Origin of the sequence: Chitinophaga sp. CF418, assembly GCF_900142925.1 — a bacterium.
Classification (GTDB): Bacteria; Bacteroidota; Bacteroidia; order Chitinophagales; family Chitinophagaceae; genus Chitinophaga.
This window is the reverse complement of sequence record NZ_FRCN01000013.1, coordinates 167,222-224,892: the sequence shown is the minus strand read 5'-3', so window position 1 is coordinate 224,892 and position 57,671 is coordinate 167,222. Positions and strand designations below refer to the sequence as shown.

At 46.4% G+C, this 57,671-nt stretch carries 50 protein-coding genes (1 of these 50 cut by a window edge); 35 read left to right on the top strand and 15 right to left on the bottom strand.

Annotated elements, in window-relative coordinates:
* Nucleotides 1-888: the 3' portion of a cytochrome c gene (locus F3I09_RS26015; RefSeq protein WP_149697980.1), read on the top strand. It extends 426 nt beyond the left edge of the window; 888 of the gene's 1,314 nt are visible here — the last part of the coding sequence; its start codon lies beyond the left edge, outside the window; it ends in the stop codon at nucleotides 886-888.
* Between the two features lie 35 nt (nucleotides 889-923).
* On the opposite strand, the gene mutS is transcribed toward F3I09_RS26015, so the two are convergent.
* Nucleotides 924-3,530 (bottom strand): DNA mismatch repair protein MutS, encoded by a 2,607-nt coding sequence (mutS, locus tag F3I09_RS26010; protein WP_149697979.1) that lies wholly within the window; start codon nucleotides 3,528-3,530, stop codon nucleotides 924-926.
* Between the two features lie 87 nt (nucleotides 3,531-3,617).
* Here mutS and F3I09_RS26005 point away from each other — a divergent pair, with 87 nt between their 5' ends.
* The 9 genes from F3I09_RS26005 to F3I09_RS25965 all read left to right on the top strand — a co-directional run bounded on the left by F3I09_RS26005 (nucleotide 3,618) and on the right by F3I09_RS25965 (nucleotide 10,183).
* Nucleotides 3,618-4,157 (top strand): RNA methyltransferase, encoded by a 540-nt coding sequence (locus F3I09_RS26005; protein ID WP_149697978.1) that lies wholly within the window; start codon nucleotides 3,618-3,620, stop codon nucleotides 4,155-4,157.
* Nucleotides 4,154-5,020: a UbiA-like polyprenyltransferase gene (locus tag F3I09_RS26000; protein ID WP_149697977.1), complete on the top strand. Its 867-nt coding sequence runs from the start codon at nucleotides 4,154-4,156 to the stop codon at nucleotides 5,018-5,020. Before F3I09_RS26005 ends, F3I09_RS26000 begins: the two co-directional genes overlap by 4 nt.
* Before the next feature lie 9 nt (nucleotides 5,021-5,029).
* Nucleotides 5,030-5,440: a Holliday junction resolvase RuvX gene (gene ruvX / locus F3I09_RS25995; protein WP_149697976.1), complete on the top strand. Its 411-nt coding sequence runs from the start codon at nucleotides 5,030-5,032 to the stop codon at nucleotides 5,438-5,440.
* A 111-nt stretch (nucleotides 5,441-5,551) separates the two neighbouring features.
* Nucleotides 5,552-6,130 (top strand): peptide deformylase, encoded by a 579-nt coding sequence (gene def, locus F3I09_RS25990; RefSeq protein WP_149697975.1) that lies wholly within the window; start codon nucleotides 5,552-5,554, stop codon nucleotides 6,128-6,130.
* Nucleotides 6,131-6,197: 67 nt separating this feature from the next.
* On the top strand, nucleotides 6,198-6,746 hold the full coding sequence (locus F3I09_RS25985) for an RNA polymerase sigma factor (protein ID WP_149697974.1): 549 nt from the start codon (nucleotides 6,198-6,200) through the stop codon (nucleotides 6,744-6,746).
* 4 nt (nucleotides 6,747-6,750) lie between these two features.
* Entirely contained in the window at nucleotides 6,751-7,620 is an 870-nt protein-coding gene (locus F3I09_RS25980; RefSeq protein WP_149697973.1) for an anti-sigma factor domain-containing protein, read from the top strand.
* A gap of 221 nt (nucleotides 7,621-7,841) precedes the next feature.
* Nucleotides 7,842-8,393 carry an RNA polymerase sigma factor gene (locus tag F3I09_RS25975; protein ID WP_089832245.1) on the top strand — a complete coding sequence of 184 codons (552 nt, stop codon included), beginning with the start codon at nucleotides 7,842-7,844 and terminating at the stop codon, nucleotides 8,391-8,393.
* A 2-nt stretch (nucleotides 8,394-8,395) separates the two neighbouring features.
* Nucleotides 8,396-9,229 (top strand): anti-sigma factor domain-containing protein, encoded by an 834-nt coding sequence (locus tag F3I09_RS25970; protein ID WP_149697972.1) that lies wholly within the window; start codon nucleotides 8,396-8,398, stop codon nucleotides 9,227-9,229.
* A 27-nt stretch (nucleotides 9,230-9,256) separates the two neighbouring features.
* Nucleotides 9,257-10,183 carry a hypothetical protein gene (locus tag F3I09_RS25965; RefSeq protein WP_149697971.1) on the top strand — a complete coding sequence of 309 codons (927 nt, stop codon included), beginning with the start codon at nucleotides 9,257-9,259 and terminating at the stop codon, nucleotides 10,181-10,183.
* A 139-nt stretch (nucleotides 10,184-10,322) separates the two neighbouring features.
* On the opposite strand, the gene F3I09_RS25960 is transcribed toward F3I09_RS25965, so the two are convergent.
* On the bottom strand, nucleotides 10,323-11,987 hold the full coding sequence (locus tag F3I09_RS25960) for a gliding motility-associated C-terminal domain-containing protein (protein WP_149697970.1): 1,665 nt from the start codon (nucleotides 11,985-11,987) through the stop codon (nucleotides 10,323-10,325).
* A 65-nt stretch (nucleotides 11,988-12,052) separates the two neighbouring features.
* Entirely contained in the window at nucleotides 12,053-13,123 is a 1,071-nt protein-coding gene (locus F3I09_RS25955) for an RluA family pseudouridine synthase (protein ID WP_188133962.1), read from the bottom strand.
* Between the two features lie 587 nt (nucleotides 13,124-13,710).
* Here F3I09_RS25955 and lipB point away from each other — a divergent pair.
* Nucleotides 13,711-14,427 carry a lipoyl(octanoyl) transferase LipB gene (gene lipB / locus F3I09_RS25950; RefSeq protein WP_149697968.1) on the top strand — a complete coding sequence of 239 codons (717 nt, stop codon included), beginning with the start codon at nucleotides 13,711-13,713 and terminating at the stop codon, nucleotides 14,425-14,427.
* A 269-nt stretch (nucleotides 14,428-14,696) separates the two neighbouring features.
* Here lipB and F3I09_RS25945 read toward each other — a convergent pair whose 3' ends face one another.
* The 5 genes from F3I09_RS25945 to F3I09_RS25925 all read right to left on the bottom strand — a co-directional run bounded on the left by F3I09_RS25945 (nucleotide 14,697) and on the right by F3I09_RS25925 (nucleotide 21,258).
* Complete coding sequence (locus F3I09_RS25945; RefSeq protein WP_149697967.1) at nucleotides 14,697-15,467, bottom strand: hypothetical protein; 771 nt, start codon at nucleotides 15,465-15,467, stop codon at nucleotides 14,697-14,699.
* A 226-nt stretch (nucleotides 15,468-15,693) separates the two neighbouring features.
* Nucleotides 15,694-16,296 (bottom strand): hypothetical protein, encoded by a 603-nt coding sequence (locus F3I09_RS25940; RefSeq protein WP_149697966.1) that lies wholly within the window; start codon nucleotides 16,294-16,296, stop codon nucleotides 15,694-15,696.
* A 117-nt stretch (nucleotides 16,297-16,413) separates the two neighbouring features.
* Complete coding sequence (locus F3I09_RS25935; RefSeq protein WP_149697965.1) at nucleotides 16,414-17,307, bottom strand: 1-aminocyclopropane-1-carboxylate deaminase/D-cysteine desulfhydrase; 894 nt, start codon at nucleotides 17,305-17,307, stop codon at nucleotides 16,414-16,416.
* A gap of 226 nt (nucleotides 17,308-17,533) precedes the next feature.
* Nucleotides 17,534-19,891, bottom strand: coding sequence for a family 20 glycosylhydrolase (locus F3I09_RS25930; protein WP_188133961.1), 2,358 nt, complete (start codon nucleotides 19,889-19,891; stop codon nucleotides 17,534-17,536).
* 26 nt (nucleotides 19,892-19,917) lie between these two features.
* Nucleotides 19,918-21,258, bottom strand: coding sequence for an alpha-L-fucosidase (locus tag F3I09_RS25925; protein WP_149697963.1), 1,341 nt, complete (start codon nucleotides 21,256-21,258; stop codon nucleotides 19,918-19,920).
* A gap of 186 nt (nucleotides 21,259-21,444) precedes the next feature.
* Here F3I09_RS25925 and F3I09_RS25920 point away from each other — a divergent pair, with 186 nt between their 5' ends.
* From F3I09_RS25920 to F3I09_RS25845, 16 genes are all read left to right on the top strand, one after another.
* Nucleotides 21,445-22,347 (top strand): sugar phosphate nucleotidyltransferase, encoded by a 903-nt coding sequence (locus tag F3I09_RS25920; protein ID WP_149697962.1) that lies wholly within the window; start codon nucleotides 21,445-21,447, stop codon nucleotides 22,345-22,347.
* Between the two features lie 402 nt (nucleotides 22,348-22,749).
* Nucleotides 22,750-23,655 (top strand): branched-chain amino acid transaminase, encoded by a 906-nt coding sequence (locus F3I09_RS25915; protein WP_149697961.1) that lies wholly within the window; start codon nucleotides 22,750-22,752, stop codon nucleotides 23,653-23,655.
* Nucleotides 23,656-24,057: 402 nt separating this feature from the next.
* Nucleotides 24,058-25,737 carry a dihydroxy-acid dehydratase gene (gene ilvD / locus F3I09_RS25910; RefSeq protein ID WP_149697960.1) on the top strand — a complete coding sequence of 560 codons (1,680 nt, stop codon included), beginning with the start codon at nucleotides 24,058-24,060 and terminating at the stop codon, nucleotides 25,735-25,737.
* Nucleotides 25,703-27,457, top strand: a complete 1,755-nt coding sequence (gene ilvB / locus F3I09_RS25905) for a biosynthetic-type acetolactate synthase large subunit (protein ID WP_370512667.1) — start codon at nucleotides 25,703-25,705, stop codon at nucleotides 27,455-27,457. The genes ilvD and ilvB overlap by 35 nt, the downstream gene beginning before the upstream one ends.
* Nucleotides 27,458-27,498: 41 nt before the next feature.
* Nucleotides 27,499-28,089, top strand: coding sequence for an acetolactate synthase small subunit (gene ilvN, locus F3I09_RS25900; protein WP_149697959.1), 591 nt, complete (start codon nucleotides 27,499-27,501; stop codon nucleotides 28,087-28,089).
* A 39-nt stretch (nucleotides 28,090-28,128) separates the two neighbouring features.
* On the top strand, nucleotides 28,129-29,172 hold the full coding sequence (gene ilvC, locus F3I09_RS25895) for a ketol-acid reductoisomerase (protein ID WP_149697958.1): 1,044 nt from the start codon (nucleotides 28,129-28,131) through the stop codon (nucleotides 29,170-29,172).
* A gap of 102 nt (nucleotides 29,173-29,274) precedes the next feature.
* Complete coding sequence (gene ilvA / locus F3I09_RS25890) at nucleotides 29,275-30,531, top strand: threonine ammonia-lyase IlvA (protein WP_149697957.1); 1,257 nt, start codon at nucleotides 29,275-29,277, stop codon at nucleotides 30,529-30,531.
* A 141-nt stretch (nucleotides 30,532-30,672) separates the two neighbouring features.
* Nucleotides 30,673-31,626, top strand: a complete 954-nt coding sequence (locus tag F3I09_RS25885; protein ID WP_188133960.1) for an NADP-dependent oxidoreductase — start codon at nucleotides 30,673-30,675, stop codon at nucleotides 31,624-31,626.
* Nucleotides 31,627-31,749: 123 nt separating this feature from the next.
* Nucleotides 31,750-32,880, top strand: a complete 1,131-nt coding sequence (locus F3I09_RS25880; RefSeq protein ID WP_149697955.1) for an FAD-binding oxidoreductase — start codon at nucleotides 31,750-31,752, stop codon at nucleotides 32,878-32,880.
* Between the two features lie 130 nt (nucleotides 32,881-33,010).
* Complete coding sequence (locus F3I09_RS25875) at nucleotides 33,011-34,726, top strand: sodium/sugar symporter (protein WP_149697954.1); 1,716 nt, start codon at nucleotides 33,011-33,013, stop codon at nucleotides 34,724-34,726.
* A gap of 134 nt (nucleotides 34,727-34,860) precedes the next feature.
* Entirely contained in the window at nucleotides 34,861-36,342 is a 1,482-nt protein-coding gene (locus F3I09_RS25870; RefSeq protein ID WP_149697953.1) for a xylulokinase, read from the top strand.
* 63 nt (nucleotides 36,343-36,405) lie between these two features.
* Nucleotides 36,406-37,734, top strand: coding sequence for a xylose isomerase (gene xylA, locus F3I09_RS25865; protein WP_149697952.1), 1,329 nt, complete (start codon nucleotides 36,406-36,408; stop codon nucleotides 37,732-37,734).
* Nucleotides 37,735-37,830: 96 nt separating this feature from the next.
* Entirely contained in the window at nucleotides 37,831-38,781 is a 951-nt protein-coding gene (locus F3I09_RS25860; protein ID WP_149697951.1) for an aldose 1-epimerase, read from the top strand.
* Nucleotides 38,782-38,852: 71 nt separating this feature from the next.
* Nucleotides 38,853-39,038 (top strand): CsbD family protein, encoded by a 186-nt coding sequence (locus tag F3I09_RS25855; RefSeq protein ID WP_149697950.1) that lies wholly within the window; start codon nucleotides 38,853-38,855, stop codon nucleotides 39,036-39,038.
* A 1-nt stretch (nucleotide 39,039) separates the two neighbouring features.
* A complete protein-coding gene (locus F3I09_RS25850; protein ID WP_149697949.1) occupies nucleotides 39,040-39,192 on the top strand; it encodes a lmo0937 family membrane protein in 153 nt (50 codons plus the stop codon).
* Nucleotides 39,193-39,288: 96 nt separating this feature from the next.
* The gene (locus tag F3I09_RS25845) at nucleotides 39,289-40,008 is read left to right on the top strand and encodes a carboxypeptidase-like regulatory domain-containing protein (RefSeq protein WP_149697948.1); all 720 of its coding nucleotides are present in this window, start codon (nucleotides 39,289-39,291) and stop codon (nucleotides 40,006-40,008) included.
* A gap of 82 nt (nucleotides 40,009-40,090) precedes the next feature.
* Here F3I09_RS25845 and F3I09_RS25840 read toward each other — a convergent pair whose 3' ends face one another.
* Together F3I09_RS25840 and F3I09_RS25835 are read right to left on the bottom strand one after the other, a co-directional pair.
* Entirely contained in the window at nucleotides 40,091-41,179 is a 1,089-nt protein-coding gene (locus tag F3I09_RS25840; RefSeq protein WP_149697947.1) for a S1C family serine protease, read from the bottom strand.
* Nucleotides 41,180-41,228: 49 nt separating this feature from the next.
* The gene (locus tag F3I09_RS25835; protein WP_149697946.1) at nucleotides 41,229-41,804 is read right to left on the bottom strand and encodes an RNA polymerase sigma factor; all 576 of its coding nucleotides are present in this window, start codon (nucleotides 41,802-41,804) and stop codon (nucleotides 41,229-41,231) included.
* Nucleotides 41,805-42,073: 269 nt separating this feature from the next.
* On the opposite strand from F3I09_RS25835, the gene F3I09_RS25830 reads away from it, so the two are divergent.
* The 8 genes from F3I09_RS25830 (at nucleotide 42,074) to F3I09_RS25795 (ending at nucleotide 50,364) form a co-directional block, all read left to right on the top strand.
* Nucleotides 42,074-42,289: a hypothetical protein gene (locus tag F3I09_RS25830; RefSeq protein WP_149697945.1), complete on the top strand. Its 216-nt coding sequence runs from the start codon at nucleotides 42,074-42,076 to the stop codon at nucleotides 42,287-42,289.
* 554 nt (nucleotides 42,290-42,843) lie between these two features.
* Complete coding sequence (locus F3I09_RS25825) at nucleotides 42,844-43,668, top strand: prephenate dehydratase (RefSeq protein ID WP_149697944.1); 825 nt, start codon at nucleotides 42,844-42,846, stop codon at nucleotides 43,666-43,668.
* A gap of 36 nt (nucleotides 43,669-43,704) precedes the next feature.
* Entirely contained in the window at nucleotides 43,705-44,871 is a 1,167-nt protein-coding gene (locus F3I09_RS25820) for a pyridoxal phosphate-dependent aminotransferase (RefSeq protein WP_149697943.1), read from the top strand.
* 5 nt (nucleotides 44,872-44,876) lie between these two features.
* Nucleotides 44,877-45,719 carry a prephenate dehydrogenase gene (locus tag F3I09_RS25815; protein WP_149697942.1) on the top strand — a complete coding sequence of 281 codons (843 nt, stop codon included), beginning with the start codon at nucleotides 44,877-44,879 and terminating at the stop codon, nucleotides 45,717-45,719.
* Nucleotides 45,720-45,826: 107 nt separating this feature from the next.
* Entirely contained in the window at nucleotides 45,827-46,957 is a 1,131-nt protein-coding gene (locus F3I09_RS25810) for a chorismate mutase (RefSeq protein ID WP_223233389.1), read from the top strand.
* Nucleotides 46,958-46,970: 13 nt separating this feature from the next.
* Entirely contained in the window at nucleotides 46,971-47,996 is a 1,026-nt protein-coding gene (aroB, locus tag F3I09_RS25805; RefSeq protein WP_149697941.1) for a 3-dehydroquinate synthase, read from the top strand.
* Between the two features lie 13 nt (nucleotides 47,997-48,009).
* A complete protein-coding gene (aroA, locus tag F3I09_RS25800) occupies nucleotides 48,010-49,296 on the top strand; it encodes a 3-phosphoshikimate 1-carboxyvinyltransferase (protein ID WP_149697940.1) in 1,287 nt (428 codons plus the stop codon).
* A gap of 72 nt (nucleotides 49,297-49,368) precedes the next feature.
* Entirely contained in the window at nucleotides 49,369-50,364 is a 996-nt protein-coding gene (locus tag F3I09_RS25795; RefSeq protein WP_149697939.1) for a chorismate synthase, read from the top strand.
* Nucleotides 50,365-50,467: 103 nt separating this feature from the next.
* Here F3I09_RS25795 and F3I09_RS25790 read toward each other — a convergent pair whose 3' ends face one another.
* The 5 genes from F3I09_RS25790 to gcvP form a co-directional block, all read right to left on the bottom strand.
* Complete coding sequence (locus F3I09_RS25790) at nucleotides 50,468-51,193, bottom strand: FKBP-type peptidyl-prolyl cis-trans isomerase (protein WP_149697938.1); 726 nt, start codon at nucleotides 51,191-51,193, stop codon at nucleotides 50,468-50,470.
* Between the two features lie 70 nt (nucleotides 51,194-51,263).
* Nucleotides 51,264-53,159 carry a CocE/NonD family hydrolase gene (locus tag F3I09_RS25785; protein WP_149697937.1) on the bottom strand — a complete coding sequence of 632 codons (1,896 nt, stop codon included), beginning with the start codon at nucleotides 53,157-53,159 and terminating at the stop codon, nucleotides 51,264-51,266.
* Nucleotides 53,160-53,203: 44 nt separating this feature from the next.
* Entirely contained in the window at nucleotides 53,204-53,554 is a 351-nt protein-coding gene (locus F3I09_RS25780) for an MmcQ/YjbR family DNA-binding protein (RefSeq protein WP_149697936.1), read from the bottom strand.
* Between the two features lie 135 nt (nucleotides 53,555-53,689).
* On the bottom strand, nucleotides 53,690-54,208 hold the full coding sequence (locus tag F3I09_RS25775; RefSeq protein ID WP_149697935.1) for a hypothetical protein: 519 nt from the start codon (nucleotides 54,206-54,208) through the stop codon (nucleotides 53,690-53,692).
* Between the two features lie 439 nt (nucleotides 54,209-54,647).
* Nucleotides 54,648-57,518 carry an aminomethyl-transferring glycine dehydrogenase gene (gcvP, locus tag F3I09_RS25765; RefSeq protein ID WP_149697934.1) on the bottom strand — a complete coding sequence of 957 codons (2,871 nt, stop codon included), beginning with the start codon at nucleotides 57,516-57,518 and terminating at the stop codon, nucleotides 54,648-54,650.
* Nucleotides 57,519-57,671: the final 153 nt, after the last annotated feature.

Sequence of the window (57,671 nt, the reverse complement as noted above, 5' to 3'; positions counted from 1 at the left end):
TCTTATGTGCTGGAAGGAGATAATGTAGAACGTTTCATCGTCTACAAAATGCCTTTTGACTTGCCGGACTCTGTTGCTGTGGAAGCTATTGAATTTACTTCGAATAATAAGAAAGTGATCCATCACGCCAACTATGAAATAGATGATGTGCCGGATGCTGATCTCTATAATACTGCAGATTATGTTGATAATACTGAGTCACATCTTGACTACTACCAGCAATATGTCAATTACCGTAAAAAGATGAAATACTTTGGAGGATGGATCCCCGGCAGCAGTTATGAATCTTATCCCGAAGACATGGGCTGGGTAATGCCTAAGCGGGGCGTGGTGTTGTTAACAGTGCATTACGCACCTGTAGGGAAAGATGAAGAAGTGATCAGCGGCGTACAGTTCTTTTTCAAAAAGAAACCGGTAAAGCGGCAGATAAAAGCGACTACATATGGCTCGGGTGGAGTAGGGGAGAAGGACATCGAGCCTTTCTTTTACATCCCTGCTAATGTTGAGAAGAGCTTTAAAGTGAATGTGAAGATCACAGAAACACAGTCGCTCATGTACGTATGGCCGCATATGCACCTGCTGGGTAAAACCTTTAAAGCATATGCTGTTACGCCGGAAAAAGATACCATACGATTAGTGTCAATTCCACAATGGGATTTCAACTGGCAGGAGATATACTGGTTCCCAAAACTGATAAAGATTCCGAAAGGAACAGTGCTCACTATCGAAGGTACGTATGATAATACTGTGAATAACGCATCCAATCCCTCTTTCCCGCCTCAGCTGGTATATGGCGCCATGCGAACGAAAGATGAAATGATGACGCTGATCATGATGGCCATCCCTTATGAAGAAGGGGATGAGAAACGGGAAATAAAACGACAGTAAATAAAGAGGGCTCGCTTAAAACGAGCCCTCTTTATTTATATCAGATTCTTTATCTCATTCAGCTTCAGCAAGGCTTCCACCGGCGTCAGCCTGTTAATATCCACATCTCCCAGCATATCCCTGATTTGTTTAAAGGTATCGCTATGCGCATCAAAGATGCTGAGTTGTACCTTCTGCGTCGGACCTGCAAGATCTTTTACGTGTTTATCCAGCGGTGCATCGATGTGTTTCTCTTCCAGGTGTGCCAGCACTTCATTGGCACGCTGTATCAGCTGTGGCGGCATACCGGCCATACGGGCTACATGAATACCGAAACTGTGGCGGCTGCCTCCTGGTGCGAGCTTGCGGAGGAAGATCACTTTATTGCCGGATTCCTTATTGGTGATGTGGAAGTTCTTGATACGGCTATGCTTGTTCTCCAGCTCATTCAGTTCATGATAGTGCGTGGCGAAAAGCGTTTTAGGCTTATGCTGCGTCATATCATGCAGGTATTCCACGATGCTCCAGGCAATGGAGATACCATCATAAGTACTGGTACCACGGCCTATTTCATCGAGTATAACAAGACTGCGTGGTGTGATATTGTTGATAATGCTGGCGGTTTCATTCATTTCAACCATGAAGGTGGATTCACCGCCACTCAGGTTGTCAGAAGCGCCAACACGGGTGAATATCTTATCCGTCAATCCTATCTCTGCCGCTGCAGCAGGTACAAAACTACCCATGTGCGCCATCAGTGTGATCAGCGCAGTCTGACGCAGCAGGGCGGATTTACCGCTCATGTTAGGTCCTGTCAGAATGATGATCTGTTGCTCTTCTTTATCCAGCAGTATATCGTTGGCGACATAACTTTCCCCGAGTGGTAAGCCACGCTCAATAACCGGGTGTCTGCCTTCACGAATGTCCAGGTGATACCCCTCGGTAACATTCGGACGGCGGTATTTATAGTGGATGGCATTATGGGCAAAACTCAACAGACAGTCTATACGGGCCAGGATCTGTGCATTTTGTTGGATGGCCTGAATATAAGGTTGCAGGGCCAGCAGCAGATCATCGAAGAGCTGCACCTCCAGGGCAAGGATCTTTTCTTCAGCGCCTACTATCTTTTCTTCATACTCTTTCAGTTCAGGCGTAATGTAACGCTCCGCATTGGCCAGCGTCTGTTTGCGGATCCAGGTGTCCGGCACTTTGTTCTTGTGGGCGTTCGTTACCTCCAGGTAGTAACCAAACACGTTATTGAAAGCTACTTTCAAACTGGGAATACCAGTAGCGTCAGATTCTGTCTGTTGGATACGCAGCAGATATTCCTTGCCTGAATGAGCAATGGTACGCAGGCTGTCCAGTTCAGGATGCACACCGTTTTGGATCACATTGCCCTTGCTGACGAGTACCGGTGGTGTTTCCATTACCTGTGCGAGGATGCGGCCAAGGATATCGGGACAGTGGTCCAGCTTTTCACTGAGTTGTGTTAAATATGGATGCCCCGCCTGCGCCTGCAGTTGCTTAACGCCTTCTACCTGCTGCAGTGCTTTAGCCAGGGACATCACTTCCCGCGGATTGATCTTCCGCAGGGGGATTTTGGATACAAGACGTTCCAGGTCGCCGGTTTGCTTGAGATGGGCCAGCAGGTCCCTGGAAAGGTCTGACTGTTTGATAAAGAACTCTGTAATATCCAGTCGTTCGTTGATCTGGTTGATATCCCGCAGGGGGAGTATCAGCCAGCGTTTCAGCAGCCTGGCGCCCATAGGGGTCACGGTGCTGTCCAGGGTGCCCAGCAGGGTATTCCCGTTTTCCACACTGCTGCCAAGCAGTTCCAGGTTGCGGATAGTGAAGCGGTCCATCCAGAGGAAGTCGTCCTGTTCTATCCGTTGTATGCTGGTGATGTGTTGCAGATGCGGATGCTCGGTATCGCGCAGGTAATGCAGGGCAGCGCCGGCGGCGACGATGGCATCGGAAAGACTTTCCACGCCAAAACCTTTGAGGCTGTGTGTTTCAAACTGTTTAAGCAGGATCTCCTGTGCATAGTTAGCCGTGAAGATCCACTCTTCCATTGTATATGTATAGAATTTGGAACCGAATTGCTCCTTGAAATGTTTCTGCTGCTGACGGGCAAAGATGACTTCCGCGGGTTTGAAACTCTGGAGCAGTTTATCCACATATTCCAGGCTGCCCTGGGCAATGAAGAACTCTCCTGTAGAGATATCGAGGAAGGATACCCCGGTATGGTCTTTGCCAAAATGAACCGCCGCCAGGAAGTTATTACTGGCATTTTCCAGGATCTTGTCATTGACGGCCACACCAGGAGTTACCATTTCGGTCACTCCGCGTTTAACAATACCTTTTGCTGCTTTGGGATCTTCCAGCTGGTCGCACACCGCCACACGGTAGCCTGCTTTTACCAGCTTATGGAGATAGGTATCCAGGGAATGATGTGGAAAACCTGCGAGGTCCTGCTGGGATGCAGAACCATTTGCTCTTTTGGTGAGCACAATACCTAATACTTTGGATGCAATGATCGCATCCTCATTAAAAGTTTCATAAAAATCTCCCACGCGGAACAACAGCACGGCGTCCGGGTAACGGGCTTTAATAGCCTTATGCTGTTGCATGAGAGGGGTTTCTACTGATTTGCTTTTTGCCATTCGGCAAATATATAATAATGTCCGGACGTGCTGAAAGGCAGATGTACACATACCGGTACACTACCCATTTTATCGTACTTTTGCAAAATGCGAAAATTAAGCATGGATGAACTTGGCCGCAAAACGGTGGACCAGTTCAAGGCGGCAGATAAAACACCTTTGGTGCTGGTACTGGACAATGTGCGCAGTATGCATAACGTAGGATCGGTATTCCGTACGGCAGATGGCTTCCTTTTACAGGGCATCGTTTTATGCGGATATACGCCCGTTCCCCCTCACCGCGATATTCAGAAAACGGCTTTAGGCGCTACGGAAACTGTTGAATGGCAATACTTTCCTACAACGGTGGAAGCGGTAACGGCACTCCGGGAGGCAGGGTATATTGTCATGGCGATAGAACAGGCGGAGAACAGCGTTATGCTGGATAGCTTTGAGCCGGCAACCGGTAAACCACTGGCGCTGGTATTCGGTAATGAGGTGACAGGTGTGGATGCGGAGGTGATGAAACTGGTGGAGGGCTGTATCGAAATACCGCAGTCTGGCATGAAACATTCATTAAATATCTCTGTGAGTACTGGTATTGTGGTTTGGGATATATTTGTAAAACTGAAAAAACAGGCACAATGATCGTAACGGTTAATAAATACCTCTCGCTGGTAAAATTCAGCCACACTATATTCGCGATGCCTTTCGCACTGACAGGCTTTTTTATCGCTACCACCAAAACAGATCACTCTTTCAGCTGGCAGTCGTTCGTACTGGTAGTATTGTGTATGGTATTTGCCCGCAGTGCGGCGATGGCGTTTAACCGTTACCTGGATGCGGATATTGACCGGAAGAACCCCCGTACAGTGAACAGGGAGATCCCGCGGGGAGTGATCACCGAGAAAAACGCGCTGACCTTTGTCATTGTGAACTGCCTGTTATTCATTGGTAGTACCTGGTTTATCAACTTATTATGTTTTATCCTGTCGCCGGTAGCTTTGCTGGTGGTGCTGGGATATAGCTATACAAAACGTTTCACGGCACTGTGTCATATGGTACTGGGACTGGGTTTATCCCTGGCGCCGGTAGGTGCTTACCTGGCAGTGACAGGGCATTTCGCGGTATTACCCGTATTGTTATCCTGTCTGGTACTTTGCTGGGTAGCAGGTTTTGACATTATTTATTCTTTACAGGATGAAGATTTCGACCGCTCCCTGTCTCTGAACTCAATTCCTGCCTGGTTGGGAAAAGCAGGGGCACTGCATTTTTCTGAGGTCCTGCACCTGGTAGCAGGCGCCCTGGCTATCATCATCGGTATCTATGGAGGCTTCCACTGGTTATATGCAATAGGCGCAGTGATATTTATTATCATGCTGATCTCCCAGCACCTGCTGGTAAAACCCAATGATCTGAGCCGTGTCAACATAGCCTTTATGACTACAAATGGTATTGCCAGCGTGGTATTTGCCGTATTCGCCATCGCCGATATGTTCATCATCGGTTAATTTATTCATATGGCGCGCGTCCTTGCAATAGACTACGGAAAAAAGAGAACAGGCCTTGCAGTAACAGACCCACTGCAGATGATTGCCAGCGGTCTTACCACCGTGGCTACCCACGACCTGATTCCTTATCTCAAAAAATACCTGGCCCAGGAGTCGGTAGAACTGATACTGATAGGGGAGCCGAAGAACCTGGATGGGGGAGCCACTGATGCTACCGCCCTCGTAACAGAATGTGTACGCATCCTCCAGAAGAATTTCCCCGAGATCCCGGTGAAGAAGGTGGACGAACGCTTTACCTCCAAACTGGCCTTCCGGTCCATGATAGATAGCGGACTGAAAAAAAAGGACCGGCAGAACAAGGGCCTCGTGGATGAAATCAGCGCCACCATCATCCTGCAAGAGTATCTGCAGTATAAATAATTGAATTTCAGGACTTAGTTGCGTTGTAGCGATGATTGATCGCTACATTTCAATTCTTGTGCCCTATTTCCCGATTGATACTTACCTTTGCATTTTTGAAAATTTTTTGAAATGATTCTACCTATAGTTGCTTACGGTCATCCGGTATTACGGAAAATGTGTGAAGATATAACCCCTGATTATCCTCAGTTAGAGCAACTTATTGCCAATATGTGGGAGACCATGTATGCTTCCAGTGGCGTAGGGCTGGCAGCGCCACAGATCAACAGGCCGATCCGCCTTTTTGTAGTGGATAGTGAGCAGATCATCAATAATCTGGAAGAGGATGAGAAGAACGAATATCCTGGCGATAATGGCGTTAAACAGGTATTTATTAATGCGCATATTGTAAGCACCGGCGGAGAGGAATGGCCTTATAATGAAGGATGCCTCAGTATCCCGAAGATCCGTGAAGATGTATACCGTCCGGAAACCGTGACCATCCGTTATGTGGATGAGCAATTCCAGCCACAGGAAAAGACTTTCTCAGGCATAACTGCCCGCGTTATATTTCATGAGTACGACCATATTGATGGTAAACTGTTCATTGACTATCTGAAGCCTTTAAAGAGAAGGATGCTGAAAGGCAAACTGGAAGATATCACCAAAGGCAAGATCAGTGTGGATTACAAAATGATATTTCACAAATAAAACAAGTGAAAATTTTGTAATGTTAAAAATCCCTATTACTTTAGTGCCTGCAAACTAATACAATACATTGGGAGCAGCAGTCACATATACAGAATCCGAGTTAGTACTTGGCCTGAAGGCGAGGAACGAAAAACATTTCGGGTACTTATATGATCATTATTCCCCGGCATTATACGGCATTGCCCTTAAAGTGATCAATGACGAAACTATTGCCGGTGATGTGCTGCAGGAAATCTTTCTCAAGATCTGGCGCAGCATTGAGCGCTATGATTCCGACAAAGGCCGCCTTTTCACCTGGATGGTGAACATTGCGCGCAATACTGCTATTGATACTCTCCGCTCAAAAGCCCATAAAATGGGGCAAAAAGCTAGTGAATTAGGGAGCAATGGATTTGCATCAGATCAGCTGGCCATTCATCCTTCTGTGGATCATCTCGGTCTGGTAAAGGTGGTAGAACAGCTGAGCAGGGAACAACGTGTTATTATAGACCTGGCTTATTATAAAGGGTGTACGCAGGAAGAAATTGCGAAGATACTGGATATCCCTTTGGGAACGGTGAAGACCAGGATGCGTAATGCGATCATACAATTGCGGAATATTTTAAAACAGATGTAAGCAAGTGGATGTTCAACGTTACATATCGTCCGGTTTAATTGAGAACCATGTCACGGGGTTACTTTCAGAATCAGAATCGCGTGAGGTACTCGGCGCCATTCAGCAGCACCCTGAAGTAAAAGCTGCTGCAGAAGCTTTACAGGTGGATATGGAGCGCTATATACAGCTATGGGCTGCCAAGCCCCCTGCCGGTATCAAGCGCCAGATAATGGACCGCCTGCACAAAAACGAAGCAGACGACCCCATTGCCGCTGAAACTGAAACCTTCACAGCAGCAACCAACGAAAATACATTCTCAGAAGATACAGACGCTGGCCTCGGCCTTAACTTATCCCAACTCCAGATCTGGCAATACAGTGCTGCCGCGGCCATTGCGCTGCTGCTGGGCAGTGTGGTCATGAACGTCGTTTCCTACGGTAATGCCAGTGGCTATAAACAGCAGGTTTCTTCCCTGCAGGCAGAGCAAGCCTCCCTGTTGGCGGAGAAAGATGCCCTGAAGGAACAGCTGGACTTTACACAGAAAGAAAACGGTGTCATGAAAGACCCTTCCTTCAAATGGATACGTATGCCGGGCGTTGGTAAACATACGGGTGTGGTGGCTACCATCTGCTGGAACCCACAATCGAAAGAAACATTCATTCTCGCACAGGCATTACCAGAACCTCCTGCCGACAAACAATATCAGCTCTGGGCTATCGTAAATGGTAAACCGATCGATGCCGGTGTATTTGAGCTGGGCAGTAAAGCGCATACCGTACAGAAAGTAAAAGCGGTAGATAATGCCCAGGTTTTTGCCGTAACCCTCGAAAAGAAAGGTGGAAGCCCGTCACCTACGTTGGAACAAATGTTTGTAGCCGGAAAAGTAGCTGGCTGATATCCCTTTTCTACCCTTCCTCACACTAGATCGCTCATTATCAATTATTCCGTAATAATTGCTATCTTTCCTTTAATATTGCATTCCCATTAACCATCTATCAGGACTTATTAGGATTGTAACAACAAGTTGTACCGGTAACAGTTCCAATCATACTGTAGCACCTGCAGCTAAATTGTGGAGCACACTGAATCGTATTTTTAACAAAATTTTTAACTGTTTTGGAATCCGCGTTTACATATACGGAATCTGAGCTGGTGCAGGGGCTGAAAGCCAAAGACCAGAAGGTATTCGGCTACCTTTATGACCGCTATTCCCCCGCTTTATACGGCGTAGCCCTCAAGGTGCTCAACGACGAAAGTAATGCGAATGATGTGCTGCAGGAAGTGTTCCTTAAAATTTGGCGTAACATAGACAGGTACGACGAAAGCAAAGGGCGTCTGTTTACCTGGATGCTCAATATTACCCGCAATTCCGCAATTGATACACTCCGTTCCAAGGCACATAAAATGGATCAGAAAATCCAAGATATTGGAGATGACGTACATTTATATACAGGTAATTTAACTGTACTCCCATCCGTTGACCATCTTGGGCTTTCAAAGGTTCTTGAAAAATTAACCAAGGAACAACGAATCATCATCGACTTAGCGTACTATAAGGGATGCACCCAGGAAGAGATTTCTAAGGTGTTGGAGATTCCGTTGGGTACTGTAAAAACGAGGATGAGGAACGCAATTATTCAATTAAGGAACTTGTTAAAATTAGTATAAGAGTGGACGCATCACGTTTCATATCGTCCGGGTTGATAGAGGCTTATGTAAGTGGACTGGCTACCTCCAATGAAGTACAGGAGCTGGAACGCGGCATGACGCAATATCCGGAAGTAGCAGCTGCAGTAGATGACTGCCAGTTGGATATGGAACAGTACGTTACCCTGCAATCCAAAACACCACCGGCAGATCTCAAGCAACGCATTTTCCATATTATCATTAACGAAGAAGTAGCCCGTGAAAGCGGCGCCCTGGGAGCAGATGCTGTAACTGACGAATTCCCCGAAACAAAAACATATGTAAGCAGCACCTGGCGCCTGGTAGCTGCTGCCGCCATCATATTACTGCTGGGCAGCCTGTTCCTTAACTATTTCTTCTTCGGACAGATCAACGATTATAAAGGCCGTTACGAAACTTTACTTTCCACACATAATTCACTGGCATCAGAATCTAATCTTTACCGGACCCGCATCGATCAGATGGAACATGCTATCGATCTCATGAAGAATCCGTCCATGAAGACCGTAAAGATGCCCGGCACCAAACCATTCCCCACCGCACTGGCTACCGTTTACTGGAACCAGCAGTCAAAGGAGGTATTCATCATGGTGAATAATCTTCCGGAACCCGCTGCTGACAAGCAATATCAGCTCTGGGCCATCGTTGATGGTAAGCCTGTTGATATGGGCGTATTTGAAATGAGCAATCCGCATGAGCTCCTGCAAAAGATGAAGTCTATTGATAACGCCGAAATGTTTGCTATTACCCTTGAGAAAAAAGGCGGAAGTGCCGTTCCTACATTAGACCAGATGTATGTGGCAGGAAAAGCCAGTTGAAATGCGTAAAATATATAATTTCGCAGGATGCGAAAACTCTGGTTCTATACTATCACACTGTTTTTCTTTCAGCAAACCTATGCGCAGGATACCGCCAGATACAAAGGGATGACCATTAACCTGGATGAAGTGATCGTCGAGGCCAAACGTATTGGCTTTGATGTCAACAGCTTCATTAAAAGAGTGGAAGATGATACCACTTTTTACCGCGCCTTTAAAAACCTGCGCCTGCTGGGCTATACTGCCGACAATGATATCCGTATTTACAATAAGCATAACGAGGTGCAGGCCTCTCTCAATGGTCAGACACAGCAAACCATGCAGGGCAGATGTCGTAGCATGAAAGTGCTGAGACAGGATGTTACCGGCGATTTCTTTGACAAGAAAGGACAATACAACTACTATACAGCCGAATTATACGGTAACCTCTTTTTTACCCAGGGCACCGTATGTGTGGATGCCAGCGGGGAAGAACCGGAAAGATCAAAGGGCAGTATGGCCAGGCATAAAAACCAGCTGAAACAACTCATCTTTAATCCCGGCAAGCCCGTCAGAGGTGTACCTATCGTAGGAGGTAAAGTGGCCATTTTTGATCCGGAAGTAATGAGGTTGTACGATTTCTCTATCACGTCTGAAAGTTATGCCAGCGTTCCCTGTTATGTATTTACGGCAAAGGCCAAACCCAGTCTCAATATACTGGACAGGGGAGACGTGGTGATCAATGAGCTGATCACTTACTTTAATAAGGATAATTTTGAGATCGTTGGCCGCATCTATTCCCTCTCTTATAAAACAATGCTCTTTGATTTCGATGTAAAGATGAATGTGCAGATGACCAAACAACAGGGCCTGCTCATCCCGGCACTGGTCACTTACGACGGTACCTGGGATGTCCCTTTCAAAAAAAGGGAAACAGCGAAGTTTATCGCAAGGTTCCACAGTTTCACGGAATAAGTTGAACAGCGCCTGTCAGTAACGGCAATAATAGCAATAACAGCAAATTATCAGTAACAGCAATAAAAGAAGAACTATCAGTATTGCAATAAAAAAAGAGAGGCTGCTCATTGGCAGCCTCTCTTTTTATGTTAGCTATTTAATAGATCACTGTTACTGAACCTGTCTTCTTCACTTTCTCTCCCGTTGCTACTATCTTATAATCCATCACCCAGACATATGTTCCAACTGGCACCCTTCCCTTATCCCAGGTGCCTTTCCATCCGACTCCCGGGTCTGTGGTGTAGTAGATCCTCTGTCCCCATCGGTTAAAGAGCACCAGCTCAAAGTCAGAAATAGCACACCGGAATTTCGGCCGGAAGTAGTCATTCAGGCCATCGGCATTGGGTGTAAAGGCCGTCGGCAAATACACCTGGCATCCACATTCCTGGAAAGTGATATCCATTTCGTCTATTGACTGCCCGCAACTATTCGTCGCCACAATAGCATAGTGTCCTGCCTGCGTGACCGGGAAGAGCGGCAGTGATGAGCTGTCCTGCCATTTATATTGCATACCGGCGCCATCGGGGTGGAGGTTGTATACCTCGCCTATACATAACAGCGTGTCCGGTCCTAAATTCGTATGTAATGTATCTTCAAACTGTACATGGATAGTGTCGCTATCAATACAACGCCCCACCTTCGCCTGTACCCAGTAGTATCCTGTTTGCCGCACATAGTAGGTAGCCTGTTTGGACGTATCCTGCCAGCGGTAGGACGCAGTCCCGAAGTCGGCTTTCAGTACCAGTGTTTCACCCTTACATACCACGGTATCATTACCCAGATCCAGATTTTTATCCGGTTTGTAACGGATCAGGATCGTATCGAGGACCTCGCAGGTATTGTTGATATTCACAAAAACCCATAGGTCCCATCGACTTCGGATGGTCGTTGTTGGTGTGGTGGCCCTGTTACTCCAGCGGTAAGCGGTAGCTCCGGGTGTGGTAGCATCGAGTGTGATCGATTCTCCCGGACATAAGATGGTGTCTCTTCCCAATGAGAACGGATGTTGCTGACCGGCAAATGCGATATATATCGTATCACGGTACAGACCACAACCTTTTGCATCGGCGGTCACAATATATTGGGTGGATGGCATTGCCACATCACTGTGTACAATGATGTTAGGAGTAGTATCGCCGGTGCTCCAGAGATAAGTACAGTTCTGGGCGGTAGCATCCAGTTCCAGTGTTTCACCTATGCAAAGTATCAGGCTGCTGTCGCCCAGGTCTAGTTGCGGCACGGGCGTATAGAATACGTTGACAGAATCCGGTACCAGACAACCATTGATCTTCACCTTATAGGTACCCATTGTGTCTACCAGTATACTTTGATTAGTAGATCCATCCTGCCACTCATAGGTCGCTCCGGGTACGGTAGGGGCGGTGAGGGTAATGGTAGTACTGTCACAAATGGTCTGGTCCGTAGGGCCAAAATCATAAATAACAGGAGCTACGATTGTCAGAGAGGTGGTAGATATTTCCTGAACGCCATTTCTGAAAGCGATCAGTTGCACTGTGTAGGTACCAATAGTATTGTAGAGGTGTGCGCCTTTTATCTTCCGGGAAGTATCCGCAGAACCTGAGGCCGGATCACCAAAGTACCAATGAACAGAATCAATACCTGCAAGGTCCGCTGGAGCAATTTCGAATCTAACACTATCATTCTGGCAGGTTGTTGAGTACGTAAATTGTGTTTGTGCCCGGGCGCCAAATGCACCCAGCATGGTTGTAAAAACCGCAATTAATAGATATAGGCTTCTCATGGAGGGACATGGGTAAGTTGCTAAATTAAACGAAAAAGTGATATGTTTTTAATTTTTAATGAGATTTAATCTTCAAGAGGTCTGGCACTTACGTATCTCCTCCATTTCTCCAGAACGGCCTTAAAATCTTCAGGTAATGGACTCTCAAAATGCATAGGTTTCCTTGTGCGTGGATGTATAAACCCTAGTGTCTGTGCATGCAGGGCATGACGTGGCATAATTTCGAAGCAGTTTTCCACAAACTGCTTGTATTTGGCAAAGATGGTCCCCTTCAGGATGCGATTTCCTCCATAAGTATCGTCGTTGAACAGAGAATGCCCTATGTGCTGCATATGCACCCTGATCTGATGGGTACGTCCTGTTTCCAGGCGGCATTCGATGAGTGTCACATAGTTATAACGCTCAAGCACTTTGTAATGGGTGATGGCTTCCTTCCCATATTCGCCATCCGGATAGGCATCCATGATCTTGCGGAAACGCTGATGACGCCCAACATGCGCCTCAATAGTGCCTTCCTCTTCCTCAAAATCACCCCACACGAGGGCCATATAACGGCGTTGAACGGTATGGTCGAAAAATTGTTTGGCCAGGTCATTCATGGCTTTATCTGACTTGGCTACAACTAGTAGTCCGCTGGTATTCTTGTCGATACGGTGCACCAGTCCGAAGCGTGGAATTGCAGGTTCTGGTACCGGTGTTGTAGTTCGGTCGCCCAGGTACCAGGCCAGTCCGTTTACCAATGTACCGGTATAATTTCCGCAACCGGGATGGACTACCATACCCGGTAACTTATTGACAACCATTAAATCTTCATCCTCATAGATGATATCCAGGGGGATCTCTTCAGGGATCACTTCCGTATTCTCAGGATTCTTGTTAGAGAAAACCACAATACGGTCATGTGCCTTCACCTTATAGTTGGATTTCACTGGTTTGTCATTGACGATGACCATACCATTGTCACAGGCCTGCTGGATTTTGTTACGGGTAGCCCCTTCCACCCGGTTCATCAGGAACTTGTCCACCCGGAGTGGCTCTTGTCCTTTGTCCGCTACAATGTTTACCCGTTCATACAGCTCCTCGCTGCCTTCGCCGTTTTCCAGTTCATCGTCAAGTTCAATCAGTTCTTCCGCCATGAGGATTCAAAATTTTTGCAAAGGTAAGGATTGCGGGGCGCATGTACACAGATTGTGGTGAGTATATAGCCCGTCTTTCCTCAATATTCAGTTATTTTTTAGCTTCAAACCCGTTCTGGGTTGCATTAATCTTCTATATCTCCATATCCTTATAACGTCATCTGGATATCATTTCACCGTCATATATATATCCCTTCGATATAGAAATGTCGGTGAAGTGATATGGAAATGACGGTGAAGCGATATGGAAGTAACGAGGAAACATGCAACCAATAAGCATTCTTAATTTTGCATTTTCGCAAATCGTTTGACAGGAGAAGGTTTGAGGATTAAACATCGGATTAGATTGGCTATAGGCAGCAGTTTTAACCTGATGATGGTCAGGGTCGATCCGGAGGATACACGATATTTGACGCATACATGACGTATCCATAAGGCGCTCCGGGTAAGCGAACAGGTTTTCGCTCCCGGGATATTTCCACCTCCCGTATTACAGCCGGACTGGAAACGCGTCACTCCTCACAACGCGTAATGGCGCGGGCCGACGTAACGGAGACGAACTAATTCCGTACTTTTGTGCCTGCAATATGAACAAGAAGATCCACACGAACGACCTGGGAATCATTGATTATCAGAAGGCCTGGGATTACCAGGAGCAGCTCTTACAGGAGAATGTACGTATCAAGCAGGCATTGGCAAAGGGGGAGGTACCGGCTGGTCAGGCAAAGGAAACGACCCATTACCTGTTATTCTGCGGGCATCCGCATATTTACACCCTGGGAAAGAGTGGCCATATGGAGAACCTGTTGCTGGACGATCATCAGTTGCAGGACAAAGGCATCACCTTTTCAAATACCAACCGCGGAGGCGACATAACCTATCATGGTCCCGGTCAGGTAGTAGGATACCCCATTCTGGACCTGGAGCATTTCTTTACCGATATTGGCAAATATCTGCGTTTCCTGGAGGAAGTGATCATTCGTACATTGGCGGATTATGGCATTAAAGGCGACCGCTCAGCGGGTGAGACCGGCGTATGGCTGGACCCTCATGACCCTGCCCGCGCCCGTAAGATCTGCGCCATGGGGGTACGCTGTAGTCGTTGGGTAACCATGCACGGCTTTGCGCTGAATGTAAATACCGATCTGAACTATTTTGGCAATATAGTCCCTTGTGGTATCTCCGATAAAAAGGTTGCTTCTATGCACGAAGAGTTGGGGAGGGACGTATCCGAAGCTGAGGTAAAAGCCAAAATAAGCAGCTACTTCGCAGAAGTGTTTGATGCTGAAATGATTATGGATTGAGGTGACAGGCAGAGAATGTTGTTGGAGCCCCTGCCTGGTTATGTAAAGGTTAGCATTGGAGAAGTGTTTGATGCTGAAATGATTATGGATTGAGGTGACAGGCAGAGAATGCTATTGGAGCCCGTGCCTGGTTATGTATAGGTCAGCATTGGAGAAGTGTTTGATACTGAAATGACAAAGATTGAGATGACAGGCAGAAAATACCATTGCAGCCCTGCCTGGTTGTATCAATTCCTGTAAGTCAATAAGCTAGTTACGAATTCAACAGATCAATTCCTGTAATTTAGCGGAATAAACAAGTTCCACTTTTCATAAGGTTTACCATTCTGGTAGATCTCAAAATTGAACCAGCCTGCGTGCATAAAGATGGCCTTTTCGAGTATCAGGAATGGTTCTTTCACTTCCCCGATCTCAAAGAGGAAAGACCCGTCGGGTTCGAAGAACCTTACACTGTATTTTTTCTCAGGGGCATCCGGCAGTTTTATGTTCACATTTCCATCTGCGGTGGTATAAACATAGTTGGATGGATGCCATACTATTTTTTCCTCTTTAGGAGGCGCATTTTTCTCTTTTACCGTTCCGTTAGATGTCGTACTCACACCAGCCTCTTTAGCGGCTGCAATCGCCTCTTTTACATCAGCCAGCTGCAGCTTTTTACTGCCGTCAATGGTACTGTCCGGAATTGCCAGTATAACCTTCGAATAAAGGTAGCGTCCGTTCTTAAACTGGATGAACAGGCGGTAGTAGTTGGAGCCGGGTAAAGGTTTGACGTCCTGGTAACTGAGCCTGAGCTCGTTCGGATTGCTTATAAGACCAATCGTACTAAAGTTCAGCACACTATCCAGTGAGCGTTGCACCCCGATATAGTTGACATCCCTGAAACCAGACAGGAGATCAAGCTGGATCTTGCCCGTTTTGATCAGAGCAGAGAAGTCTGGAAATACTGGCGGTGTTGTGGTAGTCTGAGCTTTAACTGAAAAACCTGACGTTATAAATACTAAAAATACTGCGAATAGAATAGTACGCGACAACTGCTTCATAGATGCTAATTCCTGTAACCATACTTCCCAATGCCTTCAGTTTTCACAAAAAACACTGGTTTTCCTCTTAAGTTGGCAAAAATAATGAATAGACGATTGAAAATAGTGAACTGCGTAAATATAAATAATTCCGTCGTATAGAGATAGTGTATCGGATTGCTATTAACAAAGCTTTTACCAAAAGAAAAGAGCCTGGAACGCAAAATGATACACTATCCTGATATTGTTATTCCTCAGCAGCAGGGACCGTTATATGACGGGACAGACTTCCGCCTTTATTCATGATAAAAACTTCGTTGAACTGGGCTGATCTTGGAATGCTGAATAGCATAAATTTCCTTTCTGCCGCTGGCGCACCAAATACAGGTCCTTCGTTAGCCAGCAGGTAAAATGGAATGGTAAGCTCACAATTCTTTGTGTAAGCGCTGTCGATAATGAGTTTTGTACTTATTTCAATCCACTCGTTGGGATAACTCGGGTTGGGCGTTCTGTTATCTACGAGAATCCCGGCCAGCCAGTAATCTTTAAAGTTCAAAGATGGAGGAGTACTATCTACCGGAATGGGAGGTCTCATAAAATACTTATCAAAATCCTCTTTGGTATTAAAGAATTCGATATTCAACAGCAGACTGAGATTTACGTCAGGCTTCAGCTGGTATCCCTTTACGGTATCCAGTGCAAACCCATGTTTGCTGGTATCTGTACATACGACAGCAGTGCTGATCTTCTCCTTTTTATGCTGACTGGAAGCACATGAACACAAACAACATGTGAACAGCAACAAAGGTAAAAATGGTAAAAGAGATTTACCAGATACAAATGATTTCATAGGTTGGGATTGTAGTTTATAGCTTATAGTTTATCGTTTACTGCTAGTGTTTATAGCTTATTGTTCATTGTTCTGTTTATTGTGATTATTAAGAGTAAGATATGCAGAATATTGATATCAGGTAGCTGAACTAGTCACAGGATTTCCCTGCAGACCTCCCGTATGAATAAGCAGCACATTACTACCGGCAGGGTACATGCCATCCAGCACATCCTGCCTGAAGCCCATAAATAACTTCCCGGTATACACGATATCCAGAGGGATCCGTGTCTCTCCATAAAACTGCCGGATAAACTCCATCAATGCCGGAGTCACTTTTGCATACCCTCCTCCATGGTGCTGATGCAGTAATTGCCAGCGGGGAAGGGGAGCAGGCGCAGGATTCAATAATGATTGTATCTCCTGCTCCAGGTAAGTGGCACCTTTGAGGACGACATAACCACGTATCTCCTGTTGAAGAACAGCGCTATTGATAAGACCTGCCAGCGTAGTACCAGTACCTACCGCACATGCGATATGCGTAAAGGATGTATCATTCACTAATGAGAGGATTTCCTCGCAACCTTTTCCTCCCAACGCATTATTGCCACCCTCAGGCACTACATAAGCATCCGCATAAAGTGCGTTCCAATCTGTCTCATTTTTAACCCGGTATGCCTCCCGGCTAATAAAGTGCAGGTCCATTCCTTTTAAAGAAGCCTCCTGCAATGTATGACTTAAAACTGAGGGTCGTTCTCCCCTGATAATACCTGTACAGGCAATACCTGCAAGCCGGCATGCAGCAGCGGTAGCTGCAATATGATTGGAGTAGGCGCCACCAAAAGTGAGTATCCGTGTTTTCTCCTGTGCAAAGGCCGCTTCAAGATTATAACGCAGTTTAAACCACTTATTCCCCGAGACTTCCGGATGCAGCAGATCCAGGCGCAGCACGGATGCCTGTATATTCTCAGGCAACCATGAAGGAGAGATGGTTTGAAGTGTAATGTTGTTATAATCGAGTTGTATGTTCATTTAGATTAAAGGCAAGAAAAACAAAGCAGTAAAAAACGGAACCAATAACAAAGAAAAAACAAGAACTATAAAAACAAAAGTACAAAAGCATAAAAGAACAAAGGAAGATGCCTGAAATATACGCAACGACATAACGCCAGGCACACTACCAACTATCGAAACCGTAGTATCTTCCGCAAAACCAACAACACAATATCGACAGCACATCATCAGCATCGCAATATCATCACTGCCCTGTATACAACACCTCTGCAGGATTCAACTTCTCCCTATCCCTATATATCCCCGCATCCAGCCATGCGCCTGTACCTACATTAAAATATTGCACCTTAATCTTATGCAACCCTTTCCGCAAGGGTAAGAACCCGCTCCTGTCCTGCAGATCATGCTGCCCATCATTATCCACTACTAACTGATCGTCCACATAAAACACCGCCCCATCATCACTATTCAGATGAAACTCATACAAATCATCCGCAGGTACTTTCACATACCCGCTAAATGTAACCCCACCATTTTTTAACGCTAAAGGACGGATGTCTATCGCAGGTAATACACCGGAACTATCACCGGAAACCGGCAACTGACGGGCATTAGCGAAAGTATTATTAACAAGCGAGAACCGTACACCTTTCTTTCCCATATTAACAGCCACCGCAGGCAGATAAGGTTTACGCACATAAGTAGCACTATACAGCGGACTAATACGCCCCGAAGGCAAAACTACAATGCACTGCACAAGCGCACTGCCGTTTTCCGGAACGGAAAGTATGAACGGCTGCGTATAAGGTGTGCTCCGCTTCCCCGGCTGACTTCCATCAGTAGTATAGTAAATAAAACTACCCTTCACAGGTGGCTTTAAAGTTACCGTCACAGTAGAAGTTGTCACTGCTTTACTTTCCAGTCCCACCGGCTCCGGAATACGGAAATTAACTCCTGCATTATTGAGTCGTGCCAGTTCCAGTGGTAATTTACGCATGAAACGAGGGTAGTTCTTCTTCCCTGGCTGTGACCATGCAATTTCCGACAAAGCCAGCGCCCGCGGCCATGTCATGTAGTCGAGCATCTGCTGATCAGGAATGAACTCGGTCCAGATATTCCCCTGTACTCCTTTGATGTATTGCCGTTCAGCAGGCGTTAATGAAGGAGGTAAAGGCTCATAGTTATAGACAGTTTTAAGTGGAAGATATGCCGCTGCATTGAGCGGCTCAGTAGCAGGCTGGCCCTGTGTATAATCGAAGTAGAGATAAGTATTCGGCGTCATGATGACATCATGATTTTGCTTAGCCGCAGCAATACCACCTTCTTCACCACGCCAGCTCATGACAGTAGCATTGGGCGCAATACCACCTTCCAGTATTTCATCCCAGCCAATGATACTCCTGCCTTTGCTGTTCACAAATTTCTCCATGCGGTTGATGAAATAACTCTGTAATGCATGTTCATCTTTCAGTCCTAGCTTCTTAATGAGCTGCTGCACTTCGGCAGATTCTTTCCAGTGGTCTTTCAGACATTCATCACCGCCGATGTGAATGTATTGCGAAGGAAAGAGATCCATTACTTCTGTCAGTACATCCTGCAGAAAAGTAAACACTGAATCATTCGCCGGATTTAACACGTCTTTCGAGATGCCCCAGGTAGTACGCACTTCATAGGGTCCTCCTGTATTACCAAACTGCGGATAGGCCGCTAACACCGCCTGCGAATGCCCCGGCATTTCTATTTCAGGAATAATAGTGATATTCCTTTCGGCCGCATATTTCACGATATCACGCACTTCATCCTGGGTATAATAGCCGCCGTAAGGCTTACCATCATAAGTAGTGCTGCGGCGATGATGCCCTACGATCGTTTCTTTTCTGACAGACGCAACTTCCTGCAGGCGCGGATATTTTTTTATCTCAATACGCCAGCCCTGGTCTTCTGTAAGATGCCAGTGGAAGCGATTGAACTTATACAACACCAGCATATCGATGAACTGTTTAACAGCAGCAGGAGGGAAGAAGTGACGGCCCACGTCCAGCATCATACCACGATAGGCAAAACGTGGATAGTCCTGAATTTTAACGCCGGGGAGATGAATAGCTGCATGTTGATCAACTGCATATAACTGCTGCAATTTTACAGAGTCCTGTATCCTGTTCCTGGAAGGGTCTAATGCAATCAGTTTATTCAGCGGAAATAACTGCAACAAGCTCTGCAAACCATACAACAATCCATTGGCATCGCCCTGCAGATAAATACGGCCTGTATTCACTTCCAGTATATAACCGTCTGTTTTACCGGTACTGGCTTCCACCAGTTCAATCATGGGATGTGCAGCCGGTACTGGCTTTGGTGAAAACCCGTTTGCAGGCAGTTTGAAATTATAATTGCGTTGTAGAAAATCATTCAGAAAATCAGCTACTTTGTCAGCCGCCTGTCCGCTGTAATGTATTTCCGCTCTCTCATTCAGCACAAAACTTCCTGGCATGGAATTCAGCAGCACTGGTTCAGGAATGATTGTGATATCGCCTGTTTTCAGCTGTGCCGTTCCGTCAAGGAAGCAGAGTGCCGTCAAAGTTGACAAGAATAATTTCTTCATATGCATAGTCTTAGTATGATTGATCCTTATTCATTCGTCAGAAACCCACCTTTTCCCCGATACAGCTTCACGGGGCCATCCAGTTCCACAGCAAGTACGGTCATGTATTTGTCCTGCACAGCAGCGGGAACGTCGATGTATACCAGTCCGGGTACTGTGCTCCAGGATATTTTACCCACAATTTTGTGCGTAAGTGCCTGTCTGCTGCCGACTACACTGATCTTTTTGATGTTGTTGATCAGCCCCTTCACCATTACCTGTCCGCTTACATTGCCAGACAGGAAGAGGTATAAGGTACTGGAATCTTTTGATAAAGTGGTAGGCCCGTAGAAATGTCCCGCCGGAATACCCGCCACAGTATTGAAGATAGCAGGTGCATGTTTTTTATTCCAGGCCCCCAGTTCTTTCAATACAGTCACTTCAGCTGCAGGAATTGTTCCATCTTCCGCCGGACCGATATCCAGCAGCATATTACCGCCATTGCTGATAGCGTCTGCAAAGATGGTAATGACTTCATAAGGCGTCTTGTAATTGGTATCGTCGGGATGATAGCCCCAGTTATTGTTGATGGTCATACAAAGCTCCCACCATTTGAAGTTCGGCCTGGATACAGGGAAATTCTGTTCAGGAGTGTCATAGTCTCCATATCCCTGCAGGCGGCCATTGATGATAGTATTGGGATTATGGTCTGTGAGCATCTTCCTCATTTTTACGGCTTCCCATTCTTCCGCACTATGTTCCCAGTCGCCATCAAACCACCACAGATCGGGATTATACTGCTGCATTACTTCTTTAAGCTGTCCTTCATAGTAGTGGAGGAAGCGTTGCCAGCGGGCAGGATCTTTTTTAGCATCATAGCGGCTGCTGTCTTTGAGGAACTGCGGATAATCCGGATAACTCCAGTCGATCAAAGAAAAATAAGCGCCGGATTTAATCCCTTGTTGCCGCAATGCCGTATATAGGGGAGTGAGTACATCACGTTTGGCAGGAGTGCTGCCCGGCATGTCGAGCTTACTGAATTGAGTATCCCATAAAGCCACGCCATCGTGGTGTTTGGTGGTGATAACTGCATAGCGGGCGCCGGATTCTTTGATCAGGGCAGCCCATTCTTCAGGATGGTAATGGCGGGCTGTAAAGCCTTTCAGCTGTTGCATATAGTCGGCATAAGCAATCTTTTTATTGTAAAATGACCATGATTCATCTACGCCGCGTACGGAATAGATACCCCAGTGGATGAAAATGCCCAGTTTTGCGTCGGCAAACCACTGCATTTTGTCTTGAATAGCTGCTGGCTGGATGTGTTGCTGGGCTTTGGCGGATTGAAATAGTGAAAGAGTCAGTACTGCTGACGATAGGAATCGTTTCATTGATGGTTACATGAATTAATTACGTAATAAGCTGGCTTTCCCGGTTGGTACGGGATTTGTTATCATGATGGCCCTTTAGGCGTAACAGTATGGTAACAAAAAGAAGGCGCGAAAATAGTTTTAATGATTAAATTTATCGCCAGGAAATTCATCCAATATATGAAAACACAAAAAACAAGTCTATAAATGCAACCAACTTTATTGATCCTTGCTGCAGGAATGGCTAGCCGTTATGGTAGCTTAAAACAGATACAGCAGTTCGGCCCCAGTGGTGAAACAATTGTTGATTACTCCATCTACGATGCTATCCGTGCCGGTTTCGGCAAGATAGTCTTCATTATCCGCAAGGATTTTGAAAAAGAATTCAAAGAGATCTTTGAACCAAAACTGAAGGGACGCGTAGCTACAGATTATGTATACCAGGAAATGGATGCATATCTGAATGGTTATCCGATGCCGGCTGACCGCGCAAAGCCCTGGGGTACAGCACACGCGGTATTATGCGCGAAAGATGCGATCAAAGAACCTTTCGCCGTGATCAATGCGGATGATTTCTATGGCCGTGATTCTTTTGAGAAAGCAGCCGCTTTCCTGAAGAATGACGCAAAACCCGATGTGTACAGCGTGATCGGGTACCAGTTGAGCAAAACTATCAGCGAGCACGGTTCCGTTTCCCGTGGTGTATGTGCAGCTGACGGCAACAGCAACCTGGCTGCTATTAATGAAAGAACCAAGGTTTACAAAGATGGTGCTCAGATCGTGTATGAAGATGCCGATGGCGGCAAACATGCAATGCCTCCTGACACGCCGGTTTCCATGAACTTCTGGGGTTTCCATCCGTCAGTATTTGATCTGAGCCAGAACCTCTTCAAAGATTTCCTGAAGAAAGATGGTGACAAGCCGAAATCAGAATTCTTCATTCCTATCGTGGTGGATCACTTCATCAAAAACAAACTGGGTGTGGTAAATGTCATCCCTACAGGTGCTCAGTGGTTCGGTGTAACCTATAAGGAAGATGCGCCGGGTGTACAGGAAAGCCTCTCCGCACTGGTAAACAGTGGGGAATATCCGGACAATCTCTGGAAATAGGCCTGAAGAATTGTAATATTTTTGCTATTTGTGTAGAGCTTAGCTAAAGAAACTGGCTTTTATTTAAATATCTTCAAAAAGTAAGGGTTTGTTTGCGAAATGACTAAATCTTTTGGATTGTATTGTTTTTTAGTTTAACGACCAATACATTTGTAGAAGCAAAATAAAAAAGGTACCTCCATGTGGGTAAATAAAGACAACAATAAGATCAATCACATCGTAGCTCAGCTGAACTGGGCTATCACGCTAGTCGTGGTTGTCGTTGTCATTATTAGCCACCAATATGGAGGATAGGTAATCGTGCACAATCACTAAAAATAACAACGCCTTCCTCCACACGAGGAAGGCGTTTTTTTACGCCCATAACACAAGTATCCAAAATCGATTTCTAATATCTGAATTATGTATAGCTATTACAACGAGAACACCATTCTTTACGTTAACGGGGAGTATAAGAAAGCCACCGCGGCCACTATCGACCTTTATGGTCAGTCTTTGCATTACGGATATGCAGTATTTGAAGGTATCCGTGCTTACAAAACAGCTGAAGGAAAAGTGAAGATATTCAAAGCGAAAGAACACTTTGACAGATTCAAACGTTCCTGCGAACTGATACACATGCCTTATCCGTTCAACAACGATGAGCTGATCGCAGCATGTTATAAGGTACTGGAACTGAACAATATGGAAGAGGCGTACATCCGTCCGCTCGCTTTCTGTCCTCCGAACATGACCCTGAAAGCAGCCAGCGAAACACATGTACTGATCTGTGCATGGGAGTGGGGTGCTTATTTAGGCGAAAAACTGCTGCGTGTAATGACCTCATCGTACCAGCGTCCAAATCCAAAAGCATTCAAGATCGAATCAAAGACCGCCGGTCTCTATGTAAACTCGATCCTGGCTTCGCAGGAAGCAAAGGAAAACGGTTACGACGAAGCACTGCTGCTGGACATGAACGGCAATGTAGCTGAAGGTCCGGGCGCCAACCTGTTCTTCGAGAAAAACGGTAAGATCTTCACACCGCCGCCAGGCAACATCCTGCCAGGTATTACCCGTGCTACAGTTATTGAACTATGCCATGAACTGGGTATTCCGCTGGAAGAAAAGCTTTTCACTGTAGATGAACTGAAAACTGCTGATTGCGTATTCTATTGCGGTACTGCTGCAGAAGTAGTAGGATGGGATTCTCTTGATGGCCAGGGTTTTGCAAAACCATGGGCTACATCCCTGGGTAAACTGTTGCAACAGGCTTACAAAGCCAGAGTGCTGGAAAAAGAATTCGATCGCGCCACTGTACCAGTCGCCTAAGCGCCTGGACGCAGTGTACAGATATTCATGAAAACTCGTGCTGATTCAGGTATTTTCTCCATATAACTATACCTGAAAGTGATACATTATTATTTGAAACTGATAGTATTGTGTCCACTTAATCAGATAGCTACGCAAAGCATCCCGCTTTGTACCAGATAAACAAAGTGGGATGCTCTTTATAAACACTTCGTACAGGCCTCCCGTTTCCTCCCGCAAGGCATTTTTAATAAGTTGGAATTTGGATTTTTAGGGGTGCGATATTCAGTGCCATAGCGGATTTGGACATAAAACGAAGAGATTTGAATACCGGCTAACCGGGCAGTAATAGGTTTGGAACTTGGCTTTTATCACTGCTATTTTGTACTACTTTAAATAGGAACCGGAAATATTAACAAACAGATGGAATTAAATAAATACAGCAAGACGCTCACCCAGGATCCTACACAGCCAGCCGCACAGGCCCAGCTGTATGGAATAGGTTTAACAGAAGAAGACCTGAAAAAAGCGCAGGTAGGCGTTGCCAGTATGGGCTACGACGGTAATACCTGTAACATGCACCTCAATGACCTTGCTCAGCAGGTCAAAAAAGGCGTCTGGGCTAATGACCTCGTCGGACTCACTTTCCATACCATCGGCGTCAGCGACGGTATGAGTAATGGTACCCCAGGTATGCGTTATTCGCTGGTCAGCCGCGATCTGATTGCTGATTCCATCGAAACTGTTTGTGGTGCACAATATTATGATGCGCTGATCACTGTACCAGGCTGTGATAAGAACATGCCTGGTTCCCTGATGGCAATGGGCCGCCTGAACCGCCCTTCCATCATGGTATACGGTGGCACTATCGCTCCCGGTAAATATAAAGGACAGGACCTCAACATCATTTCCGCTTTTGAAGCACTCGGCCAGAAGATGGCGGGCCAGCTGAATGAAGAGGATTTTAAAGGAATTGTACAGCATTCCTGCCCTGGCGCCGGCGCCTGTGGCGGTATGTATACGGCCAACACTATGTCCTCAGCTATTGAGGCACTGGGTATGAGCCTTCCCTACAGTTCTTCCAGCCCTGCTTTGAGCAAGGAAAAACAACAGGAGTGTCTGGAAGCAGGCAAATATATCCGCCTGCTGCTGGAAAAAGATATTAAACCTACCGATATCATGACCTTCGAGGCATTTGAAAATGCCGCTACGGTTGTGATGGCGCTGGGTGGTAGTACCAATGCGGTATTACACTTCATTGCCATAGCAAAATCAGTAGGTGTGAAATTCACTTTGCAGGATTTCCAGCGTATCAGTGACAAAACACCGCTGATCGCTGACCTGAAACCAAGTGGTAAATACCTGATGGAAGACCTGCACAACATTGGCGGTGTTCCACTGGTAATGAAATATTTGCTGAAGAAAGGTTACCTGCACGGACATTGCCTGACCGTAACCGGCAAGACCCTGGCAGAGAATCTGGCAAGTGTTCCGGATCTGGAATTCGAATCACAGCATATTATCGTTCCGGCAGAGCAACCGCTGAAAGCTACCGGCCACATACAAATGCTGTATGGTAACCTGGCAGAACAGGGTTCTGTAGCTAAAATAACCGGTAAGGAAGGCCTGAGCTTCCGCGGACCTGCACGTGTGTTTGACGGTGAGTTTGAACTGATAGCAGGTATCCAGAGCGGCCGTGTGCAGAAAGGAGATGTGGTGGTGATCAGGCAGGTAGGCCCTAAAGGCGCCCCTGGTATGCCTGAAATGCTGAAGCCAACTTCCGCCATTATGGGTGTGGGACTTGGCAAGAGCGTGGCGCTGATCACAGACGGACGTTTTTCCGGTGGTACACACGGTTTTGTGGTAGGTCATATCACACCGGAAGCCTATGAAGGCGGTACCATCGCGCTGGTAAAAGACAATGATATTATTGAAATAGATGCCGAGAAGAACACGATCAATGTGGAGGTAAGTGCGGAGGAACTGGCAGCCCGCAGGGCACAGTGGGTAAGACCTGCATTGAAAGCATCCAACGGTATCTTATTAAAATACGCTAAACTCGTTTCAAATGCAACAGAAGGATGTGTTACCGATGAAGCCTGAGCCAACTGAAAAGCGGGCAGCAACAACTGTTCCCCTCAACATCACTGGCTCTGAGGCAGTGATCCGCTCGCTGATTGCAGAAGGTGTAGAAACCATTTTCGGCTATCCAGGAGGCGCTATTATGCCCATTTATGATGCCCTGTACGATTTCCAGGATAAAGTTCATCATATATTGGTCCGTCACGAACAGGGTGCTACGCATGCCGCGCAGGGCTATGCACGCACTTCCGGCAAAACAGGGGTGGTCTTCGCCACATCCGGTCCCGGTGCTACCAACCTGGTAACAGGGCTGGCAGATGCTTATATGGACTCTACACCGATGGTATGTATCACAGGTCAGGTGGCAGCACACCTGCTGGGTACAGATGCTTTCCAGGAAACGGATGTAATTGGTATCACCATGCCGATTACGAAATGGAACATCCAGGTAACACGTCCGGAAGATATTCCGGGAGCTATCGCTAAAGCATTCTACATCGCAGGTAGCGGTCGTCCGGGACCTGTACTGGTAGATATTACCAGGAATGCACAGGTAGCAAAATTTGATTTCGAATACAAGAAATGTGATTATATCCGCAGTTACCATCCTGTACCGGAACTGGATACAGAGGCGGTGAAAGCTGCAGCAGCATTGATCAACAGTGCAAAGAAACCATATATCTTCTGTGGTCATGGTGTATTGCTGGCTGGCGCTGAAAAAGAACTGATCGCACTTGCTGAAAAGGCAGGTATACCAATAGCTTCCACTTTGCTTGGTCTGTCAGCAGTACCTGTAGATCATCCTAAGTATGTAGGTTACCTGGGTATGCACGGTAACTATGCACCGAACATCATGACAAATGAATGTGATGTGCTGATTGCTGTGGGCATGCGTTTTGATGACCGTATCACTGGTGATGTTTCTCAATTTGTGAAGCAGGCAAAAGTGATCCACATCGAAATTGATGCAGCTGAGATCAACAAGATCATCAAAGCAGATGTTGCGGTACATGCAGATGCTAAAACAGCGCTGGCAGCTTTGATAGAGCTGGTAGAACCTAAGCAGCATGACGAATGGATAAAGGGCTTCCGTGAAGCAGATAAGAAAGAAGAGGAGAAGGTAAGCAGGAAGGAATTGTATCCTGCTGAAGGCGGTTTAAAAATGGCCGAAGTAGTACGTCTGATATCAGAAAGAACAGAAGGGAAAGCTGTACTTGTAACAGACGTAGGGCAGCATCAGATGATCGCATCCCGTTACTATCGCTTTAAAGATCCTAACACCAATATCACTTCCGGTGGTATGGGAACTATGGGTTTTGCACTACCGGCAGCGATGGGCGCGAAAGTAGGAACGCCTGAAAAAGAAGTAGTAGCAGTAATCGGAGATGGTTGTTTCCAGATGACATTACAGGAACTGGGAACTATCTATCAGTCTGAAATAGGTGTTAAGATTGTGATCCTGAATAACAATTTCCTTGGCATGGTGCGTCAATGGCAACAGTTGTTCTTTGACAAACGTTATTCTTCTACGGAGATGATCAACCCTGACTTTGTACAGATCGCAAAAGGGTTCTATGTTCCTGGCAGAAAAGTAACTGACCGTGCGGATATAGTAGCTGCTGTAGATGAGATGATCTCACACAAAGGCGCTTATCTGCTGGAGGTTGTAGTGGAAAAAGAAGACAACGTATTCCCAATGGTGCCTTCCGGCCAGCCAATAGCAAATATCAGGCTTGAGTAGCAGCAGGAAGAAGGAATTCAGCAATCATTAACACGAACACTATGCAAAAAGAATATACAATAACGGTTTATACGGAAGACAGGATCGGTATCACCAACCGTATCACCGTTATCTTCACACGCAGGGGTATCAACATCACCAGTCTGACAACGGCTGAAACGGAGATCGCTGGCGTATATAAATTCATCATCACGGTAATATCTGAAAAGGAAAAGCTGGTGAAGATCGTTGGTCAGATAGAAAGACTGATAGAAATTCACCGTGCGTTTGTACATGAAGAAGACGAGGTGGTATACCAGGAGCTGGCACTTTACAAGATATCCACAAAAGCATTGCAGAACGGTAATATTGAACTGCTGATCCGTGAGAATAATGCACGTATCCTCACGCTCACTGATGAATATTTTGTATTGGAGAAAACCGGTCATCAGCAGGAGCTGATCGACTTGCAGGCTAAACTCGCGCCATATGGTCTGATCGAATATTCCAAGAGCGGGCGGGTTGCCGTTGTCAAATGGAGCCGCCGTTTCCACGATCATCTGAAAGAGCTGGAAACCCGTCGTCCTGACAACCTGAAACAGGCACAGTACAAGGAACATACAGAAGTTTCAGCAGAAGAAGAAAGTATCTAGTTTAAATAATTCAATAAAAACAACAAACACTATCAAAACATGGCAACCATCAATTTTGGAGGGGTACTGGAAGACGTAGTAACCAGAGAAGAATTCCCCATGGAAAAAGCTAGAGAAGTGCTGAAGAACGAAGTGATAGCTATCATTGGTTACGGCGTACAGGGCCCCGGCCAGGCACTGAACCTGAAAGATAACGGCTTTAACGTGATCGTAGGACAGCGTAAAGGATCTAAAACCTGGGATAAAGCTATCGCTGATGGCTGGGTACCTGGTAAGACACTGTTCGAAATCGAAGAAGCTGCTCAGAAAGGTACTATCATCCAGTTCCTGTTGAGCGATGCCGGTCAGATCGCACTGTGGCCTACACTGAAGCCACACCTGACTAAAGGCAAGGCTTTATATTTCTCCCATGGTTTTGGTATCACTTATAAAGACCAGACTGGTATTATTCCTCCTGCTGATGTGGATGTGATCCTGGTAGCCCCTAAAGGTTCCGGTACTTCCCTGCGCAGACTGTTCCTGGCTGGCCAGGGTCTGAACTCCAGCTTTGCTATATTCCAGGACGCTACCGGTAAAGCACGTGATCGTGTTATTGCACTGGGGATCGGTGTTGGTTCCGGTTACCTGTTCGAAACAGATTTCAAGAAAGAAGTTACTTCTGACTTAACAGGTGAGCGTGGTACCCTGATGGGTGCTATCCAGGGTATCTTCGCTGCTCAGTACGAAGTACTGCGCAAGAATGGTCACTCTCCATCTGAAGCATTCAACGAAACTGTTGAAGAACTGACGCAGTCCCTGATGCCACTCGTTGCAGAAAATGGTATGGACTGGATGTATGCTAACTGCTCTACTACCGCTCAGCGTGGTGCATTAGATTGGTGGAAGAAATTCAAAGACGCCAGCCAGCCTGTATTTGAAGAACTGTATGCAAGTGTTGCTGCAGGTAAAGAAGCTGCACGTTCTATCGCATCCAACAGTACTCCTGACTACCGTGAGAAACTGGAAGAGGAACTGAAAGAACTGCGTGAAAGCGAAATGTGGCAGGCAGGTGCGGCAGTAAGAAAGCTGCGTCCTAATAATTAATTCGATTATTCGATGATATAATCAGGAATTGGGAATTAGGAATTGAGCTTTATGTATCAATTCCTGATTCTTTAATTCCTGATTCCTAATTTTTAAAGAACAATGTCCCAGGTACTAACAAGTGTGAACCCGCTCAACATCCTTGATGCTGCGGTGAAGTTGAAACCTGTGGTGAACCGTACTCCGCTTACATATAGCGCTACGCTCTCCCGCAGGTATAATGCAGATGTCTATCTCAAAAGAGAAGACATGCAGATTGTAAGGTCTTATAAATTGCGTGGTGCATACAACCTGATTAGCAGCCTGGATAAAGAAACACTGTCAAAAGGCGTTACCTGCGCCAGCGCTGGTAACCATGCACAGGGCTTTGCTTATGCGTGTCGTCAGCTGGATATCAAAGGCGTTTGTTTTATGCCCATCATCACTCCCAAACAGAAGGTGAACCAGGTGAGAATGTTCGGTGGTGATAACATCGAAATAAAACTGGTGGGCGATACTTTTGATGATTGTGCGGCAGAAGCCCAGGCTTTTACACAGGCGCACAACATGACTTTTATTCCTCCTTTTGATGATCCGAAGATCATCGAAGGACAAGGTACCGTGGCAGTGGAGATCCTGGAAGACCAGGCAAAGATTGATTATGTGTTCGTGCCCATCGGTGGCGGCGGACTGGCAGCAGGCCTGGGTACTTATTTCAAAACTTATAGTCCGCAGACGCAGATCATTGGTGTGGAACCTGAAGGCGCTCCATCGATGACACGCGCACTGGAGGCCGGTAGTCCCGTTACGCTCGACGAAATAGAACGTTTTGTGGATGGTGCTGCCGTAAAAAGAGTAGGTGCGCTTACATTCAGCATCTGCAAAGATATTTTGAACAAAATGCAGCTGGTACCGGAAGGGAAGGTTTGCTCTACTATATTACGCCTGTACAATGAAGACGCTATCGTAGTGGAACCTGCCGGAGCATTGTCCATTGCAGCGCTTGACTACTACGCGAAAGAAATAGAAGGAAAGAAAGTGGTGTGTGTGGTGAGTGGCAGCAACAACGATATCGATCGTATGCAGGAGATCAAGGAACGTTCCCTGTTATACGAAGGATTGAAACACTACTTCATCATCCGCTTTGTACAGCGCCCGGGTGCTTTGAAAGAGTTTGTGAATCATGTACTGGGTCCTGATGATGATATCACCCGTTTTGAATTTATCCAGAAACACAATAAGGAAATGGGTCCTGCACTGATCGGTGTAGAGCTGAAGAGGAGGGAAGACTATGATATCCTGCTGGCTAATTTCCGGAAGTATAACATTCACTTCACAGAACTGAATAAAGATGATAACCTTTTTGGTTATCTCGTGTAAAGTATTGATTTCTCTCGTTTTGAGAAAGAGTACTATGTTTTTGAGAAAGGGCATTATGTTTTGGTTATAAAACATGATGCCCTTTCTGCATATATGCGCAATTCCCTTTTTTATCATAATTTGAAGCCAAAATCTGCGAGTATGAGTAATTTTATGCAGGCGGCTATTTTGCCCGAGTTTGGACCGGCCACTGCTTTCAGGATTGAGAAAGTAGCAATACCGTTGCCTGCGGCAGGACAGGTGCTTGTGAAGGTAAAGGCAATTGGATTAAACCCTGTTGATTTTAAGACCCGGTCTGGCAAAGGATATGCGTCCTATCAGACATTACCTGCTATCCTCGGTTGGGATATAGCAGGCGAAGTAGTAAGTGTAGGGGAAGGTGTGAGTAAGTTCCTTACCGGCGACCGTGTATTCGGTATGAGTAATTTCCCCAATCCTGGTAACGCGTACGCAGAGTATGCTGTAGTGCAGGAAGAAGAGTTTGCCATTATTCCTAAAGATATTTCATATGAAGTAGCCGCGGGCACTCCATTGGCTGGTCTTACCGCCTGGGAAGCCCTGTTTGATCAGGCGGGTATTACCTGGGGCCAGAGAGTGTTAATACAGGGTGCTGCCGGAGGTGTAGGGCATATAGCGGTACAACTGGCCAAGTGGAAACAGTGTTTTGTGGCGGCTACCGCATCAACGGGCAATCATCCTTTTCTGAAGGAATTAGGAGTAGATCAGTTGGTTGACTATAAGACACAACGTTTTGAAGATATAGTAGAGATGGTGGATGTAGTGATAGATGGTATGGGAGGTGAAATAGCGCTCCGTTCCATAGACGTATTAAATCCGGGTGGAGTGCTGGTATCATTGCCAAGTATGTATAAAGATGATCCGGCTGTTATTGCAAAGGCAAGGGAAAAAGGTGTGGAGGTGAAGTGGATGTCTGTAAGGCCTTCTGGTGAGCGGATGGAGCAACTGGCGTTCCTGCTTAGCAATAATCGTCTGAAAGTACAGGTGGACGAGACTTTTCCGCTGACAGAAATCGTCCGCGCACACCAGCGGCTGGAAGAAGGACATGGCAAAGGGAAAATAGTGCTGACAGTGTAGTCAGGAGGAGACCGAGATTGAAATATAATAAATGTCAGCTTGACATCAATAAAAAGAGTACATTTACAATACATTATTCAATTCCAACGTTTGAAAACAGGCTGATAGCCAAATCAAAAGGATATGCTTAGCTATTGGGAAAAACAGAGCCTTTTACAATACGACTACATCATTGCCGGCAGTGGTATAGTAGGGCTCTCCACAGCTATCAGCCTGAAAGACAGGCTACCTGCAGCGCGGGTGTTGGTGTTGGAAAGGGATATTCTGCCTACGGGCGCCAGTACCAAGAATGCCGGCTTTGCCTGTATAGGCAGTTTGACGGAGTTGCTGTCTGATTTCAATAACATGCCCCGGGAAGAGGTGCTGGCTATCTTACAGATGCGGCTCAATGGTCTGCAGTTATTGCGCCGGCGTATAGGAGATGAGGCCATGCAGTACCGGGAAGACGGTAGTTATGAACTGATAGGCATGGAAGAAGAACATGCCCTGGCGCAACTGGACAGTGTGAACAATGTTTTAAGACCGCTGCTTGGCGGGGATGCCTTTACCCTTGCCAGCGATAAAATAGCGGGATTCGGTTTTAACAGGGCATATGTAAGAGCACTGATCCGCAATAACTATGAAGGGGAACTGCATACCGGCAGGATGATGCGCAGTCTGATAGACATCGCCATCTCAAAAGGGGTCGAAATAAAGACCGGTTGCAGCGTGAGCCACCTGGAAGACCTGCAGACGGGCGTGAGAGTCACTGTCCCGACAGCAGCAGGAGAGGAGATTGGTTTTATGGCCAGAAGGGTAGCTGTCTGTACGAATGCATTTGCCCGGCAATTATTGCCGGAGCTGGACGTGCAGCCTGGCAGAGGACAGGTACTACTGACGAATGTAATTCCCGGTCTGCCCTTTAAGGGTGTTTTTCATATGGAGGAGGGGTATTATTACTTCCGCGAACTGGACGGCAGAGTACTGTTTGGCGGGGGACGTAATCTTGACTTTGAAAAAGAGACCACAACAAGCTTTGATCTTAATCCGGAGATACAACAGCAATTGGAAAACCGGTTGCATAATATTATCTTACCAGGACAATCCTTTATGATCACAGACCGTTGGACCGGTATCATGGCTTTTGGTCGGACCCGCCAGCCACTGATCCGTTACCACACTCACAACATCGTGCTCGGCGTCCGTATGGGCGGTATGGGCGTCGCAATAGGATCCGCTGTAGGAGAGCAACTCTCTGCATTCCTTACTGAATAAACAATGAAAAACAAAAAAGAAAAACAGAAAATATGTCCAACTCTTAGTGAAAAATTTTAAACGTAAATTTTACGTTTAATTAAAATGTTGCTATATTGATTCCTAATTTATTTATTACCACGTTTTTTTTATGCAAAAGAGCTTACAATTCCTCGATTATGTTGTTTTCTTAGTGTATTTCGTGATTGTTGCCGGCTACGGTCTCTATATCTACAAAAAGAAAAAACGGCAGACAACTGATTCCAAAGATTTCTTCCTGGCGGAAGGTTCCCTTACCTGGTGGGCTATCGGCGCCTCTCTGATCGCATCCAATATATCTGCGGAGCAGTTTATCGGGATGGCAGGCTCCGGGTTCAATATTGGTCTGGCTATCTCCACTTATGAGTGGATGGCGGCTGCGACCCTCATTATTGTGGCGGTGTTCTTCCTGCCCATCTATCTGAAGAATAAGATATATACCATGCCGCAGTTCCTGCTGACACGGTATAATAAAACAGTAAGCACCATTATGGCTGTTTTCTGGCTCCTGCTATACGTGGTAGTGAACCTGACTTCCATCCTGTACCTGGGTGCACTGGCGGTGAATACAATATCAGGCATTAACTTCTATGTATGTATGAGCCTTATTGCGTTATTCGCCATCTTTATTACCCTGGGTGGTATGAAGGTGATCGGTTATACAGACGTTATCCAGGTGTTCTTCCTGATACTGGGTGGTCTGGTAACTACTTATCTGGCATTAAGCCTGGTATCTGAGCACTTTGGTGAAACTGGCGTGCTGAAAGGTTTCTCCCTGATGACGCAACATGCCAGCGACCATTTCCATATGATCCTGAAGAAAGACAACCCGCATTATCTCGATCTACCCGGCCTCACAGTACTGGTAGGTGGTATGTGGATCGTGAACCTGAACTACTGGGGTTGTAACCAATATATTACACAGCGTGCACTGGGTGCTGATCTCAAGACTGCACGCAGTGGTCTGCTCTTCGCAGGTTTCCTGAAGCTGCTGATGCCTGTGATCGTGGTATTGCCTGGTATTGCAGCTTATGTACTGCACTCACAGGGCCTGTTCCAGCAGGAAATGGTAAAAGCAGGAGAACTGAATCCTGACAACGCTTATCCTGTGCTGATGAACCTCCTGCCTGCAGGTATGAAAGGGCTGGCATTTGCCGCGCTGACTGCTGCGGTAGTAGCTTCCCTGGCAGGTAAAGCAAACAGTATCTCTACTATTTTCTCTCTGGATATCTACAAAGAGATCTTCAATAGAAACGCCGATGAAAAGAAGGTGGTAAATGTTGGCCGCGTTGTGGTAATAGTTGCCATGATACTGGCTATCATTATCTCTCCGTTCCTGGGTATCGATAAAAAAGGTGGTTTCCAGTTCATTCAGGAATACACTGGTTTCGTATCGCCTGGTATCTTCGCGATGTTCATACTGGGCTTCTTCTGGAAGAGAACTACAGCCAATGCAGCACTGTTTGCAATGATCGGTGGTTTTGCAATGTCCATCTTCCTGAAGTTCCTGCCATTATGGATGGATCTTTCTTTCCTGTACGACATGGGTATGGCTGTGCCAAATGCAAATGGTGTGTATGAAATTCCGTTCCTCGACCGTATGGGTATTGTATTCGGAGTATGTGTGATAGGTATGATCCTTATTTCACTGCTGGCTCCAGCTCCAAATAAAGCACTGGCAACTGCCCGCGGCGAACTGAAGCCTTCCGGATCCGGAGCACATGCACTGGAAGTAGATTCTTCAATGTTCAAACCATCTTTGGCATTCACTGTTATTGCATTGATCATTTGCGGAATCCTGACTGCGCTGTATACCATTTTCTGGTAACAGCATAGACAGACCGCTCCTTTCTGGTAACAGTGCGGATAGTGCTTCTTTAGGAGCGATGTGTTTGTAGCCCGGGGTGATACCCCAGGGAAACAACGGAAACAAATTAACCATAAGAAACAGAAGATCGTTATATGAGATATACGATAGGATATGATATCGGTTCCTCCTCGGTGAAAGCGGCACTGCTGGATATAGAAACGGGGAAATGCCTGGCTACAGCTATCAGTCCTGCACAGGAAATGCCAATGCATGCGCCTGTAGCAGGATGGGCGGAACAGGATCCCGAAATGTGGTGGCAGGAGGTTCAGAACGCAACAAAAAAATTACAGCAACAGCATCCCTTTGATGGGCATGCTGTTGCCGGTATTGGTATTGCTTACCAGATGCATGGATTGGTATGTGTGGATAAGGACCAGCAGGTACTGCGTCCTTCCATTATCTGGTGTGACAGCCGGGCAGTGGAAATAGGCAATGAAGCTTTTAATGCATTGGGACAGAACTGGTCGTTGCAATACCTGCTCAATTCTCCCGGTAACTTTACCGCTTCCAAGCTACGCTGGGTACAGCAGTATGAACCCGAAATCTACAAACGCATCCACAAGATCATGCTGCCGGGCGATTTTATCGCTATGCGTCTGACTGGTGAGGCGGCAACGACTATCTCTGGTCTTTCGGAAGGTATCTTCTGGGACTTCAGTGGCAGGCAGGTATCTCCCGTGTTATTAAAGCATTACAACATTGATGAAAGTCTGCTGTCGGATATCGTGCCTACCTTCGGTTTGCAGGGTAAGGTGACTGAACAGGCAGCTGCGCTCTTAGGCATTGCCGCAGGTACACCTGTAACCTACCGTGCAGGCGATCAGCCAAACAATGCTTTTTCACTGAACGTACTGAAACCCGGAGAAGCTGCAACTACAGCTGGTACTTCCGGGGTTGTGTATGCAGTGCACGATCATATTGCTTTCGACCAGGAAAGTCGTGTTAACACTTTCGTACACGTTAATGACAGACCAGATGCGCACCGTAACGGGGTGCTGATGTGCCTTAACGGTACAGGCATCCTCAACAGCTGGTTAAGACAGATAACTGGTAAGCTTGACTATAGTGAAATGAATACACTGGCCGCCCAGGCGCCTGCTGGCGCCCGTGGTCTGCATATCTATCCTTTTGGTAACGGTGCGGAACGTATCCTTGCCAATAAGGAAACAGGGGCTGTATTCAACGGACTGAACTTCAATATTCATGGTCGTGAGCACCTGTTGCGCGCGGCACAGGAAGGGATCGTATTCGCCCTGAAATACGGAATGGACATCATGAACGACATGGGGCTGCAGATCCATCGTGTAAGGGCAGGGCAAGCCAATATGTTCCTCAGTCCTCTCTTCAGAGAAGTATTTGCCAATACAGCCAATGTGGTGATCGAACTGTATAACACAGACGGCGCTCAGGGAGCTGCCAGGGCTGCCGGTATAGGAGCAGGCCTGTACAATGAAAGGGAAGCTTTCCGTGGTATGGAATGTCTGGCCACCATAGAGCCGGATGCCACATTACAGCAACAATATGCCAGCATCTACAGCCAGTGGCTGGAAGGATTACAGCACGTTATTAAGTAACTGCATCGCACATAGCAGTTACACAATATATACACACGTTTTGGATTCAAAAAAAGAAAGAAAATGAGTATCACTTTAGGGAATCAGGAGTACTTCAAAGGCATAGGGAAGATCGCCTACGAAGGTCCTCAGTCAACTAACCCATTTGCTTACAAATGGTATGATGAGAACAGAAAGATCGGTGGCAAGACCATGAAAGAACTGTTCCGTTTTGCAGTGTCCTACTGGCACACCTTCTGCGGTACCGGCGGAGATCCGTTCGGTCCGGGCACCAAGGCTTTTCCCTGGTTAACTGCTACTGATGCAGTACAGAGCGCAAAAGACAAAATGGATGCAGCTTTCGAATTCATCACCAAACTGGGCGTGCCTTACTACTGCTTCCACGATGTGGACCTGGTAGATGAAGGTGCTACCATCAGTGAATACGAAAGCCGTATGCAGAAGATTGTGGATTATGCAAAAGAAAAGCAGAAAGCCAGCGGTGTGAAATTGCTGTGGGGTACTGCCAATGTATTCAGCAATCCGCGTTACATGAACGGAGCTTCCACCAATCCTGACTTTGCTGTACTGGCTTATGCAGGTACACAGGTAAAGAATTCCCTGGATGCTACAATTGCACTGGGTGGTGAAAACTACGTATTCTGGGGCGGTCGTGAGGGCTATATGACCCTACTGAATACCAACATGAAGCGTGAACAGGAACACCTGGCCCGCTTCCTGACTGTGGCTAAAGATTATGCACGCAAACAGGGCTTTAAAGGTACGTTCTTCATTGAGCCTAAACCTTGTGAGCCAACCAAACACCAGTACGATTATGATGCGGCAACTGTAATAGGTTTCCTGCGTCACTACGGACTGGATAAAGACTTTAAACTGAACCTGGAAGTGAACCATGCTACACTGGCAGGTCATACCTTCCAGCACGAACTGCAGGTAGCTGCTGATGCCGGTATGCTGGGTAGCATTGACGCTAACCGTGGTGATGCGCAGAACGGATGGGATACTGACCAGTTCCCGATGAACCTGAACGACATGGTTGAATTCATGCTGGTGATCCTCGAAGCTGGTGGCTTCAGCGGCGGTGGTGTGAACTTCGATGCGAAGACACGCCGTAACTCTACCGATCTGGAAGACATCTTCCATGCTCATATTGGTGGTATTGATTCCTTTGCCCGCGCTGCTGTCATTGCAGAAAAAGTGCTGGAACAATCTCCGTATAAGCAATTCCGTAAGGACCGTTACGCTTCTTTCGACAGCGGTAAGGGTAAGGAATTCGAAGATGGTAAACTGACACTGGAAGACCTGCGCAATTTTGCTATTGGCAATGGTGAGCCTAAGCTCATCAGCGGTAAGCAGGAGTGGCTGGAAAATATCATCAACCAGTACATCTGATCACAACTTATTTGTTGAATGGAATATTAAGAAGCTGTCCGCCGCAGGCGCGACAGCTTTCTTTTTTGTACCTTGTATGACTATAAACTGACCACCATGTTTTCCACATATACCTTTCACCAGGATGGTTTCGATATCGTTGCACTGAAAGACGATGACAATGGTGCGCAGGTAGAGATCATTCCTGCACATAGCGCCATGCTGCATGCTTTCCGCATACCTTATAAGGAAACACAGCTGAATATTATTGATAACTATGCCAGCCTGGAGGATTACCGGGCTAACATGGCAACGTATTTCAAGAGCGCTAAACTCAGCCCCTTTGCCTGCCGTATACCAGGTGGCGCCTATGAGTGGGAGGGAAAGCAATATAAGATACAGAAAGCCATTGCGCCGGGGAGTTATATTCACGGATTACTCTATGATGTGGCATTTACAGTGGAAGATATACATGCCGATGAAAAATCGGCAAGGGTGATATTGCGTTATCAGTATAATGGCGCTGATGAGGGATATCCATTCCCTTATGATTGTGAAGTGCAGTATAGCCTGGAACCAGACTCACGTCTGCAAATAACCACTACTATCAGCAACCGTTCCGTTGCATCCATACCTGTGATGGACGGATGGCATCCCTACTTTACAACAGGCACGCCTATAGACGATATGGAGCTGCAGTTTGCGTCGGAACAAATAGTGGAATTTAATGCGCAGCTGGTGCCTACCGGTAAGATATTGCCCTATGACAGGTTCCTGGAATCTTCTCCCCTGGAAGGTATTCCCCTGGACAATTCTTTCCTGCTGAACTTTAATCAGCATGCATCAACATGTACCTTAAGAGACCCCAAAAAGCATATTGCCATCACATTCTATCCTGACAGCAGTTATCCTGTTCTGCAGATCTATACTCCGTCGCACCGTAACAGTATTGCCATTGAGAATCTGAGCGGAGCGCCCAATGCTTTTAATAACGGAATGGGACTGGTATCTCTTTCCGCGGGCGAAAGTAAGGCCTTCAGAACCGCCATTTCTGCGGTCAGCTGGTAATATTCCGGCATCCCTTGGCATAGTCTTTGGAACTTTACCAGTATTATTGTTTCACCCAAAAAGAATATGTTATGGATACTTTAGAAATCAAGGGTAAATGGAACGAGGTAAAGGGGAAGATCAAGCAGCAATATGCGAACCTGACAGATGATGACCTTTTGTATGAGGAAGGACAGGAAGACCGTTTAATAGGCAAACTCCAGCAGAAATTAGGTAAAACACGTGATGAAGTTATTAAACTCATAAAATCTGCGTAACATGGGAAGTCTATTATATATCATCGCTGTTATACTCATTATCGGCTGGTTACTGGGCTTTTTTGTATATTCTACAGGTGGATTGATCCATATTCTCCTCGTACTTGCAATTATAGCCATCCTCCTTCAGATCATAAGGGGATCAAGGCTGTGAGTCTATAAATTTAAATATCATGTAAATCCTCCCATTACCGGGAGGATTTTTTCGTTATTTTTTTAGGATATTGCCTGTAGATTAATCCATCAGATAATGAAAAGAATCATCACAGGAGTACTGGTGCTTTGTTGTTGCAGCCTGTTGGGGGTAGTGAAAGCCCAGGCGCAGGTAACGCTGACAGGAACCATCATGGACAAGGAGAACAAGCTGGTTTTACCCTATGCTAGTATACTTAACAAAAGCACAGGCCGCAGAACCTATTCCGACAAAGGAGGTTTTTATAAGATAACAGCCAGTCCTAAAGATGTGGTCGTATTTTCATTTCTGGGGTACAGGTCCGACAGTGTGGTGGTGACTCAGTCAAGCGGAACGGAAACCAGGAATATTTCCCTGACGGTAGAAGCCAAGCAGCTGCGTAGTGTGGAAATTGGTACGCAATACACGCCTTATCAGATCGACTCCCTGGCGAGAAGGCAGCAGTTCGGTTACATCCTGGATAAAAGGGATATGCCGCTGGCCGGGGGAAGCACTCCTGTTGGAGCAGGTATTGTGTTCAGTCCTTTTACAAGGTATTCCCGGTCTGAGAAGCAAAAAAGAGAGTTTAAGAAGATCTTCGCCAAAGCGGAAGAGGAAAGATATATAGATTCCCGGTATACACCGCAGTTCGTCAGCAGGGTGACCAGTCTGAAAGGGGATTCGCTGATGTTGTTCATGAGGGAGAATTATCCTGATTATAGTACCATCAGGGTAATGCAGCAGGAAGACCTGATTTACTGGATAACGGATAAATACCGGGCATGGAAGAAGAAATAAGACAAGAAATAGCTATAAAAGCAACGGCCACCCTGGAAAGAGGGTGGCCGCGTTGCATGCAGAGGCCAATAGAAAATATCTTTTAGTTATAAACTTTCACCATATAGACGAAGTCTTCCAGCTTCTTCACCTGATCCACACGTGTTAATCCTCCCAGCCTGTTCTTATGGTTCCATTCCTTTTTAGGTAGTTTATCCTTAGGCATTTCTTCCAGCAGGCGTTTCAGGTGTGCTGATTTTACTGCAAAAGCAATACCATCGGAAGTAGTCTGTTTGCCAGTTACGATACCTACCACGTCGCCTTTACTATCCATAAGGGGGGCGCCGCTGTTGCCGGGATTAACCGGGATGGACACCTGGTAGGCAGCGCTGTCACCATTAAAACCGGTCTGTGCGCTGATATAACCTTCGCCATAGACAATCTCATCCCGTGGATAACCCAGGGTGAAAACTGCCTCACCACGTAGCGCGTGTTGGGGCTTCAGGGTGTAGGGGAGTGGCTGGCCCTTAAAGGTACTGTCCGTGATTTTGAGGATGGCCAGATCGCTGGAAATGTCCTCAAATACGCTGGCTGCTTTAAATGCCTCACCTTTTGTGTTCTGGATATAAATAGAATCTGCACCTGCTATTACATGGTAGTTGGTTACCACATAGCCATTATTGGAGATGGCAAATCCGGTACCACCATAAGTGCCGGGGTTGGCAGGTGCTTTCTTTTTACTGTTTATGTCGTTGATGAGGGCATTTTGGGAGCGCTGAATATTGTTCAGCACACGTCTTACGTCCTCATACTGGGCCTTTGTATTCTGTCTGTTAGCATTCTGCATGAAAGCTATAGTAGACAGGGAAGTGACCAGGGCTATACAGGCTGCTGCTGCCATATTGGTTACCAGCCTTTTGCTGATGGTAAAAACCTTTTTAGGAGTCGCGGTTTTCGACGGAGCCAGGACTTCATCAATAGCCATAGAAGCATGGATCTTATCCATCTTTTCCTGGAATGCTACCCGCTGTCCGTATTGATCCAGCTGCTGAATGAGCTGCTGATGCATCAGCACCTGCTCATTGACCGCCGGATTGGACTGGCGCAGCGCTTCGAAAGCAGTTCTTTCCTGCTCGTTCATTTCGCCCTCCAGGTAGCGTTCAATATCGCGTATTAATGTAAAGTCGTTCATCGCCTGTAACCGCTTTTACAGATCTGTCAGGTCTTACACCTGTCAGGTCCTAAGATTTATATTGTTCAAAAAATAGTTTCTTCAGTCGCATCAGGCACTTGTACTTCTGGTTTTTGGCATTTTCTGAGTTGGTGTAACCAAATTTCTCAGCAATGTCCTGCATAGACAGTTTCCTGATATAATAGTCCTCCAGGATCGTTTTACAAGGCTCTCCCATATTGCCCATCGTCATTTCCATCACTCTGAACTGCTGGTCTTTCTCCTCGTGTTCCGCCATTGTATTGCCATCTTCTGCCGGTAATACTTCTTTCAGTTCGTCCGGAAGGGCCAGTTGCCAGCTGCCGGTCTGCAATTTCTTTAACCATAGATGACGGCACACCGCGTAGAGAAAAGTTTTCAGCTTGCTGTACAGATCAAATTCCCCTTTCTGCGCTTTCTCATACAATATGATCATAGCTTCCTGGAAAAGATCTTTTGCATCATCCTCAGACCCATTATACTGTAAAACCATTCTTAATATGGAAGGATAATTCTCCGTATAGATGGTTGCCAGCGCCCTGTCGTCATTCCTGGTTAATCCCAGCAGTAATTCCCGATCCCGTTCTATGTTCTGATTATGCTTCACTTATTAATACTATTAAATGGCTTTGGTAACCCAAAGTAGCAGAAAAAAAATCCAAATCCCAAATCAGTCCCGGCAGCCATCACCCGATAGATGCAGGAATGCGCTGATTTCATATATAGTTAGGCCTCTATATATGAAAATACCCTGCCGGAAATAGAAAAAAGGGGCGAAACAGGCAGAAAAAAAATTTTTTAAAAATCTGGGTTACCTTTTTTCAAACCCGGTATAAAGGATAGATAATATTTCAAAACCTAAAAACATAAGTCAAAATGAAAAACGCTCTGAAAATTGGTTTCTTAGCTTTAGCTCTTGGTGTATTTGCAGCTTCTTGCGGTGGTGGTTCTTCAACTCCAGCAGAAGATACTACAGCTACTCAGACCATCGATTCAGCTGCTGCTACAGTTGATTCTGCTGCTGCTACAGTTGATTCTGCTGCTGCTGTTGTTGATTCAGCTAAAGCTGCTGTTGACTCTACCAAAAAATAATTACGTTGGTAAGCAAATAAAGGCTTTTATATGACCGCTCCGTTCTCAAAACGGGGCGGTTTTTTTTGTTAAGCCTGCTTGTAGTGACAGGATACTGAAAAAAATGTCAGAAATCGACTACTTTATTAGATAGATTGTAATTATTGACAAAAGTGCTTGGAAAATTCAAATCCTGGTGTATTTTTGTCAGGCAATCAAGCAAAATATGATACAACAAACAACCTTTGGTTACTTTTATGGTTTCTACTTTTTCTGGTACCAGGAATAGGGAGGTCGTTTGTAGTACTTAAATATAAAGAAACTAGCAAAAGGCCTCCCAGACGGGAGGCCTTCTTTTTTTCGATAATATCAAGCTTTATGTTACAGCGTTTCAGCCTTTATTTCTTTTACTTTTTCTTTTACTTCTTTTACGTCGTAAAGGCCGGGACTCTTTTGTAATAACTGCACTCAAACATAATTGCAAATAAAAAGGGTCCCGGCTCCACCGGGGCCCTTTTTCATTTTATACGGTAGTTGCTGTAGCAACTACAAACCAAAAATCAAACATAAAAAAGATGCGTGTCGCAATTCAGGGTTTTGAAGGATGTTTTCATCAGATAGCAGCAGAAGGATACTATGGCAAAGGTATAGAGATCGAATGCTGTGCATCCTTTCCGGAACTTGTTAAAAAGGTAGTTAAACAGAAAGATGCAGATGCCGGCGTAATGGCCATTGAAAATTCCATTGCAGGAAGCATCCTTCCGAACTATACTTTGCTGAAGAATTCAGGGCTGCATGTGATTGGTGAAGTATACCTTCATATTAAACAACACCTGATGGTGCTGCCCGGACAGACACTGGAAGATATACGTGAAGTGCACTCGCACCATATGGCATTACTCCAGTGTACAGAATTCCTGGAGAAACACCCCCATATGAAACTGGTGGAAACAGAAGATACAGCGCTCAGTGCGAAACACGTACAGCAGAAGAAACTGAAAAGCACTGCTGCCATCGCTGGTAAACTGGCGGCAGAGATATATGGTCTGGAAATTATCGCACCCAATATCCATACCATCAAAAATAACTATACCCGCTTCCTGGTGATCTCTCCTAACGGAGTAACGCCTACGCCAGATGCCAATAAAGCATCAGTGTACTTCCAGACCTCACACGAGCGTGGAAGCCTGGCCAAGGTCCTGACACAGGTAGCACAGGCAGGGATCAACCTGAGCAAGATCCAGTCATTTCCAATGCCCGCCAAAGAGTGGAATTATTACTTCCATGCAGACTTCGAATTTGAAAACCTGAGCCACTTTGAGAAGAGCATCAGCAAGATCGAGCCGCTCACCGAGGATATCAAGGTATTGGGTATTTATAAGAAAGGAAACACACATTAATCATAACATACATCAGGACGCGGAAAACAACGTATTATGAACTTACAGGTAGCAAAAAGGCTGCAGCAAACGGAAGAATACTACTTCTCCAAAAAGCTCAGAGAAATAGATGAGATGAACAAGGCAGGAGCTAAAGTGATCAATCTTGGTATCGGTAGTCCGGATCTGCCTCCACACCCTTCCGTAATTACCACTTTGCATGAATATGCACAACGGCCTGATACCCATGCTTACCAGGGTTATAAAGGTATTCCTGCCCTCCGCAAGGCAATGGCAGACTGGTACCAGCGCTTCTATGGCGTATCCCTGGATCCTGAAAAGGAAGTGCTGCCACTGATAGGCTCAAAAGAAGGGATCATGCACATCTGCATGACCTACCTGCAGGAAGGAGATGAGGCCCTGGTGCCTAATCCTGGTTATCCTACCTACCGTTCAGCTGTGAACCTGAGTGGCGCTACAGTAGTAGATTATGACCTGGAGGAAAAGAATGGATGGCTACCCGACCTGGATGCACTTGCCAAACGCGACCTGAGTAAAGTGAAACTGATGTGGGTGAATTATCCGCATATGCCTACCGGAGCACGCTTCAACGAAGAGTTTGCCCGTAAACTGGTAGCCTTTGCACAACAACATAATATCTTAATTTGTCACGATAATCCGTATAGCTTCATCCTGAACAAGCAGCCACAAAGTCTGTTACAGACGCCTGGCGCCAGGGAAGTGGTACTGGAACTGAACTCACTCAGCAAATCTTCCAACATGGCCGGCTGGCGTGTAGGGATGCTGGTAGGAAAGCAGGAATGGATCAACGAAGTGCTGCGCTTCAAGAGCAATATGGATTCCGGTATGTTCCAGCCTCTCCAGATGGCTGCTGTAAAAGCACTGGAACTGGGGCCTGAGTGGTATGCTGAACTGAATGGGATCTATGAAGGCCGCCGTAAGAAAGTATTTGAGTTGCTGGAACTGCTTGACTGCACGTTCGATAAGAACCAGGTGGGACTGTTCGTATGGGCGAAGATCCCCGCTTCTGCAAAAGACGGTTTCTCGCTGACAGACGAGATCCTGCAGAAAGCACAGGTCTTCATCACTCCGGGCGGCATCTTCGGCAGTAATGGCAACGGTTATATCAGGGTAAGTCTTTGTAAGGACGAAAAAGTATTTGAAGAAGTGCTGGATAGGATAAAAACAAAATTTAAGCAATAACAGTCATGATCGCAACTATAGTAGGAACAGGATTAATAGGTGGATCGCTGGCCATCAGCCTTAAAGAAAAAGGTGTGGCCAACTGGATAATTGGTGTGGATCAGAACCCGGACAACCTGAAGAAAGCGCAGGAACTGAAGATCATTGACGAAGGTGCTACCCTGCAGGATGCTATGCAACGTTCACAGCTCATCATACTGGCTATCCCCGTGGATGCGTTGCTGCAGATCCTGCCTGCAGTATTGGATAAAGCAGGGCCTGAACATGTGATCATGGACGTAGGTTCTACAAAGCAAAAGATATTACAACTCGTTGCCGGTCATCCTCACAGGGGACGCTTTGTAGCGGCTCACCCGATGGCCGGCACGGAGTATTCCGGGCCCGAAGCAGCCATAAAGAATCTCTTCACACAAAAGACCATGGTATTATGCGACGTGAAGAACAGTGATGAAGATGCCCTGGAGATCATCGAAAATATGGTAGACAAACTGCAGATGCGCCTCGTATATATGAATGCGGAAGAGCACGACCTGCACACGGCCTACGTATCCCATATCTCACACATCACTTCTTTCGCCCTGGCGCTGACCGTACTGGAGAAAGAAAAGGAGCAGGGACGCATATTTGAACTGGCAAGCGGTGGTTTTGAATCTACCGTGAGGCTGGCGAAAAGTTCGCCTGATATGTGGGTGCCTATCTTCAAACATAATCGCCATAATGTGCTGGATGTACTGGATGAACATATCCACCAGTTACAGCAGATGAAGCAGTTGCTGGAGAAGGAAGATTACGAAACATTCTATAAACTGATCCAGAAATCAAATAAGATCAGGAAAATATTAAAATAGCCGGTTTCGTATAGTGACTCATTTGCCGCAGGGCCTTGTCAGAAAACTGAAAGTGGATCACTAGCCGATAGTCGGACGCAAACAAGAAAACAAACAATCACTGGATTATGGACGACTATCGTCTATGGTCTGAAAAGCATCAAATGATGGAACAGATTCTCGCTAAAACAAAATTCTCCGATCCGGCTTCTGACAAGAAACCGTTGATCATTTCCGGTCCCTGCAGTGCAGAAACCGAAGAACAGGTATTGGATACAGCCCTGAGACTGGCTAAAACCGGTAAAGTAGACGTATTGCGTGCTGGTATCTGGAAGCCACGTACCCGTCCAGGTTCTTTCGAAGGTATTGGTGTAACCGGTTTACCATGGTTACAGAAGGCTAAGGAACTGACCGGTCTTCCGCTGGCAGTGGAAGTAGCTACCGCTAAACAGGTAGAAGAAGCGCTGCAGCATGGCGTGGACATCCTCTGGATCGGAGCTCGTACTACAGTGAACCCATTCTCCGTACAGGAAGTTGCTGATGCGCTGAAAGGTGTGGACACAACTGTACTGATCAAAAACCCGATCAATCCTGACCTCGAACTGTGGATAGGTGCTGTAGAACGTGTACGTAACTCCGGCATTACCAAAATAGGTCTGATCCACCGTGGATTCTCCAGCTATGGCAATACTGAATACCGTAACGCGCCGATGTGGCACCTGCCTATCGAAATGAAGCGCCGCATGCCTGAACTGCCTATGATCTGCGATCCTAGCCACATCAGCGGCCGCCGCGATATTCTGCAGGAAGTTTCACAGGAAGCAGTTGACCTGGATTACGATGGTCTGATGCTGGAATCACATATCGATCCTGATAAAGCATGGAGCGATGCTAAACAGCAGGTTACTCCTGAAAGACTGGCAGAAATTTTGGATGGTATCACCTGGCGTCATGAGCGCACAGATCAGAAAGAATTCAACTCTGCGCTGGATAAACTCCGTGGTCAGATCAACCAGATCGATGATGAGATCATGCTGCTGCTGGGCAACAGAATGAAGATCGCTGAGAAGATCGGTATCTACAAGAAAGAGAATAATGTGACCATCCTGCAGACCAACCGCTGGAACGAGATCCTGCAGCGTGGTATCTCCAAGGGTGAGAAACTGGGCCTGACAAAAGATTTCATCCTGAAATATTTTGATGCAGTACACCTGGAATCCATCAACAGGCAGAACAGAGTGATGAACGAAGACAAATAGACTTAAGCAAAATATGAGAACGTTATCTTACCAGTTCCAGCATAGTAATACGAAATATTATCTGGGAGAGAGCCTCTTACAGCTGGGCAATTATGCTGATCCCTCCAGGACCGTACTGGTGGTGGATGAGAATGTGGATAAACACCATGGGCATAAATTGCCAGGCTGGAGAAAGCTGGTCGTCCCGGATGGAGAAGAGAACAAAAGCGGTGAAGTCCTTGAGCAGATCATTAATGGTCTGATCGAACTGGAAGCAGACCGTAAGACCATGCTGATAGGCATTGGCGGCGGTATGACTACCGACCTGACCGGTTATGCTGCCAGCATATACATGCGGGGCATGCCTGTGGGATTTGTTCCTACTACTTTGCTGGCGCAGGTGGATGCGTCTATTGGTGGCAAGAACGGAATCAACCATGGTAAACATAAGAACATGCTGGGCACTATCCGCCAGCCGGAGTTCATCCTGTTCGATTATTCGCTGCCGCTGACTATGCCGGCAGAAGAATGGCACAACGGCTTCGCGGAGATCATCAAGTATGCATGCATTCTCGATGCCAGCCTGTTCACCTACCTGGAAGAAAACCGTGATAAAGCCATGCAGCGTGATGTGGCTGTACTGGAATACCTGGTGGAACGTTCCGTGGAACTGAAGACCCAGGTAGTGTTGGAAGATGAATTTGAAACAGGTTCCCGGCGCTGGCTTAACTTTGGCCATACGCTCGGGCATGCAGTGGAAAAGATCGAGAACATCGCGCATGGTAAAGCTGTTGCTATAGGTATGGTGGCAGCATCTAAGATCTCAGAGAAATTGAAAGGATTGCCTGTGGAACAAACCAACAGGCTGATCCGCCTCATTAACGATTACCAGTTGCCGGTTACGCTGACCTCCAACAAGGAAGAAGTGTTCAACATCTTCAAGCTGGACAAGAAGCGGGAGAAAGATGCGATTCACTTTGTGCTGCTTGAGGAAATAGGCAGGGCTACCACGCAGCCTGTTCCTATTACAGTATTGAAGCAGATGCTGGATGAACTATAAACCTAACTAATTTATGCAAGTAACAATATCACCCGGCGCTATCAGTGGTACAGTGACCGCCAATCCTTCCAAAAGTGCTATGCAACGCGCTGTTGCAGCAGCACTGCTGAGCAATGGTACCAGCATTATCCGTAATCCCGGTCTGAGCAATGACTGCCTGGCAGCGCTCGATGTAGCCGGGAAACTGGGTGCCGTTGTCAAACGTAATGAGGACCATATCGAAATTACAAGCAAAGGAGTATTTCCTCCTGCAGACAATAAAGAGATCAATTGCGGGGAATCCGGCCTCGGTATCCGTATGTTCACGCCTATAGCCTCTCTGTCAGACCAGGCTCTTACCATCAACGGACATGGTAGCCTTACCACCCGCCCGATGGACTTCTTCGAGCAGGTATTACCTCAGCTGGATGTAAAATGCACGACCCGTGAAGGGAAACTGCCATTGAACATACAGGGCCCGCTGAAAGCAAAGAACATCACCATAGATGGCTCACTGAGTTCCCAGTTCCTCACCGGTTTGCTGATGGCATACGGCGCAGTAGCGGAAGATGTGACCATCACCGTAAAAGATCTGAAAAGCAAACCTTATATCGCACTGACGCTGCAACTGATGGAGCAGTTCGGAGTGGAGGTAAAAGAAGAGCAGTTTGAAAAATTCCATTTTGGTAAACGCCAGTCGTATAAGGCCGGTGAATACACCGTGGAAGGAGACTGGAGTGGTGCTGCGTTTCTGTTGGTAGCTGCAGCTGTAGCTGGTAAGGCAGAAGTACACCATCTGAATACACAATCTGCACAATCAGATAAAGCGATCCTGGAAGCCCTTGAAAAAGCAGGCGCCGGACTGCTTCCTGGCGTATTCACGGTGATCGTACAAAAAGATAAATTACAGGCATTTGACTTTGATGCAACAGACTGTCCTGATCTGTTTCCTCCGCTGGTAGCCCTGGCAGCCAATTGCGAAGGCACCACAAAGATCATTGGTGTGAACAGGCTGGCACACAAAGAAAGTGACCGTGGTAAAACCCTGCAGGAAGAATTTGGCAAGATGGGTATTGCCATTGACCTGCATGGCGATGAAATGCTGGTACACGGTGGTACAGGCATAAAAGGTGCCGTTGTCAGCTCCCATAACGACCATCGTATTGCCATGGCCTGTGCAGTAGCTGCACTCACGGCAGATGCACCGGTGACCATCGAAGATGCAGAAGCCATTAACAAATCATACCCTGAGTTCTATGATCATCTGGAGAAGATCGGTGGTATAGTAAAAAAGCAGGGATCAGCAAGCCTGACGCATTAATAGAAGCAGGGCTGACCAACAAGGGCCGGATTGGTATCTATTGGTCAGCGCTGAAAAAAATATACAAACAGCATGAACAGCTTTGGTAGATTATTCCGGGTGAACGTTTTTGGAGAATCGCACGGCGCCAGCGTAGGCGTGAATATTGACGGCATTCCTGCCGGTATTCCACTTACCCAGGAGGACTTCCTGCCCGACCTGGAAAGGCGTAAAGCAGGTGCGAAAGGTACCACACCCCGTAAGGAAGAGGATCTGCCTTACATTAAATCCGGTGTGTTTAACGACCGTACCACCGGTGCTCCTATCACAATATTATTTGAGAACAACAATACCCGCAGTACCGATTACGAGAAACTCCGTGAGTTTCCCCGTCCCGGTCATGCAGACTTCGTAGCTACCCACAAGTTTGGCGGCTTTGAAGATTACCGCGGTGGCGGTCACTTCAGCGGCCGTCTGACCCTGAACCTGGTAGCTGCCGGTGTCATCGCAAAGAAGATCCTGGGTCCTGGTATTTCTGTAAAAGCAACGCTGATCGAAGTGGGTGGTCTGCCTGATGCAGAAAAAGGACTGGAAGCAGCGATTGCCGCAAAAGACTCCGTTGGTGGTATTGTGGAATGTGTAGTAGAAGGGCTGCCTATTGGTCTCGGAGAGCCTTTCTTTGATTCTGTGGAATCGACCATTGCACACGCCGTATTCTCTATCCCTGCCATCAAGGGGATTGAATTCGGGGCAGGTTTTGCCGCCGCGCGCATGAAAGGAGTAGAGCACAATGACGCCATCCTGGATGCAAGTGGTAAAACAGCTACCAACCATGCCGGTGGGGTAGTAGGAGGTATTACAAATGGCAATCCCCTGGTATTCCGGGTAGCCGTAAAGCCTACCTCCAGCACACCTAAAGAACAACACACACTGAATATAAAAAGCGGGGAAGTGGAAAGCTTCAGCGTAAAAGGACGTCACGATCTGTGCATCGCATTGAGAGTACCTGTAGTCCTGGAAGCCGTAGCGGCCATGGCGCTTGCAGATTTTATGCTGCTGGAACAGAGAAGCGGCAGGGTGTTTAAATAAAACGGTGATCTCCCGCGTGGACTCTGTCAGGAGTCAAAGAATTCCAATAATAAAAAAGGCGAATGAGGATTTCATTCGCCTTTTTCTATCTACAATTGAAAAATTACTTCTCGATCGCGATCAGCTCCACTTCAAATACCAGCGCACTGTTAGGGCCGATTTTCGGACCTGCCTGACGGTCGCCGTAAGCGAGTTCGGAAGGAATGAACAGTTTCCATTTTGAACCTACAGGCATCAGCTGCAATGCTTCAGTCCAACCCTTGATAACACCGCTAACAGGGAAGGATATAGGCTGACCTCTCTCTACAGAGCTATCGAATACGGTACCATCTATTAAAGTACCATGGTAGTGTGTTTTTACCTTGTCATTGATGGTTGGTTTGGGCCCGGTACCTTCAGTGATGATCTGGTACTGCAAACCGCTTGGCAGAGTTACCACACCTGGTTTGGTTTTATTTTCCGCCAGGAACTGTTCGCCGGCAGCCTTGTTCTTTTGCATTTTCTCAGCTTTTATCTGTTGTAAATATTCACTAACACTCATATTACCTTGTTCTTTTGTTATTAATGGTGTGCCGCCACTAACGGCTTCTTTCAGCGCTTTAGCCAGTACATCAGTTTTTATGCTGTCCAGCCCCTGGGTTTTCAGCATATTGCCAAATTCCAGACCAATAGCATAGCTGATGGTATCCAGTTTGGTTTGCAGTAACGGAGCCGGCGCTGCAGCAACCGGAACTTCCTCGTCTTTTTTGGACTTTTTCTTCCTTTTTTGTGCGTAACCGGGAAGGGTAGCCACACACAGAACTCCAAGTAATAGGGCTTTTCTGATCATATAATGGTTTATTGAACTGTTCAAAATACCCTTGCAGGATACCCGCCGGGGATGCCCTGCAAGTTAGTAACTATTTGATTACCGGCAATTCTATATGCGAAGCGTGCTGAGCATCATGGTAAATGCGGATGTCTGCTTTCCGGAAATCCTTGTCGTCACAGGTATAAATATTGGTAAATACCTGCGGATTCCTGTCCACCAGTGGGAACCAGCTGCTTTGTATCTGTACCATGATCTTATGCCCTTTTTTGAAGGTATGAGCTACGTCAGGCAGGCTAAAGTTCACATCAGTAGGGGTGTTAGGCTTGAATGCTTCCGGTTTTTCAAAGCTGTTACGGTATTTACCTCTCATGATCTCGCCGCGTACCAGCATCTGGTAGCCTCCCATCGGATAGGTGGCAGTAGGTACCCTGCGGTGTTCGCTGGGCACATCTGTTTCATATTTGAAATCGTTTGGAAACACATCGATCAGTTTCACTACAAAATCTGCATCTGTGCCGCTGGTGCTTACTACCAGTTTCGCTAATAGAGGTCCTGCAACAGTAACATCTTCCGTCAGCACTGGCGTTTCAAATACAGCTACATCCGGACGTCTGGCGGCAAAGCGCTGGTCATCTGTCATATAATTGATGGTGCGGTCGAAATGTATATCTTCTGTATATGGCACTGGTTTGGCGGGATCGCTTACGTATCCGGTAAAGCTACCGGCAGAAAGAGGTTTGCTAAAGTCCAGTTTACCATTGGCCTGCAGGTACAGTGATTTCTGTTGGATATTTGCCAGTGGCCATTGTGGTAATTTACGCCATTGGTTTTCTCCTGTAAAGAAGATAGTGGCTTCTGCAATGCTGTCAGCAGAGCCTTTCCCTTTCAGATAATAGTTGAAGAAAGGAACTTCTATATTCTCCTGGTACCAGCTGGAGGTAGGGCTGCCAAAGCGGACATTACCCAGGGATGAACCGTTATTTACCCTCGACCATTGTCCATGATACCAGGGGCCCATTACAATGCGGTTATTAGTTTTGCCACTTTGCTTTTCGATCGCTTTATACGTGTTCCATGCGCCGAAGCAGTCTTCTGCATCGAACAAGCCACCTACTTCCAGCATAGCTGGTTGTACGTTTGTCAGGAATTGTCTTACGCTACGTGCTTTCCACCAGTTGTCCTGGTCAGGATGCGCCATGAGATCTTTCCAGAAAGCGATGCTGTCGCCCATTAAGCGGGTAAAATTCTTTACAGCTCCTGTACGCAGGTAGAAGTCGTAATTGTCGGTATTGTGATATTCAAAACTGCTAGGACCTACGGTAGTAGGTTTAGGTCTTGGTTTACCAAAGCTGGTATAAAAAGCAAAGGCGTCCGTGATAAAGAAGGCGCCATTATGGTGGAAGTCATCTCCTGCGAACCAGTCGGTCACGGGCGCCTGAGGACTCACGGCTTTTAACGCCGGGTGACCGCTCAGTGCAGCCATAGTAGAATAAAAGCCGGGGTAGGAGATACCCATTACGCCCACATTACCGTTATTGCTCTCCAGATTCTTCACCAGCCAGTCAATAGCATCGTAGGTATCGCTGGCTTCATCGATATCCTGCTTAGTCTTTTTATTGGGATTGTAAGGTCGTACATCCACGAATGTACCCTCGCTCATCCAGCGTCCTCTTACGTCCTGCATAACGATGATATATCCTTCATGCAGGTAGGTATTAAAGTAATGGTTCCAGAGCGGCAGGAATTTGTCTTCTCCGTATGGTGCACAGGAATAAGGAGTGCGGGTCATGAGGATAGGATGTTTCTCTGATTTATCTTTTGGCATGTAGACGGTGGTGAACAATTTCACACCATCACGCATGGGGATGTACACCTCTTTCTTGGTGTAGTTTTCACGCATCCATAAAGAATCCTGATTGATACCCTTCACACAGGAAGTGTGAAAGATAAGTGCTGTTATCACCAGCAATAACAATTTTCTCATAAGCGATTTAATGATTTGTTTAGGTCTGAATAGTTGTCTGTATACTAAGATGACAGCCCTTCCCTGTCTTTTTTGGGTAATGATTTTACCACCAGGTCATAGGAGTCTTTGATCCATTCATAGAGTAAACGGTTAGGAATATTGGAATGCACATCTATGGTATTCCAATGTTTCTTGTTCATATGATAACCCGGTGTTACACCGTCGTACCGCTCCCGCAGTTCAATGGCTATCTCGGGATCGCATTTCAGGTTGAATGTGTCAAAACTATCAACATGCGTAAGTGTGAACATCTTACCTTTTACCTTATATACAAGGATCTCTTCACCGAAAGGAAATTCCTCTGTAACGCCTGGCAGTGACAAACAATATTCTCTGAATTGTTCAATATTCATAATAGTATTATGTGAAGTAGAACTGGATAGGGGTAAAGGTAAAAAAAAGAAGGCCAACCTCATAGAGATTGGCCCTGTTATAAATAAAGGTTGATAGTCGCTACTTGCAGCGGATATGGTTGGTTAATGATGAATTTAAAGCTTGGTGATGGCAAGGATCACACGGGAATAACGTCCGTATACGATCTCTACCTGCTGACCAGCTTTGAAGTCATCCAGCCTGCCGCGCATCCAGTAAAATAACCGCTGTCTTTTCTTTAAACCTTCCTGTTGCACAATGAAGCTTGTCTGCATATCATTGTTCCCCTGATAGATCATTTCCAATGGCACCTGTATCTGTCCTTTCTGTAATTTGGTAAGATCTTTTTTGATCGTATAGTAACGTACATCTGTTACTTTTATCAGTGCGAAGACCAGCACCAGCACAAAAGACATCAGCCAAACCCAGAACCAGGCGTTCTTATAGGAAAATAAGGACTGATTGATCTCTTCGTCGCTAAGGCGTTTACTGAGAAAAAATTGAGGTACAAAAGCGGCGATTACCACCAGGAGCAGACCAATTCCAATGAATTTGTAAATCTGCCTTGTGTTCTTTTTCAACGCATCCTGAAGAAGAAATATCTCTTCGGTGGACATAAAAGAGTAGTCCTGCATAACTAATATTGGTTTTTCTTATATCTAATTTATATAAAATATTATTAAAATACTTATAATATAAACGAAAATCCCGTCAACTTAGTATTAGTTGGGCTTAAATAGTTGGTAATCAGGAAAAAGTTTTTTATATGAATTACCTGATATTACATGCAAAAGACAATCGGGAGGGGGCAGAATTGTGAGGTAACGCACAAATTTTATAACACAGATTCATTCATGAACAATAACCTATCTTTTGTTACCATTCATTTCAATGAAGAAAGAAGGGCGATACATGATCTGGCAGCAGGATCTGTAGTGATAAAAAAACAGTCTGCATGATCTTCGTTCCAGTTCGTTAACAACACAAAAAAGCGGCGATATCTCACGATACCGCCGCTTATATTTTATGCCTGTATCATACAGGACTTTATCTTTCAGTGCTCAAATTCCATTATTACGCTTCTGCTTCTGCATAAGAGCTTACCGGCTCACAGGTGCAGATCAGGTTACGGTCTCCGTGAGTATTGTTTACACGGCTGATAGATGGCCAGAACTTATTCAGTTTTACATATTCCAGCGGATATGCTGCCTGCTGACGGCTGTAAGGACGTGTCCACTCATCGGCAGTTACTACAAACTGTGTATGTGGTGCGTGTTTCAGCATGTTTTGCTGCTTGTCGGCAGTACCGTTTTCGATAGCTGCGATCTCCTCACGGATAGCCAGCATTGCATCACAGAAGCGGTCCAGTTCACCCTTATCTTCACTTTCCGTAGGCTCGATCATGATAGTGCCCGGTACAGGGAAGCTCAGGGTCGGTGCGTGGAAACCGTAGTCCATCAGACGTTTTGCTACGTCTTCTGCTTCTACACCGGCAGTAGCTTTGAACGGACGCAGGTCAACAATGAATTCATGTGCACAGGTACCATTAACACCATTGTACAGGATATCATATGCTTTTTCCAGGCGCGCCTTCATGTAGTTAGCATTCAGGATAGCGAACTGGGAAGCCTGTTTCAGGCCCACAGCGCCCAACAGGCGGATATACGCATAAGAGATCAGCAGGATGCTGGCGGAACCATATGGTGCCGCAGATACTGCGTGAGCATGCGCTTTAGTGTCGAGGTTTACGTGACCAGGCAGGAAAGGAGCCAGGTGTTTTGCCACACAGATTGGGCCCATGCCGGGACCACCACCACCGTGAGGAATAGCGAAGGTCTTGTGGAGGTTCAGGTGACAAACGTCAGCACCGATAAGGCCTGGAGCGGTCAAACCTACCTGGGCATTCATATTGGCGCCATCCATATATACCTGTCCGCCGTGTTCGTGAACGGCATTACAAATGTCTTTTACACTTTCTTCATACACACCGTAAGTAGAAGGGTAGGTGATCATGATACCTGCCAGGTTCTCTGCATACTGTGCAGCTTTCGCTTTCAGGTCAGCTACGTCGATGTAACCGTTTTCCAGCGCTTTCACTACTACCACCTTGAAGCCCGCCATTACAGCAGATGCAGGGTTGGTACCGTGTGCAGAGATCGGGATCAGCATCACATTACGGTGACCTTCTCCTCTGCTCTCATGCCATGCACGTATTACCAGCAGACCAGCATATTCGCCCTGGGCGCCGCTGTTAGGCTGAAGACTGCAGGCATCAAAAGCAGTTATTTTACATAGATAGTCGCTCAGTTCATCCACGATCTGCTGATAACCGCCGGTCTGGGATTTAGGTGCAAATGGGTGCATCTTGCTCCAGTGGTTCCAGCTCAATGGGATCATTTCTGTAGCTGCGTTCAGCTTCATGGTACAGCTACCCAGTGATATCATGGAAGTATTCAGGGACAGATCTTTATTTTCCAGCAGCTTCAGGTAACGCATCATTTCAGACTCACTGTGATGTGTGTTGAATACCGGGTGCAGCAGATAAGGAGAGGTCCTTTCCAATCCCGCTGGAACGCTGGTTGCTTTTAGCTCAGCGCTGTTGCTGGTTAATTTACCGGCTTCGAAGACGCCGAGTATATCGTTTACATCCTGGATGGTTACGGTCTCATCGAGGGAGATGATCACGCGACCGCTTTCAGGATAGAAGAAGTTAATGCCGATCGCTTCAGCTTTATTCTTGATAGCAGCACTGTTGCTTACACGTACTTCGATGGTGTCGAAAAAGAAATTAGCAGCCAGTTCCAGGCCTTTTGCTCTCAGCTTTTCAGCCAGTGCGTTAGCCAGAATAGCCACGCGGGTAGCGATGTTCTTCAGGCCTTTTGGACCATGATAAACAGCGTACATTGCGGCCATATTAGCCAGCAGCGCCTGTGCTGTACAGATATTGGAAGTAGCTTTTTCACGTTTGATGTGCTGCTCGCGGGTCTGCAGCGCCATACGTAATGCGCGGTTGCCCTGTGCGTCAATGCTCACGCCAATGATACGACCAGGGATAGCACGTTTAAAATCATCCTTTACAGCAAAGAATGCAGCATGTGGACCGCCGAAACCTAATGGTACGCCAAAACGTTGTGCGGAACCTAAAGCTGCATCAGCACCCAGTTCACCCGGAGAGGTCAGCAGTGTCAGCGCCAGCAGGTCAGTCGCCATTGCTACATAAGCGCCTGCTGTGTGTACTTTGTCAACAAAGCTGCGGTAATCTTCCACGCTACCTATGCTGTTCGGATACTGTACCAGTGCGCCGAAGTAGGTTTCGTCTATTGCAGCGGTATTGTAGTGGCCAACTACCACTTCAATGTTCAGCGGTGTAGCACGGGTATATATAACATCAATTGTCTGCGGGAAGGTGCTGGCGTCTACGAAGAACTTTGGACGGCTCAGGTGATCATGGTCTTTGTTCAGTGCACTGAAGAACATTGCCATGGCTTCAGCAGCAGCACTGGCTTCGTCCAGCAGGGAAGCATTTGCGATAGGAAGACCTGTCAGATCGCTTACCATGGTCTGGAAGTTCAGCAGGCTTTCCAGGCGGCCCTGTGCAATCTCGGCCTGGTAGGGAGTATACTGGGTATACCACCCCGGGTTTTCAAACACATTACGTAAAATCACGCTTGGAGTGATAGTATCGTAATAACCCTGCCCGATATAATTGCGGGATACATGATTCTTTAAGGATACATCTTTCAGATGACGCAGGTAATCACTCTCGCTCATTGCAGCCGGAACCGCCAGCGGATGCTGCATGCGGATAGCTCCAGGTACTGTTTTGCTTACCAGCTCTTCCAGGGATGAGACCCCGATGGTATCCAGCATATGATTGGTCTCAGCTTCATTTGGCCCGATATGACGGCCAACAAATTCAGTTTGTTGTATATCAAAAAGATTCATGATGTAAAGCAGGTCTGTTAGAAAAGAATGTGCAAAGCTATAACGTTTTTTAGCAATGGCCAAACCAGTGCGGTCGTTGGAGAAAATGCGGTGATAAATGTGGAAAGGAAACAAGGGCAATTGTCATAAGTATGTAATGTAATGAGGCCAGGA

Bases quoted from the DNA above. Each gene is read 5' to 3' on its own strand.
- mutS (WP_149697979.1), bottom strand. From the start codon at position 3,530: ATGGCAAAAAGCAAATCAGTAGAAACCCCTCTCATGCAACAGCATAAG.
- F3I09_RS26005 (WP_149697978.1), top strand. From the start codon at position 3,618: ATGCGAAAATTAAGCATGGATGAACTTGGCCGCAAAACGGTGGACCAG.
- F3I09_RS26000 (WP_149697977.1), top strand. From the start codon at position 4,154: ATGATCGTAACGGTTAATAAATACCTCTCGCTGGTAAAATTCAGCCAC.
- ruvX (WP_149697976.1), top strand. From the start codon at position 5,030: ATGGCGCGCGTCCTTGCAATAGACTACGGAAAAAAGAGAACAGGCCTT.
- def (WP_149697975.1), top strand. From the start codon at position 5,552: ATGATTCTACCTATAGTTGCTTACGGTCATCCGGTATTACGGAAAATG.
- F3I09_RS25965 (WP_149697971.1), top strand. From the start codon at position 9,257: ATGCGAAAACTCTGGTTCTATACTATCACACTGTTTTTCTTTCAGCAA.
- F3I09_RS25960 (WP_149697970.1), bottom strand. From the start codon at position 11,987: ATGAGAAGCCTATATCTATTAATTGCGGTTTTTACAACCATGCTGGGT.
- F3I09_RS25955 (WP_188133962.1), bottom strand. From the start codon at position 13,123: ATGGCGGAAGAACTGATTGAACTTGACGATGAACTGGAAAACGGCGAA.
- lipB (WP_149697968.1), top strand. From the start codon at position 13,711: ATGAACAAGAAGATCCACACGAACGACCTGGGAATCATTGATTATCAG.
- F3I09_RS25945 (WP_149697967.1), bottom strand. From the start codon at position 15,467: ATGAAGCAGTTGTCGCGTACTATTCTATTCGCAGTATTTTTAGTATTT.
- F3I09_RS25940 (WP_149697966.1), bottom strand. From the start codon at position 16,296: ATGAAATCATTTGTATCTGGTAAATCTCTTTTACCATTTTTACCTTTG.
- F3I09_RS25935 (WP_149697965.1), bottom strand. From the start codon at position 17,307: ATGAACATACAACTCGATTATAACAACATTACACTTCAAACCATCTCT.
- F3I09_RS25930 (WP_188133961.1), bottom strand. From the start codon at position 19,891: ATGAAGAAATTATTCTTGTCAACTTTGACGGCACTCTGCTTCCTTGAC.
- F3I09_RS25925 (WP_149697963.1), bottom strand. From the start codon at position 21,258: ATGAAACGATTCCTATCGTCAGCAGTACTGACTCTTTCACTATTTCAA.
- F3I09_RS25920 (WP_149697962.1), top strand. From the start codon at position 21,445: ATGCAACCAACTTTATTGATCCTTGCTGCAGGAATGGCTAGCCGTTAT.
- F3I09_RS25915 (WP_149697961.1), top strand. From the start codon at position 22,750: ATGTATAGCTATTACAACGAGAACACCATTCTTTACGTTAACGGGGAG.
- ilvD (WP_149697960.1), top strand. From the start codon at position 24,058: ATGGAATTAAATAAATACAGCAAGACGCTCACCCAGGATCCTACACAG.
- ilvB (WP_370512667.1), top strand. From the start codon at position 25,703: ATGCAACAGAAGGATGTGTTACCGATGAAGCCTGAGCCAACTGAAAAG.
- ilvN (WP_149697959.1), top strand. From the start codon at position 27,499: ATGCAAAAAGAATATACAATAACGGTTTATACGGAAGACAGGATCGGT.
- ilvC (WP_149697958.1), top strand. From the start codon at position 28,129: ATGGCAACCATCAATTTTGGAGGGGTACTGGAAGACGTAGTAACCAGA.
- ilvA (WP_149697957.1), top strand. From the start codon at position 29,275: ATGTCCCAGGTACTAACAAGTGTGAACCCGCTCAACATCCTTGATGCT.
- F3I09_RS25885 (WP_188133960.1), top strand. From the start codon at position 30,673: ATGAGTAATTTTATGCAGGCGGCTATTTTGCCCGAGTTTGGACCGGCC.
- F3I09_RS25880 (WP_149697955.1), top strand. From the start codon at position 31,750: ATGCTTAGCTATTGGGAAAAACAGAGCCTTTTACAATACGACTACATC.
- F3I09_RS25875 (WP_149697954.1), top strand. From the start codon at position 33,011: ATGCAAAAGAGCTTACAATTCCTCGATTATGTTGTTTTCTTAGTGTAT.
- F3I09_RS25870 (WP_149697953.1), top strand. From the start codon at position 34,861: ATGAGATATACGATAGGATATGATATCGGTTCCTCCTCGGTGAAAGCG.
- xylA (WP_149697952.1), top strand. From the start codon at position 36,406: ATGAGTATCACTTTAGGGAATCAGGAGTACTTCAAAGGCATAGGGAAG.
- F3I09_RS25860 (WP_149697951.1), top strand. From the start codon at position 37,831: ATGTTTTCCACATATACCTTTCACCAGGATGGTTTCGATATCGTTGCA.
- F3I09_RS25855 (WP_149697950.1), top strand. From the start codon at position 38,853: ATGGATACTTTAGAAATCAAGGGTAAATGGAACGAGGTAAAGGGGAAG.
- F3I09_RS25850 (WP_149697949.1), top strand. From the start codon at position 39,040: ATGGGAAGTCTATTATATATCATCGCTGTTATACTCATTATCGGCTGG.
- F3I09_RS25845 (WP_149697948.1), top strand. From the start codon at position 39,289: ATGAAAAGAATCATCACAGGAGTACTGGTGCTTTGTTGTTGCAGCCTG.
- F3I09_RS25840 (WP_149697947.1), bottom strand. From the start codon at position 41,179: ATGAACGACTTTACATTAATACGCGATATTGAACGCTACCTGGAGGGC.
- F3I09_RS25830 (WP_149697945.1), top strand. From the start codon at position 42,074: ATGAAAAACGCTCTGAAAATTGGTTTCTTAGCTTTAGCTCTTGGTGTA.
- F3I09_RS25825 (WP_149697944.1), top strand. From the start codon at position 42,844: ATGCGTGTCGCAATTCAGGGTTTTGAAGGATGTTTTCATCAGATAGCA.
- F3I09_RS25820 (WP_149697943.1), top strand. From the start codon at position 43,705: ATGAACTTACAGGTAGCAAAAAGGCTGCAGCAAACGGAAGAATACTAC.
- F3I09_RS25815 (WP_149697942.1), top strand. From the start codon at position 44,877: ATGATCGCAACTATAGTAGGAACAGGATTAATAGGTGGATCGCTGGCC.
- F3I09_RS25810 (WP_223233389.1), top strand. From the start codon at position 45,827: ATGGACGACTATCGTCTATGGTCTGAAAAGCATCAAATGATGGAACAG.
- aroB (WP_149697941.1), top strand. From the start codon at position 46,971: ATGAGAACGTTATCTTACCAGTTCCAGCATAGTAATACGAAATATTAT.
- aroA (WP_149697940.1), top strand. From the start codon at position 48,010: ATGCAAGTAACAATATCACCCGGCGCTATCAGTGGTACAGTGACCGCC.
- F3I09_RS25795 (WP_149697939.1), top strand. From the start codon at position 49,369: ATGAACAGCTTTGGTAGATTATTCCGGGTGAACGTTTTTGGAGAATCG.
- F3I09_RS25790 (WP_149697938.1), bottom strand. From the start codon at position 51,193: ATGATCAGAAAAGCCCTATTACTTGGAGTTCTGTGTGTGGCTACCCTT.
- F3I09_RS25785 (WP_149697937.1), bottom strand. From the start codon at position 53,159: ATGAGAAAATTGTTATTGCTGGTGATAACAGCACTTATCTTTCACACT.
- F3I09_RS25780 (WP_149697936.1), bottom strand. From the start codon at position 53,554: ATGAATATTGAACAATTCAGAGAATATTGTTTGTCACTGCCAGGCGTT.
- F3I09_RS25775 (WP_149697935.1), bottom strand. From the start codon at position 54,208: ATGCAGGACTACTCTTTTATGTCCACCGAAGAGATATTTCTTCTTCAG.
- gcvP (WP_149697934.1), bottom strand. From the start codon at position 57,518: ATGAATCTTTTTGATATACAACAAACTGAATTTGTTGGCCGTCATATC.